At 71.0% G+C, this 56745-nt stretch carries 51 protein-coding genes (1 of these 51 only partly in view); 24 read left to right on the forward strand and 27 right to left on the reverse strand.

Annotated elements, in window-relative coordinates:
• Positions 1–459: 459 nt before the first annotated feature.
• Both BV453_RS03630 and BV453_RS03635 read right to left on the reverse strand, forming a co-directional pair.
• The gene (locus BV453_RS03630) at positions 460–1314 is read right to left on the reverse strand and encodes an alpha/beta fold hydrolase (protein WP_126894475.1); all 855 of its coding nucleotides are present in this window, start codon (positions 1312–1314) and stop codon (positions 460–462) included.
• A gap of 9 nt (positions 1315–1323) precedes the next feature.
• Entirely contained in the window at positions 1324–2082 is a 759-nt protein-coding gene (locus tag BV453_RS03635; protein WP_249520906.1) for a copper homeostasis protein CutC, read from the reverse strand.
• Positions 2083–2153: 71 nt separating this feature from the next.
• On the opposite strand from BV453_RS03635, the gene BV453_RS03640 reads away from it, so the two are divergent.
• Genes BV453_RS03640 through BV453_RS03650 form a run of 3 tightly spaced genes read left to right on the forward strand, consistent with a single transcriptional unit; the run spans position 2154 to position 4276 of the window.
• Complete coding sequence (locus BV453_RS03640; protein ID WP_025105433.1) at positions 2154–2594, forward strand: MarR family winged helix-turn-helix transcriptional regulator; 441 nt, start codon at positions 2154–2156, stop codon at positions 2592–2594.
• Positions 2595–2599: 5 nt separating this feature from the next.
• On the forward strand, positions 2600–3931 hold the full coding sequence (locus tag BV453_RS03645) for an MFS transporter (RefSeq protein ID WP_025105432.1): 1332 nt from the start codon (positions 2600–2602) through the stop codon (positions 3929–3931).
• A gap of 60 nt (positions 3932–3991) precedes the next feature.
• Positions 3992–4276 (forward strand): hypothetical protein, encoded by a 285-nt coding sequence (locus BV453_RS03650; protein ID WP_025105431.1) that lies wholly within the window; start codon positions 3992–3994, stop codon positions 4274–4276.
• 90 nt (positions 4277–4366) lie between these two features.
• Here BV453_RS03650 and rocD read toward each other — a convergent pair whose 3' ends face one another.
• The 7 genes from rocD to BV453_RS03685 all read right to left on the reverse strand — a co-directional run bounded on the left by rocD (position 4367) and on the right by BV453_RS03685 (position 13208).
• The gene (gene rocD / locus BV453_RS03655) at positions 4367–5671 is read right to left on the reverse strand and encodes an ornithine--oxo-acid transaminase (RefSeq protein WP_374209023.1); all 1305 of its coding nucleotides are present in this window, start codon (positions 5669–5671) and stop codon (positions 4367–4369) included.
• A 2-nt stretch (positions 5672–5673) separates the two neighbouring features.
• Positions 5674–6552, reverse strand: coding sequence for a dimethylargininase (gene ddaH / locus BV453_RS03660; RefSeq protein ID WP_025105429.1), 879 nt, complete (start codon positions 6550–6552; stop codon positions 5674–5676).
• A 163-nt stretch (positions 6553–6715) separates the two neighbouring features.
• Positions 6716–7714, reverse strand: a complete 999-nt coding sequence (locus tag BV453_RS03665; protein ID WP_249520908.1) for an NAD(P)-dependent alcohol dehydrogenase — start codon at positions 7712–7714, stop codon at positions 6716–6718.
• Positions 7711–7941 (reverse strand): helix-turn-helix transcriptional regulator, encoded by a 231-nt coding sequence (locus tag BV453_RS03670; RefSeq protein ID WP_060922632.1) that lies wholly within the window; start codon positions 7939–7941, stop codon positions 7711–7713. The genes BV453_RS03665 and BV453_RS03670 overlap by 4 nt, the downstream gene beginning before the upstream one ends.
• Positions 7941–8375: a hypothetical protein gene (locus BV453_RS03675; RefSeq protein WP_060922631.1), complete on the reverse strand. Its 435-nt coding sequence runs from the start codon at positions 8373–8375 to the stop codon at positions 7941–7943. Before BV453_RS03675 ends, BV453_RS03670 begins: the two co-directional genes overlap by 1 nt.
• Positions 8376–8908: 533 nt before the next feature.
• Complete coding sequence (locus BV453_RS03680) at positions 8909–12583, reverse strand: bifunctional proline dehydrogenase/L-glutamate gamma-semialdehyde dehydrogenase (protein ID WP_249520909.1); 3675 nt, start codon at positions 12581–12583, stop codon at positions 8909–8911.
• A 64-nt stretch (positions 12584–12647) separates the two neighbouring features.
• A complete protein-coding gene (locus BV453_RS03685) occupies positions 12648–13208 on the reverse strand; it encodes an acyl-CoA thioesterase (RefSeq protein WP_249520910.1) in 561 nt (186 codons plus the stop codon).
• A 130-nt stretch (positions 13209–13338) separates the two neighbouring features.
• Between BV453_RS03685 and BV453_RS03690 the strand changes: the two genes are divergently transcribed.
• On the forward strand, positions 13339–13848 hold the full coding sequence (locus BV453_RS03690) for a GNAT family N-acetyltransferase (protein WP_025105423.1): 510 nt from the start codon (positions 13339–13341) through the stop codon (positions 13846–13848).
• A gap of 52 nt (positions 13849–13900) precedes the next feature.
• Here BV453_RS03690 and BV453_RS03695 read toward each other — a convergent pair whose 3' ends face one another.
• From BV453_RS03695 to BV453_RS03715, 5 genes are read right to left on the reverse strand one after another with little or no spacing between them, the layout of a single operon-like run.
• Positions 13901–15052 (reverse strand): acetyl-CoA C-acetyltransferase, encoded by a 1152-nt coding sequence (locus tag BV453_RS03695; RefSeq protein ID WP_249520911.1) that lies wholly within the window; start codon positions 15050–15052, stop codon positions 13901–13903.
• 13 nt (positions 15053–15065) lie between these two features.
• The gene (locus BV453_RS03700; RefSeq protein WP_062636986.1) at positions 15066–15539 is read right to left on the reverse strand and encodes an ASCH domain-containing protein; all 474 of its coding nucleotides are present in this window, start codon (positions 15537–15539) and stop codon (positions 15066–15068) included.
• A 3-nt stretch (positions 15540–15542) separates the two neighbouring features.
• On the reverse strand, positions 15543–17189 hold the full coding sequence (locus tag BV453_RS03705; RefSeq protein ID WP_249520912.1) for a cytochrome b/b6 domain-containing protein: 1647 nt from the start codon (positions 17187–17189) through the stop codon (positions 15543–15545).
• A gap of 2 nt (positions 17190–17191) precedes the next feature.
• The gene (locus BV453_RS03710; RefSeq protein ID WP_249520913.1) at positions 17192–18163 is read right to left on the reverse strand and encodes an electron transfer flavoprotein subunit alpha/FixB family protein; all 972 of its coding nucleotides are present in this window, start codon (positions 18161–18163) and stop codon (positions 17192–17194) included.
• 1 nt (position 18164) lies between these two features.
• Positions 18165–18941, reverse strand: coding sequence for an electron transfer flavoprotein subunit beta/FixA family protein (locus BV453_RS03715; RefSeq protein WP_085605484.1), 777 nt, complete (start codon positions 18939–18941; stop codon positions 18165–18167).
• A gap of 175 nt (positions 18942–19116) precedes the next feature.
• On the opposite strand from BV453_RS03715, the gene BV453_RS03720 reads away from it, so the two are divergent.
• Genes BV453_RS03720 through BV453_RS03730 form a run of 3 tightly spaced genes read left to right on the forward strand, consistent with a single transcriptional unit; the run spans position 19117 to position 20563 of the window.
• Entirely contained in the window at positions 19117–19653 is a 537-nt protein-coding gene (locus BV453_RS03720; protein WP_085605486.1) for a MarR family winged helix-turn-helix transcriptional regulator, read from the forward strand.
• Entirely contained in the window at positions 19653–20123 is a 471-nt protein-coding gene (locus BV453_RS03725) for an SRPBCC family protein (protein ID WP_126894130.1), read from the forward strand. Before BV453_RS03720 ends, BV453_RS03725 begins: the two co-directional genes overlap by 1 nt.
• On the forward strand, positions 20120–20563 hold the full coding sequence (locus tag BV453_RS03730) for a YdeI/OmpD-associated family protein (protein ID WP_025105416.1): 444 nt from the start codon (positions 20120–20122) through the stop codon (positions 20561–20563). Before BV453_RS03725 ends, BV453_RS03730 begins: the two co-directional genes overlap by 4 nt.
• Positions 20564–20577: 14 nt before the next feature.
• On the opposite strand, the gene BV453_RS03735 is transcribed toward BV453_RS03730, so the two are convergent.
• From BV453_RS03735 to BV453_RS03750, 4 genes are all read right to left on the reverse strand, one after another.
• Positions 20578–21354, reverse strand: a complete 777-nt coding sequence (locus tag BV453_RS03735; RefSeq protein WP_085605491.1) for an enoyl-CoA hydratase — start codon at positions 21352–21354, stop codon at positions 20578–20580.
• 101 nt (positions 21355–21455) lie between these two features.
• Positions 21456–22334 (reverse strand): 3-hydroxyisobutyrate dehydrogenase, encoded by an 879-nt coding sequence (gene mmsB / locus BV453_RS03740; protein ID WP_025105414.1) that lies wholly within the window; start codon positions 22332–22334, stop codon positions 21456–21458.
• Positions 22331–23512 carry an acyl-CoA dehydrogenase family protein gene (locus tag BV453_RS03745; protein WP_025105413.1) on the reverse strand — a complete coding sequence of 394 codons (1182 nt, stop codon included), beginning with the start codon at positions 23510–23512 and terminating at the stop codon, positions 22331–22333. The genes mmsB and BV453_RS03745 overlap by 4 nt, the downstream gene beginning before the upstream one ends.
• Positions 23513–23521: 9 nt before the next feature.
• Positions 23522–25021, reverse strand: a complete 1500-nt coding sequence (locus BV453_RS03750) for a CoA-acylating methylmalonate-semialdehyde dehydrogenase (RefSeq protein WP_249520914.1) — start codon at positions 25019–25021, stop codon at positions 23522–23524.
• A 392-nt stretch (positions 25022–25413) separates the two neighbouring features.
• Here BV453_RS03750 and BV453_RS03755 point away from each other — a divergent pair, with 392 nt between their 5' ends.
• Together BV453_RS03755 and BV453_RS03760 are read left to right on the forward strand one after the other, a co-directional pair.
• Positions 25414–26388, forward strand: coding sequence for a hypothetical protein (locus BV453_RS03755; protein ID WP_249520915.1), 975 nt, complete (start codon positions 25414–25416; stop codon positions 26386–26388).
• A 154-nt stretch (positions 26389–26542) separates the two neighbouring features.
• On the forward strand, positions 26543–27145 hold the full coding sequence (locus BV453_RS03760) for an antibiotic biosynthesis monooxygenase (RefSeq protein WP_102209391.1): 603 nt from the start codon (positions 26543–26545) through the stop codon (positions 27143–27145).
• Positions 27146–27158: 13 nt separating this feature from the next.
• Here the strand turns inward: BV453_RS03760 and BV453_RS03765 are convergent, their stop codons facing one another.
• A complete protein-coding gene (locus BV453_RS03765) occupies positions 27159–28646 on the reverse strand; it encodes an MFS transporter (protein WP_249520916.1) in 1488 nt (495 codons plus the stop codon).
• A 176-nt stretch (positions 28647–28822) separates the two neighbouring features.
• Here BV453_RS03765 and BV453_RS03770 point away from each other — a divergent pair, with 176 nt between their 5' ends.
• Positions 28823–29263 (forward strand): ClbS/DfsB family four-helix bundle protein, encoded by a 441-nt coding sequence (locus BV453_RS03770; RefSeq protein WP_249520917.1) that lies wholly within the window; start codon positions 28823–28825, stop codon positions 29261–29263.
• 6 nt (positions 29264–29269) lie between these two features.
• Here BV453_RS03770 and BV453_RS03775 read toward each other — a convergent pair whose 3' ends face one another.
• The 5 genes from BV453_RS03775 to BV453_RS03795 form a co-directional block, all read right to left on the reverse strand.
• Positions 29270–30403, reverse strand: a complete 1134-nt coding sequence (locus BV453_RS03775; RefSeq protein WP_249520918.1) for a bifunctional 2-methylcitrate synthase/citrate synthase — start codon at positions 30401–30403, stop codon at positions 29270–29272.
• 77 nt (positions 30404–30480) lie between these two features.
• The gene (gene prpB, locus BV453_RS03780; protein WP_085605501.1) at positions 30481–31389 is read right to left on the reverse strand and encodes a methylisocitrate lyase; all 909 of its coding nucleotides are present in this window, start codon (positions 31387–31389) and stop codon (positions 30481–30483) included.
• Complete coding sequence (locus BV453_RS03785) at positions 31389–32915, reverse strand: MmgE/PrpD family protein (protein WP_249520919.1); 1527 nt, start codon at positions 32913–32915, stop codon at positions 31389–31391. The genes prpB and BV453_RS03785 overlap by 1 nt, the downstream gene beginning before the upstream one ends.
• Complete coding sequence (locus tag BV453_RS03790) at positions 32912–33577, reverse strand: GntR family transcriptional regulator (protein WP_025105405.1); 666 nt, start codon at positions 33575–33577, stop codon at positions 32912–32914. The genes BV453_RS03785 and BV453_RS03790 overlap by 4 nt, the downstream gene beginning before the upstream one ends.
• A gap of 192 nt (positions 33578–33769) precedes the next feature.
• Positions 33770–34714, reverse strand: coding sequence for a DMT family transporter (locus tag BV453_RS03795; protein WP_164498177.1), 945 nt, complete (start codon positions 34712–34714; stop codon positions 33770–33772).
• A gap of 38 nt (positions 34715–34752) precedes the next feature.
• On the opposite strand from BV453_RS03795, the gene BV453_RS03800 reads away from it, so the two are divergent.
• The 8 genes from BV453_RS03800 (at position 34753) to BV453_RS03835 (ending at position 43072) form a co-directional block, all read left to right on the forward strand.
• Positions 34753–35289 carry a CGNR zinc finger domain-containing protein gene (locus tag BV453_RS03800; protein WP_105950498.1) on the forward strand — a complete coding sequence of 179 codons (537 nt, stop codon included), beginning with the start codon at positions 34753–34755 and terminating at the stop codon, positions 35287–35289.
• A gap of 140 nt (positions 35290–35429) precedes the next feature.
• A complete protein-coding gene (locus BV453_RS03805) occupies positions 35430–36698 on the forward strand; it encodes an ABC transporter substrate-binding protein (protein ID WP_249520920.1) in 1269 nt (422 codons plus the stop codon).
• Positions 36699–36797: 99 nt separating this feature from the next.
• Positions 36798–37781: a carbohydrate ABC transporter permease gene (locus BV453_RS03810; RefSeq protein ID WP_231919661.1), complete on the forward strand. Its 984-nt coding sequence runs from the start codon at positions 36798–36800 to the stop codon at positions 37779–37781.
• Positions 37781–38635, forward strand: a complete 855-nt coding sequence (locus BV453_RS03815) for a carbohydrate ABC transporter permease (RefSeq protein WP_017204137.1) — start codon at positions 37781–37783, stop codon at positions 38633–38635. The genes BV453_RS03810 and BV453_RS03815 overlap by 1 nt, the downstream gene beginning before the upstream one ends.
• On the forward strand, positions 38632–40548 hold the full coding sequence (locus BV453_RS03820; RefSeq protein ID WP_249520921.1) for a hypothetical protein: 1917 nt from the start codon (positions 38632–38634) through the stop codon (positions 40546–40548). The genes BV453_RS03815 and BV453_RS03820 overlap by 4 nt, the downstream gene beginning before the upstream one ends.
• Entirely contained in the window at positions 40545–41327 is a 783-nt protein-coding gene (locus tag BV453_RS03825) for a dimethylmenaquinone methyltransferase (RefSeq protein ID WP_025105399.1), read from the forward strand. Before BV453_RS03820 ends, BV453_RS03825 begins: the two co-directional genes overlap by 4 nt.
• Entirely contained in the window at positions 41297–42241 is a 945-nt protein-coding gene (locus BV453_RS03830) for an aldo/keto reductase (protein WP_249520922.1), read from the forward strand. Before BV453_RS03825 ends, BV453_RS03830 begins: the two co-directional genes overlap by 31 nt.
• 21 nt (positions 42242–42262) lie before the next feature.
• Complete coding sequence (locus BV453_RS03835; RefSeq protein WP_126894140.1) at positions 42263–43072, forward strand: amidohydrolase; 810 nt, start codon at positions 42263–42265, stop codon at positions 43070–43072.
• Between the two features lie 298 nt (positions 43073–43370).
• On the opposite strand, the gene BV453_RS03840 is transcribed toward BV453_RS03835, so the two are convergent.
• The 3 genes from BV453_RS03840 to BV453_RS03850 are packed head-to-tail and all read right to left on the reverse strand — an operon-like array spanning position 43371 to position 48710.
• On the reverse strand, positions 43371–44021 hold the full coding sequence (locus tag BV453_RS03840) for a GntR family transcriptional regulator (protein ID WP_249520923.1): 651 nt from the start codon (positions 44019–44021) through the stop codon (positions 43371–43373).
• Positions 44022–44040: 19 nt separating this feature from the next.
• Complete coding sequence (locus BV453_RS03845; protein WP_102209399.1) at positions 44041–44646, reverse strand: SGNH/GDSL hydrolase family protein; 606 nt, start codon at positions 44644–44646, stop codon at positions 44041–44043.
• On the reverse strand, positions 44637–48710 hold the full coding sequence (locus BV453_RS03850; protein ID WP_126894142.1) for an Ig-like domain-containing protein: 4074 nt from the start codon (positions 48708–48710) through the stop codon (positions 44637–44639). Before BV453_RS03850 ends, BV453_RS03845 begins: the two co-directional genes overlap by 10 nt.
• A 438-nt stretch (positions 48711–49148) precedes the next feature.
• On the opposite strand from BV453_RS03850, the gene BV453_RS03855 reads away from it, so the two are divergent.
• From BV453_RS03855 to BV453_RS03880, 6 genes are all read left to right on the forward strand, one after another.
• The gene (locus BV453_RS03855; RefSeq protein ID WP_172400085.1) at positions 49149–50003 is read left to right on the forward strand and encodes a carbohydrate ABC transporter permease; all 855 of its coding nucleotides are present in this window, start codon (positions 49149–49151) and stop codon (positions 50001–50003) included.
• Positions 50000–50905 carry a carbohydrate ABC transporter permease gene (locus BV453_RS03860; RefSeq protein ID WP_025105392.1) on the forward strand — a complete coding sequence of 302 codons (906 nt, stop codon included), beginning with the start codon at positions 50000–50002 and terminating at the stop codon, positions 50903–50905. Before BV453_RS03855 ends, BV453_RS03860 begins: the two co-directional genes overlap by 4 nt.
• Positions 50906–50955: 50 nt before the next feature.
• The gene (locus BV453_RS03865; protein WP_249520924.1) at positions 50956–52281 is read left to right on the forward strand and encodes an extracellular solute-binding protein; all 1326 of its coding nucleotides are present in this window, start codon (positions 50956–50958) and stop codon (positions 52279–52281) included.
• Positions 52282–52292: 11 nt separating this feature from the next.
• Complete coding sequence (locus BV453_RS03870) at positions 52293–54098, forward strand: BNR-4 repeat-containing protein (protein ID WP_249520925.1); 1806 nt, start codon at positions 52293–52295, stop codon at positions 54096–54098.
• Between the two features lie 36 nt (positions 54099–54134).
• Positions 54135–56396 (forward strand): FAD-dependent oxidoreductase, encoded by a 2262-nt coding sequence (locus tag BV453_RS03875; protein ID WP_249520926.1) that lies wholly within the window; start codon positions 54135–54137, stop codon positions 56394–56396.
• Between the two features lie 68 nt (positions 56397–56464).
• Positions 56465–56745, forward strand: partial view of a LacI family DNA-binding transcriptional regulator gene (locus BV453_RS03880; protein WP_238695652.1) — the 5' end (the start) only. Its footprint extends 607 nt past the window's final position; 281 of the gene's 888 nt are visible here — the first part of the coding sequence; the start codon lies at positions 56465–56467; the stop codon falls past the right edge of the window.

Here is a 56745-nt window from a genome sequence, read left to right on the forward strand (position 1 = left end):
CCCCAGACACGCCCGCCACACACCTCTCTCGGGATCGAAACCGCCCCCGCCATCCCCTCCTCCAGCCCGCTTCTGATCCCGCCACCGCGGCCCTCAGCCCGTTTGCGATCCCGCCACCGCGCGGCCCTCGGCCACGCGTACGCTCCGAACTCACCACCACCGCCCCGATCAGCGGCGCGGCCACCAACCCACCCGCTCACCGCGCGTGTTCGAGAACGCTCTTTCGCAGCCCGCCCCAGGCCCGAAAGTGATCCCGCGGGATGGCCGGAGGCGCGAAAGTGATCCCGACACGTCGCCGCGGACGCTGCCTCGTCGACGCGCGCCGAGGCCCCACACTCGTCGCGAGCGCAAGAACGCGCCTCTGGCACATGTTCCGGGCACCAAAGTGATCCCGCGTGGCGGACGGAAGGGGCGAAAGTGATCCCGGACCGGAACGGGCCGGCCGGGGCGGCGGGGGGGTCAGCGGGCGGGGATGTGGGCGTCGAGCCACGCGAGGACGTCGGCGCGTACCTCGTCCTGCTGGAGCTCCTGGAAGATCTCGTGCCGGGCGTCGGGGTAGACGAGGGTCGTGACGTCGGTGAGCCCGGAGCGCCGGCGGTACGCGTCGGCGAGCTTGTGCACGCTGCGGGGACCGCCGACCGGATCGTCACGGCCGACGAGGAGCAGCACCGGAATGTCGCGCGCGAGGTGCTTCGCCGGACGTCCGTACAGCCGCGCCGCGTCGAGCAGGCCGAAGAGCTTGAGCAGCGGCACTCCCGTCGTGAGCGGATCCTCCTCGAAGGCCTTCCACACCGCGGGGTCCCGGCTCAGCCACTCGTATCCGGTCGCGTCGTCGGCGGCCCACGCGGCGTTCAGCGGCGCCGGGTTCAGGGAGCGGGGCGTGCGCAGCGCCGAGCCGGACAGGATGACCGCATCGAAGGCCTCCGCGTGCTCGTTCACCAGCATCTGCGCGAGGAACGACCCCCACGAGTGTCCGAGGAGCACGAGCGGGAGGTCGGGGTTCTCGTCGCGGATGATGCCGGTCAGCTGCCAGACCGCGTCCTTGGCCGCCCGGAGACCCCCGGGACCGAGCCGTCCGAGCTGGGCGGGGTCGCCGTGCTGACGCATACCGGTGCGCCCGTGCCCGCGGTGGTCGTCGGCGTAGACGGTGAACCCGGCTCCGGTGAGCGCGGCGATCAGCGCCGGGTACCGTCCCGCGTGCTCGCCCACCCCGTGCAGGAGCTGGACGACGCCGCGGGGCGTCCCCTCCGCCGGGTGGACGTCGTAGACGATGGCGATGCCGTGGCTGTCGGTGTACTCGCGGGTCTCGGTCATGATCCTGCCTTACCGGTCGGTCTCCGCGAGCGCCTCGCGGATGGCGTCGCGGATGGCGAAGGCGATGTCGCGATCCGTCACCTCGTAGCCGCCGACCCCGTCGGAGGCGGAGCCCATGCGCACGCCGCCGTCCTCGGTCACGGCCCGCTTCGCGGAGAAGTGGAGGGCGTCCACCCCGGCCCGGGCGAGCACCGGAGCGCTCGCGACCTCGACGCCGCTGCCGGCCATCACCTCGATCTGCCCCTCGGCGGCGGCGACGAGCGCGCGCAGGGTGTCGATGCCGTCGATCGCGGCGGACGCCCCTCCGGAGGTGAGCACGCGCCGGAGCCCGAGCTCCCTCGCGGCCCGCAGGGTCGCCACCGGGTCGGCGGTCACGTCGATCGCGCGGTGCAGGGTCGCCGGAGCTCCCCCGGCCGCATCCCGCAGCCGGGCCATGGCGTCGCGATCCAGTCGCCCCTCGCCGTCGAGCGCGCCGATGACCACTCCCGCGGCCCCCGCCGCGACCGCGTGCCGCACGTCGCGTTCGGCGACGGCCAGCTCGTCGGCGCTGTAGTGGAAGCCGCCGGCACGCGGACGGATGAGGACGTGCACCTCGGGGCCGTCCGCCCCCGCGGCTTCGAGCGCGAGCTCCAGAGTGGCCGGCGACGGGGTGAGCCCACCCAGCGCGAGGGCTGTGGCGAGCTCGACGCGAGCGGCGCCGACCTCGGCGGCGATGCGCACTCCGGCGGGATCCTGGACGGCGATTTCGAGAGCGATCGTTCGGGTCACCCCTCCATTGTGCCCGCTGACCTCGGCTCGCCCGGCCCCCGGGGCAGAAATATTAGATAGACTAACTAAGTATGTCTGCGTCCGATGATTCCCTGCACCTCACCGCCACAGACCTCCGCATGGCCACGTTCCGGCTCGCCCGCCGGCTCCGCTGCGCCCGTGCCGCCGACATGATGAGCGACACCCAGCTCGCCGTCCTCGCCGACCTCCGCATGAACGGTCGGCGCACGATCTCCACCCTCGCCGAGCGCGAGCGCGTGACCGCCCCCTCGATGACGAGCATCGTGAACGGCCTGGAGGAGCAGGGCTATGTCGCCCGCACCCCTGACGAGGACGACCGCCGCCGCGTGCAGGTGGACATCACCCCCGCCGGGGTCGAGATCGTCGTCGAGACCATCCGCCGCCGCGACGTGCTGCTGGCCGACATGCTCCGCGAGGTCGACTACACCGAGGAGGAGCTGGCGACGCTGCGAGAAGCGAGCGCCCTGATGCGGAGGGCGGTGGAGCGATGAACGCCATGTTCCGTTCCTTCGCGAACATCAACTACCGGATCTGGTTCGCCGGAGCCCTCGTGTCGAACGTCGGCGGGTGGATGCAGGCCACCGCGCAGGACTGGGTCGTGCTGACCGAGCTCACCGACAACGACGCGACCGCGATGGGCGTCACCATGGCGCTGCAGTTCGGCCCTCCCCTGGTGCTCGTGAGCCTGACCGGCTGGGTCGCGGATCGCTTCGACCGGCGGAAGATCCTCCTGACCACGCAGACCGCACTCCTCGCCCTCGCGATCGCCGTGGGCTCCCTGCTGCTCGCCGGGGTGATGACCCTGCCGATGATGCTCACCTTCGCCCTCGGATTCGGCATCGTCAACGCCTTCGACGCCCCCGCGCGGCAGGCCTTCGTGTCGGACATGGTGTCCGCCACGGAGACCTCCAACGCCGTGGCGCTCAACTCCGCCTCCTTCAACCTCGCCCGCATGATCGGCCCCGCGGTCGGCGGTCTGCTCATCGTCGCGATCGGCTCCGGTTGGGTGTTCATCGTCAACGCCGCGACGTTCCTCGCCATGATCGTCGCGCTGCTGCTCATGCGCACGCACCTGCTCGCACCGCGGCCCAAGAACCGCAACCGCGGCGGCCTCGCCGAGGGATTTCGGTACGTCTGGGCGCGCAGCGACCTCAAGGTCGTGTTCGTGACGGTGTTCCTCATCGGCGCGTTCGGCATGAACTTCCCGATCTTCGCCTCGACCATGGCGCTGGAGTTCGGAGCCGGCGCCGACGGGTACGGGGTGCTGAGCTCGGTGCTCGCGATCGGGTCCCTGATCGGCGCCCTCCTCGCCGCGCGTCGGGACCGGGCGAGGGTGCGCGTGGTGATCCTCGCGGCGGGCGGCTTCGGGATCGCGGCCTTCGTCTCGGCCGCGATGCCCACCTACCTCTCCTATGCGGTCACGCTCACGTTCACCGGCTTCATGATCGTGACGCTGCTGACCACGGCCAACGGCTACGTGCAGATCACGACGGATCCGGCACTGCGCGGCCGCGTGCTCGCCCTCTACATGGCGGTCATCATGGGGTCGACTCCGGTCGGGGCGCCGATCGCCGGTTGGGTCGCCGACGCGTTCGGCCCTCGTGCCGCCATCATGCTCGGCGGGACCGCCGGTTTCATCGCGTGCGCGATCGGGGTGACCTGGGTGCTCACGTCCGGGCGTCTGCGCCGTGAGGAGAGCAGCCGCTTCCGCCTGACGCTCGACGAGACCCGGCCGCTGCGGGTCGTGCAGGCGGTCGAGCCGGTCGACTACACGGAGAAGGCGGCGGCGACCACGCCCATCCGGCTGCCGCGCCGCGACGGCGAGTGAGCTGTGAAGGCGTTTGTCAACGCCTTCCTCATCGCGGCCCGACGGTCGTAGCGTCGGGTCATGGACGAGAACATGAGCACCCCGCACCCGCAGGATCCGGCCGAAGGCGCTCCCGGCGTCGACGTCCCTGACGAGAACTCCGGCCAGGGCGACGGCACCGGCGGCGCGATCCAGGGCGACAGCTCTCGCGGCGAGTCGACCGGCGGCGCCATCCAGGGCAGTTCCGGCCCGGGCCACGACGCGCCGCTGGGCGGCGACGAGAACACCGAGGACGAGCTCGCGGCCGACAACGCCGCCGAGGAGGACACCCTCCGCACGCTCGACCCGGACTCCCCGCCGGCCTGAGCCGTCGACCCACCCCTTTCGAGACGAGCCACCCCCTTGCGAACGTTCGCAAGGGGGTGGCTCGTGCAGAAGGGGGTGGGTCGGCCGCGGTCAGGCGTCGAGTACCACCTTGAGCTGCTCGACGGCCCAGTCGAGCTCGGTCGCCCGGATGACGAGCGGCGGGGCGATGCGGATGGTCTGCCCGTGCGTGTCCTTCACGAGCACACCCCGGTCGAGCAGCTTCTCCGCGATCTCGCGGCCGGTGCCGATGGCGGGGTCGATGTCGACGCCCGCCCACAGCCCGGCGATGCGCACTTCCGTGACGCCGTGGCCGATCAGCGGCTGCAGCGCCTGCTCGAGGTGCGCGCCGAGCGCCCGCGCACGCTCCTGGAACTCGCCCGTCTGCAGCATCTCCACCACGCGGAGACCGACGGCCGCCGCGAGCGGGTTGCCGCCGAACGTGGAGCCGTGCTCACCGGGGCGGATGACACCCAGCACATCCGTGTTCCCCACCACGGCCGAGACCGGCAGGATGCCGCCGCCGAGCGCCTTGCCCAGCAGGTACAGGTCCGGCACCACGCCCTCGCGGTCGCACGCGAACGTCTCGCCGACACGTCCGAGGCCGGCCTGGATCTCGTCGGCGATGAACAGCACGTTCTTCTCGTCGCAGATCTCGCGGATGCGGCGCAGATACCCCTCCGGCGGGATCACGACACCGGCCTCGCCCTGGATCGGCTCCACGAGCACGCCCGCCGTGTCCTCCGTGATGGCCGCGGCGATCGCCTCCGCGTCACCGAACGGCACACGGTCGAAGCCCGGCGTGTAGGGACCGAAGTCGTCGTGCGCGGTCTCGTCGTCGCTGAAGCTCACGATCGTCGTCGTGCGACCGTGGAAGTTGCCCTTCGCCACGACGATCCGCGCCTTCCCCTCCGGGATGCCCTTCACGCGGTAGCCCCAGGCCCGGGCGACCTTGATGCCGGTCTCCACCGCCTCGGCGCCCGTGTTCATCGGCAGCACGAGCTCCTTGCCGCAGAGCTCGGCGAGCGCCGCGGCGAAGGGCTCCAGCATGTCGCTCTGGAACGCCCGGCTGACGAGCGTGACCCGACCGAGCTGCTCGGTCAGGGCCGCGACGAGAGCGGGGTGCCGGTGCCCGAAGTTGACCGCGGAGTACGCCGCGAGCAGGTCGAGGTACCGCTTGCCCTCGACATCGGTGACCCACGCCCCCTCGCCGCGCGCGATCATCACCGGCAGCGGGTGGTAGTTGTGCGCGACGTGCGGCTCCGCGACCGCGCTGGATCCCTGAGCCTGTCGAAGGGTCGAAGCGTCCGTTCCCTGGTTCGCTGCGTCCGCCCCCTGGGTCGCTGAGCTCGTTCTCTGGGTCGCTGACCTCGTCGAAGCGTCCGCCGTCTGCTCGATCGTCACTTCGCACCCCGCAGCTCGAGCGTGCAGCACTTGATGCCGCCGCCGCCGAGGAGGAGCTCGGAGAGGTCGACGGTGATCGGGTTGTAGCCGCGCTCGCGGAGCTGCTGCTCGAAGCCCTTCGCCCGCGGCGAGATGATGACGTTGTAGCCGTCGCTCGAGGAGTTCAGGCCGAACACCGCGCCGTCCTCGTCCGACACGAGGATCGCGTCCGGGAAGCGCCTCTCCAGCTCGGCACGGCTGGCGTCGTCGAAGGCCCCGGGGAGGTAGGCGATGTTCGCCCGCTCGGGGCCGCCGTTCTCCACGCCCTGCACGGGGTCGAGCACCGCGATCGCGGTGTCCAGGTGGTAGAAGCGCGGGTCGGTGAGGTTGAGCGACACGACCTCGCGACCGAAGACCTCGCCGACCTCGCGGTGGCTGTCACCGGTGGAGCGGAAGCCCGTGCCGGCGAGGATCACATCGCCGACGAGCAGGAAGTCGCCCTCGCCCTCGTTGACCTCCTTCGGCATCACCGTGTCATAGCCGGCGGCACGGAACCAGTCGGCGAAGGCCGGGGCCTCCCCCTGCCGCTCGACGAACCGGAACTCCGGCACATAGGCGCGCCCGTCGATGAGGAAGCCGCCGTTGGCCGTGTAGACCATGTCCGGGTAGCCGGGGAGCGGCTCGATGAGCTCGACCTCGTGGCCGAGCTCGACGTACAGGTCATAGAGCTTCTGCCACTGGGCGACCGCGTTGGCGGTGTCGGTCGGCCGCGACGGCTCCATCCACGGATTGATGGAGTAGTTCACCGTGAAGTGCTCGGGACGGCACATCAGGTAGTGGCGGCGGTGCGCGGTGCGCGTGGGGGCGGTGGTGACGGCGGTCTCCGGCGTCGACATGGATGCTCCTCGTGTGAACGGGCGCGGCGGACGCTGTCCAGGGGCCCGGCGGTCCTTCGACCCCCTGCTCGGACGAGGCGGAGGGGAAGATGCGACTCGGGCACGCCGGTGACCATTGTGCCACCGGACCCTGGGCGCCACCAGCATCCGTCCCGTGTCGCCCTCAGCCCTCGCGCTGCGTCACCACGACCTTGCCGACCGTGTGCCCGGCCTCGACGTGCGCGAGCGCGGACACCGCCTCGTCGAACGGATACGTGCGCTCGATCACCGGAACCAGATGCCCCTCCTCCACGAGCTCGAGCAGCTTCGTGAGGACCTCGGGGCGCGAGGTCGCCGTGAGCGACACCACCCGGGGTCCGCGGAGCGAGAGCACGGCGGCGCGGATCATCCGCGGCACCGGGCCGAACACGCGTCCGCCGTCGCCGGTCACGAGCACCACGCGGCCACCCGGGCGGACGAGGCGCTGCAGCTCGCGGATCGGCACACCTCCCGCGATGTCGATGACGGCGTCGAACCGGGAGGAGGGCAGATGCGTGAGCGGAGACGTGCGGTGGTCGAGCGTGCGCACGGCTCCGAGGCGTTCCAGCAGGAGGGCGTTGCGCGCGCCGCACGTCGCCCAGACCTCGGCCCCGCGGAGCGCCGCGAGCTGCACGGCGAAGGTCCCCACGCCGCCGGACGCTCCGATCACGAGGACCCGCTGCGCACGGTGGCGCAACCCCACCCCGGCGGCGTCGAGCGCCTGCCACGCGGTGCCTCCGGCGATCGGCAGGCACGCAGCCGCCTCGGGTGTCACGTCGGGCGGGACGGGCACGACGCGGTCAGCCGCGATGCGGGCGTGGGAGGCGAGGCCGCCGCCGCCCTGCAGCTCCCCGACGACGAGTTCGCCGAGCTCGGCGTTCACCACGTCCGCGCCGACCGCCACGACGGTGCCGGCGACGTCGAGCCCGCGCACCGGGTTCTTGGGGCGGGTGAGCCCGAAGAACGGCCGGACCAGCAGCGGGTCGCCGAGGAGCAGCCGCACGTCGCCGGCGTTGAGGGCGGTGGCCTGCACGCGCAGCACGACCTCGCCCCGATGCGGCTGGGGGACGGGCTGCCGGGTCCGTGCTGTCCCGGCGGCCGGGCCGTACGCCTCGCGAGTCCAGGCGGGCATCGTCTCGGTCATGCGGCACCTCCGGGGTCGGTCGGATACGCGAACAGGTCGTCGATCCCGACGCCGAAGGCCCGCGCGATCTGGAACGCGAGCTCCAGCGTCGGCGAGTACTTCTGCTGTTCGATCGCGATGAGGGTCTGCCTGGTGACCCCGATCGTGCGGGCGAGCTCGGCCTGCGTGAGTCCGGCGCGCTCGCGATGGGCGCGGATGGTGTTGGAGACGAGGGTGGGCTTGACCATCAGCGGAGCCCTCGGCGGTAGGCGATGGCCCGGGCGACACCGCCGACGACGGCCGCCACGAGGAACCCGGCGAACATGGTGTTCGCGATCCAGAACACGTCGGCGCCGAGACCGCAGAGGACGATGACCCCGAGGCCGGCGATGGTGACGAAGGCCTGCTCCACGCGGGCTCCCATCCGGCCGATGTCCCGGTCGCGGATGTCGGAGCGGCCGACGCCGTCCGGATCGGACATCCCGGCGATGATCCCCCAGAGGACGCTGAGCACGATCGTCCCGACGATGCCCCCGCCGATCGTCCACAGCATCAGCGGGAACCAGTCCGTGGCGGTGAGCGGTCCGCCGCCGGCCTGCTGTAGCAGCAGCACGACGTAGACGACCGCGACGATCGGGCTGACGATGAGCCCGGCCCAGACGTTGCGCTCCTCGTAGACCATGCGAATCTCCTCGTGTCAAAAATTCTTGACACGAGACTACGTCCGCCCATCCCCCATGTCAAGAATCTTTTACACCGCAGGCGGGATCGAGAACGCACCCGCAATGTGGAGGGGCAGACCGCCAGGAGACGGGATCAAAATCACCCTTCCACAGACCTGCGTCAGCTCTCTTTTGCACCCGCACCGAAACCGGCGCGGCACCCCTCGGCACGGGCGGGATCAGGATCGCACCCCCGGAAGCCCGGAGCGGCACGTTTTTGCCCCGCACCCGAAAGGGGCGCGGAACCCTGGCGACGGGATCACAAACGGACCCCTGGGGGTTCCAAACCGGGTACCCATTCGCACCCGCACCCGAGACGGGCGCGGCATCCTCGGCTGGCCGGGATCAGAAACACACCCCGGGCGGCCCCACGGGGGGCCTTTTCGCCCCCACACCCGAGATGGGCGCGGCACCGCGGCGGGCCGGGATCAGAAACGGACCCCTGACGGACCGGAGCGGCACGTTATCGCCCCCGCACCGAAACGGCCGGGGGTCAGATGACGGAGGCACTCCAGGGGTCGGGGTTTCCGTAGCGGTGGGCGGTGATCGAGACGGACTGCTCGTGCACGAACGGGAGGAGCTCGATGCGGGCCGCCGCCGTCACCTCCGCGTCGTACACAGCGAGGTCCGGGTCACCGCCGGTGGCCACCGCCAGCGCGGAGCGCAGCGCCGCCACCGACTCCCGTCCGCCCACGAGCCGCACGCGCCCATGCCGCGGAAGCACCGGAACACCCGCATCTCCCGCGGCCCCGGACTCCTCGGCCACCTGCATCCGCTGGAGCCACTCGACCTCCGTCTCCAGGAACACCACGGCGTCGAGGTCACCCAGAGCATGCCGCACGCCCGCCGGAAGCCCGACCGGAGTGGACACGACGAAGCCCGCCCCCGCGCGCACTCCCGCGATCACGACCCGCAGCAGGTCGTGCAGGGCGGCGTCCTCGGTGGCGCGGATCTCCACGGGTACGGGCCGATACCGGAAGAGGTTGCGCTCGATCTCCAGCCGCGAGACGTCCCGCACCCGGCCGAACTCCCGGTCCCAGGCCAACGCGTCCGACAGAGCGGATCGCCGAAGCCACTCGAACGACTCGAACGGGAGGGAGGGCTGCGCCGCCTCGATGAGCCCCGTGATCCGGGAGTCGAGCCCCCGCAGATGGAGGGTGCTCGACGCCGGGGCCCCGTGCTGGGCGCGCCACGACCCGAGTCCGATGAGGTGGTTCGGCCCGCCCGGCTTGGCACCGGCGCCGACGGAGGAGCGCTTCCACCCGCCGAACGGCTGCCGCTGCACGATCGCCCCGGTGGTGCCGCGGTTGACGTAGAGGTTCCCGGCCTGCACACGGTCGAGCCAGAAGGAGAGGTCGTCCGGGTCCTGTGTGTGCAGACCCGCGGTGAGACCGTAGGCGACGGCGTTCTGCAGGTCGACGGCCTTGGCGAGGGTCGGCGCGTGCATGACCCCGAGGACCGGTCCGAAGAACTCCTCGGTGTGGAAGCGGGAGCCGGACTGCACGCCGACCCGCACGCCCGGGCGCCACAGCCGGCCGCTGCCGTCGTCGGCGGAGTCGAGGGCGGGTTCGATGAGCCACCGCTCGTCGCCCTCCAGCTCGGAGAGGGCCCAGGCGAGCTTCCCCTCGGGCTTCTCGATGACCGGGCCCACCTCGGCGAGCGGATCCGAGGGCCACCCGACACGCAGCGAGCGGACAGCGTCGGAGAGCTGACGGGCGAAACGCTGCGAGCGCCCCACCGGCCCGACGAGGATCGCGAGGGACGCCGCGGAGCACTTCTGCCCCGCATGACCGAACGCGCTCTTCACGAGGTCGGCCACGGCGAGGTCGAGATCGGCCGAGGGCGTGATGATCATGGCGTTCTTGCCGCTGGTCTCCGCGAGCAGGGGCAGGTCGGGACGCCAGGAGCGAAACAGCGCCGCGGTCTCCCACGACCCGGTGAGGATCACCCGGTCCACCGCCTCGTCCGTGATGAGGGCACGCCCGAGGTCGCCTTCCTCGATGTCGACGAGAGCGAGAGCCTCACGGGGCACGCCACCGTCCCACAGGGCCTCCACGAGCACCGCCGCACACCGCCGCGCCTGCGGGGCGAGCTTCAGGACCACGCCGGAGCCTGCGGCGAGCGCCGCCAGCACGCCACCCGCGGGGATCGCGAGGGGGAAGTTCCACGGCGGCGCGACGACGGTCACGCGGGCGGGGACGAACACGGCGCCGGAGATCGCGTCGAGCTCACGGCAGGTCGCGGCGTAGTACCGGGCGAAGTCGACGGCCTCGCTCACCTCGACATCGGCTTCGGCGAAGACCTTGCCCGTCTCCACCGCCGCGACCTCGATCAGCTCCGCACGCCGGGACTCGAGCGCCGCCGCTGCGCGCAGCAGCACCTCGGCCCGTTCGGCTGCAGGACGCGCACCCCAGGCCGCCGCCGCACCCTGCACACCGCGCACGATGCGGCCGAGGTCGTCGGCGTCGTCGACGCGGGCCGCGTCCAGGACCTCCGTCCCGACCGTCGAGTCCGCGAGCCGTGCGCGGATCCCCGCCGCCCACTCGCGGTTGGCGGGGAGCGCGAGATCCGTATCGGCCGTGTTCGCGAAGCCCGGGGCGCCCCCGGTGTCCTCCCCACGCTCGCGCGCCGCGTACACGGCGGTCTCGAGGTAGGCGCCGGTGTCGGCGTCGTCCGAGCCGCGCACGATGCCGAGCACGGCCTTGGTGAGATCGGCCTCCGCGACCGGGCTGACCGGCGCCGGCCGCACGGACTCGTGCACCGGCGCGAGGCGGTCCTGCGTGCGCCGCGGCCCGAGGGCGAGGGCGGGGTCGGCCGCCCGGTCGAGCGCGTCGAGGAAGCGGTCGGCCTCTCGGGCGAAGAGCGTCTCATCGTCGTGCAGATGGAACGCCGCGGAGAGGAAGTTCTCGGACGACGCGTTCTCCTCCAGCCGCCGCACGAGGTAGCTGATGGCCACGTCGAACTCGGCGGGCGCCACGACCGGCACGTACAGCAGCACCGGACCGACTTCGCGGGACACCGCCTGCACCTGCCCCTGAGCCATGCCGAGCAGCATCTCGAACTCGACCGCGTCGCGGACGCCCCGCTCCCCGGCCCGCAGCCACGCGTGGGCGATGCCGAAGAGGTTGTGGCCGGCCACGCCGATCCGCACGGCCGACGTGTGCTCGGGCCGCAGCGCCCAGTCGAGGCAGCGCAGGTAGTTGGCGTCGGTGTCGAGCTTGGTGTCGTAGGGCGCGGGCGTCCACCCGTGCAGCGTCGCCTCGACGTGCTCCATCGCGAGGTTCGCGCCCTTCACGAGGCGCACCTTGATGCGGGCTCCCCCGTGGATCACGCGGTCCTGCGCCCAGGCGGTGAGCTCCTGGAGGGCCGGGAGCGCGTCAGGGAGGTAGGCCTGCAGCACGATCCCGGCCTCGAGACCGGTGAGCCGCGGATCCTCCAGGATCCGTGTGAAGACGGCGATCGTGAGGTCGAGGTCGCGATACTCCTCCATGTCGAGGTTGATGAAGGTGCCGTCCGCTGCCGCCGTCACGTACAGCGGGAGCAGCCGCTCCACGACCCGGTCGACGACCTCGTCGAAGCCCCACATCGAGATGCGGCTGACGATGGCGGAGACCTTGACCGACACGTAGTCGACGTCCGGACGCCGGATGAGCTCATGGATGCCGTCGAGCCGCCGCTGCGCCTCCGCCTCGCCCAGCACCGCCTCCCCGAGGAGGTTGAGGTTCAGGCGCGAGCCCGACTCCCGCAGCTTCTCGATCGCGGGTCCGAGCTTCGCGGGCCGCGCGTCCACCACGAGGTGCCCCACCATCTCGCGCAGCGCCCGCCGCGCGAGGGGGACGACCGGGGTCGGCAGCACCGGGGCGACGCCGGCGCCGAGCCGCACGGCGGAGCGCAGGTACCACGGCAGGAACTCCGGCACGATGGGCGCGATCCGGCGCAGCTGGGCGGCCGCGGCGGTCAGGCTCTCCGGCCGCATCACGCCGTCCACGAAACCGAGGGTGAACGGCAGACCGTTGGCGTCGCGCAGGACTCCGGCGAGGCGTTCCGCGGCGGGGTCGACGTCGGCTGCGGCCGCCTCGATCACCCAGCGGCGCGCGAGTTCGACGGCCTGATCGGCGAGGGATGCGGATGCCCCCGCCTCCGCGGAGGATGACGACGACTCTGCCATGTGACCACCCTAGGTCTCCGGTCGCGGAATCCCGGGGTACCCTACCGTGCGGGCCGGAGTCGGGTCAGTTCCAGATGCTGGGGGCGGGGGTGCATACGGGCGGCAGGGCGGACGCGGCCGCCCAGTCGTGCACCCACGCGTCGATCTCGGGAACCCCGTCGGGCTTGCCCACCGCGGCGAAGAGTTCCTCATTGCTGACCGTGCCGCCGGAGCGTCGCAGCACGCGGGCCCGCACGATGGCTCGGGCGTAGACCTCGCCGCCGACCACGGCGCGATGCTCCAGGAACAGGGCCTTCTCGTCGTGCCCGATGAACCGGGACTGCACCTCGAACCGCTGCCAGAGCTGGAGCGACTTGCGGAAGGTGATCGTCTCGCTCGACACGACCGCGTACCAGCCCTGCTCCTTCATCACGTCGAACAGTCCCGTGCGGATGAGGTGGTCCCAGCGCCCGAGGTCGAACAGCGACAGGTACCGGCCGTTGTTCATGTGGCGGAGGATGTCGAGGTCGGTCGGCAGGGTGGTCACCGTCACGGTGCCGACGGCGGTGGGGTCGAGGGTCTTCCCCTGACGCACGCGGCGACGCGCACCGAGGATCACGAGGAGGGTCCGCCAGATCACGTTCACGAGGACTGATCGTAGCCATCCGCGCACGACGGTCGAACTTCGTTGTCCGATTCCTCCATGCCGTCGGAGTGCCTCTCGGGGGCCGTCGTCCCGATTTCCGATTTCCACGGACCCGCCGTAGAGTCACCGCATGAGCGCCGAAGCCCAGCCCGAAGTCATCGTCCGTCCGGTCCGTGATGTGGATGCGGAAGCCCTCGGTCGCGTGCATGCGCAGTGCTGGCACGAGACCTACGATCACCTCATCAGCAAGGCGGCTCTGGAGAAGGTCTCCCCCCGCCGGATGGCCGAGCTCTGGACGCACTGGGCGGCGCAGGGCCCCGACTTCAAGATGAACGCGGCGCTCGTCGACGGCGAGATCGTCGGCTTCGTCGGCTCGGGTCCGGCCCGCGACAAGGACGCCCCGGCGTTCCGCGAGCTGTACTTCATCTACCTGCTCGACGCGTACCACTCGACCGGCATCGGGCAGAAGCTGTTCGATGCGGCCGTCGAGAAGGACGAGCCGCTCTACCTCTGGGTCGCCGAGGACAACCCCCGCGCGCACCGCTTCTACACGCGCAACGGATTCCACCTCGACGGCGCCGCGCACACCGAGCCGTTCCTCGGCGAGACGCTCACCGAGGTCCGCTTCGTGCGCCCCTGACCCTCGTCTTCACCGAAAGGGCCGCCCCGCGGGGCGGCCCTTTCGTCTGCGCTCAGAGGCGTTCGATGATCGTGACGTTCGCGACGCCGCCGCCCTCGCACATCGTCTGCAGGCCGTACCGGCCGCCGGTGCGCTCCAGCTCGTTGAGCAGGGTCGCGAGGATGCGGGTGCCGGTCGCGCCGATCGGGTGGCCCAGCGCGATGCCGCCGCCGTTGACGTTGACCTTCTCGTGCGGCGCACCGGTCTCGCGCATCCAGGCGAGCACGACCGAGGCGAACGCCTCGTTGACCTCGAACAGGTCGATGTCCTCGATCCGGAGCCGGGTGCGCTCCAGCGCGTGCCGGGTCGCCGGGATCGGCGCGGTGAGCATGAGCACGGGGTCGTCGCCGCGGACGGAGACGTGGTGGATGCGGACCCGCGGGGTGAGGCCGTGCTCCTGCACCGCCCGCGCACTGGCGATGAGCACGGCACTCGATGCATCGCTGATCTGCGACGCGACCGCGGCGGTGATCCGTCCCCCGGGCGCGAGCGGCGGCAGTCCGGCCATGCGTTCCAGAGTGGTGTCCCGGCGCACGCCCTCGTCGTGATCGAGCCCGGCGAGCGGCGCGATCTCCGCCGCGAACCGCCCCTCGTCCTGGGCCACGGCCGCCCGGCGGTGACTCTCCAGCGCGTACCGCTCCATCTCCTCCCGCGAGATGTCCCACCGCTCGGCGATGAGCTCCGCGCCCCGGAACTGCGAGATCTCCTGGTCGCCGTAGCGCTCCTGCCATCCGGGCGACTCGGCGTACGGCGTCGTGAAGCCGTACTCCCGGCCGACGGTCGCGGCGGCCGTGAGCGGGATCCGCGACATGTTCTGCAGCCCGCCGGCGATCACGAGGTCACTGGTGCCGCTGAGCACCGCCTGCGCGGCGAAGTGCACGGCCTGTTGACTGGATCCGCACTGGCGGTCGATCGTCACGCCGGGCACGTGCTCCGGGAAGCCGGCGACGAGCAGCGCGGTGCGCGCGACGTTCCCGGCCTGCCCGCCGATCGCATCGATGGCTCCGAGGATCACGTCGTCCACGGCGCCGGGGTCGATGCCGGTCCGGTCGACGAGGGACCGCAGACTGTGCGCGCCGAGGTCGGCGGGGTGGATCTCCGCGAGAGCGCCGCCACGGCGTCCGACCGGCGAACGGACCGCGTCGACGATGTAGGCCTCTGCCATGATCTCCCTCTCCTCAGTCCTCCGTGCCGGCCGGCAGGAGCAGCCGGAAGCGTTCGCACAGCACCGGCATGTCGGGTTCATAGCCGCGCGGGTTCTCGGAGTGGGTGCGCCAGTAGCGCTCGTGCACCTCGCGCCAGTGCGCGAGCGTGCGATCCCCCTCCCCCTCGGCGAAGGCGTGCGCCTCGTCGACCTCGTCGAAAGGCACGATGTCGATCGCCGTGGTCTCGATCACGGCGCGCGGGGCGCCGGTTCCGTCGAGGATGATGCTGAGTTCGCCGACGGTCGGCAGCGGATCCCCCGTCTCCTCGTAGTCCCAGACGGAGGACGCGGTGCCCACCTTGATGCCGCGGAGCACGAGCTCCAGGAGCTCGTCGGCGTGCTCCGGCGTCGCACCGAAACCCCACGCCTCGGGAAGGGCCTCGGGCAGGTGCGGCAGCGCGATGCGGGCCTCGCGCCAGTACTCCTCGATGGCGGTGCGGTCGGTCATGGATCAGCGCCCCGAGACCTTGCCGAACACCTTTGCGATCGGCGCGAGCACGAGCGGCCGCGCCGCGACCCACGCGATCGCGATCACGACGAGCGAGGCGATGAACACCCAGAACCCCGTCCACGTCGCGGCATCCTGCGCGGCGAACATGTGGTTGAGGTTGCGCAGGAAGCCGGTCAGCATCACGAGCGCGACGTGCGCGATGATGAACGCCACGAAGTAGAGCATCACCGGGAAGTGCAGGGCGCGCGCCCATTCCACCGGATACGCCTTCGACAGGCGCTCCGCCTTCTTGGGCCAGAGCCCCGACATGCGGAACCCGGTGACGGCGGCGAGCGGTGCCGCGAGGAAGACGGTGACGAAGTAGGCGAGCTGCTGCAGGCTGTTGTAGTTGTTCCAGCCGTTCTCGTGCGGCCAGTCGAACGAGATGTACTGCAGCGCCGCCGACAGCGCATTCGGGAAGACCTCCCAGCTCGTCGGCACGATCCGCACCCAGTGCCCCGTGGCGAACAGCAGCACCACGAAGATCACACCGTTCAGCAGCCACAGGATGTCGAGCGCCTGATGGAACCAGAGGTTCAGGCTGATCTTGCCCTTCGGGTTGTTCCGCGGCGTCCAGAACACGCTCGGACGCTTCTCCGTGCGCACCTGCAGCCCCGAGCGGATGATCAGCACGATCAGGAACATGTTGAAGAAGTGCGCCCAGTTGACCCACGGCGCGAAGCCGGGCTCGACCGGGATCGGCGGCTCGTACTCGCCCGGGAAGGCGGCCAGGAAGTCCTGCATGAAGGGGAGGCTCAGCAGCGTGCGGACGAGGGCCACGGCCGCGGCCGCGAGCACACCGAGGGCGGCGGCGCCGAACAGCGCTGCGATCGCCTGGGTCCAGGTCGGACGCCGGCGTGCGGTCGGGGTGGTCGAGGCGGCGGCCGGAAGGTGTCGGGGGGCACGACCGTTCCAGACCGTGCGGGTCCAGGGCAGCGGCGTGCTGATGTCGGCGGTCGGGGCGAGCGCGGTGCCGGGGATGGCGGGCTCCGCCGTCGCGGGTGCCGCGGCCGGAGCCGGAGTCTCCGCGATCGCGGGGGCGTCCGCCGCTACGGCTGAGGAGGTGTCGGCGGTCGCCCGCGCAGGCACGGTCCCTGCGGGCGGCCAGGGCTCGCCGCCCGGGACACGGGGCAGTCCCCGACGGACGCTCTCGCCTCCGGCGGGCGTCGCGGCGGCGGACGTCGCGGCGGCAACGGGCGCGGCGGCAGCCAGCTCGGCAACGGGCGCGGCGGCAGCCGGCTCGGCAGCGGGAGCGTCGGGCGCCGTGACCGCGGCACGTGACGTCTCGGCCGGCACCGCGGCGACGGCCGACACCGCCGGCGCGGCCTCGGCCGGCGGCCACGGCTCGCCGCCCGGGACGCGCGGGAGGCCGCGACGGAGAATCGGGCGCGGGGCGGCGTCCTCCGGCAGAGAGGGGGTCGCGACAGCGGCCTCGACCTCGGCGGCCCCGCGCTCGACGCGCTCCGCCGGCGCCGACACCGGAGCCTCGACGGCCGCCACCTCGGCCACCTCGACCGCATCGACGGTCTCGACCGTCACCTCGGCGGGCGGCCACGGCTCGCCGCCCGGTACCCGCGGAAGCCCGCGGCGCAGCACCCGCGTCGCCATGGCTACTTCTTCCGCGCCTCGAGCGCGGCGATCACCTGCGGCACGATCGTGAACACATCGCCGACGATGCCGAAGTCGGCGACGTCGAAAATCGGCGCCTCCGGGTCCTTGTTGATCGCCACGATGTTCTTCGACGTCTGCATGCCGGCGCGGTGCTGGATCGCGCCGGAGATCCCGAGCGCGACGTAGAGCTGCGGCGACACCGAGACCCCGGTCTGCCCGACCTGGTGGGACTGCGGGATGTAGCCCGCGTCGACGGCGGCGCGCGAGGCGCCGACCGCGGCCCCGAGGGCATCGGCGAGCTCCTCGACGAGCACGAACTTCTCCTTCGAGGCGAGACCCCGGCCGCCCGACACCACGCGGGTCGCTCCGCGTAGCTCGGGCCGGGACGAGGTGGCCTCGACCGTCTCGACGGGGCCCGCCGTCGCGGCGACCGCTCCGGACGGAGTGACCGCGAGCTGCTCGACCTGCGGGGAGGCGACCGCCTCGGCCCTGGCTTCCACCGCACCCTGGCGCAGCGTGACGACGAGCGTGCCGTACGTCGCGGCGGCGTCGACGAGGTACGCCCCGCCATAGACCGAGTGGTGGGCGACGATGCCCTCGTCGTCGCGGGAGACCCCGACCGCGTCCACGGCGAGCGCGCTCTTCGTCCGCACCGCGAACCGGCCGGCGACATCGCGTCCGGAGATCGAGTTCGAGATGAGGACGGCCGCGGGATGCACCTGCGCGGCGGCGGCCTGCAGCGCGTCGACGATCGGGACCGTCAGCGCGGACGGGTCGCCGTCGGCCGTGAGCACGACCGCGGCTCCGGCCTCCGCGGCCGTGGCGACCGCCGCCTCGGAACCGCCGACGATCACCGCGACCGGTGTGCCGATGCCTGCCGCCGCGCCGAGGAGTCCGGCGGTGCTGCTGGTGAGTGCACCGGACGGGTCGACGTCGAGGAGCACGAGGATCGGGTTCTCGGGGTACGCCATGTCACACCAGCCTGTTCTGCACGAGGAACTCGACGAGCTTCTCGGCGGCATCGCCCTCGTCGGTGATCTTGACGCCGGCGGCCCGCGGGGGCTTCTCCGAGACCGCGGTCATGATGGTGCGCGGCGCCGCCGCCGGGTCGGCCGACACGTCGAGGTCGGCGAGGGACAGCACCTCCAGCGGCTTCTTCTTCGCCGCCATGATGCCCTTGAAGTTCGGGAACCGGGCGTCCGCGAGCGCCTCGGTGATGGAGATCACGGCGGGCAGCGGCGCGGTCACCTGCTGGTTGCCCGCATCGGCACCCCGGGTACCGGAGACGCCCTCGGCGGTGATCTCGACTGCGGTGAGGGCGGTGGCCTGCGCCCAGCCGAGGTGTTCGGCGAGCATGGCGGGGAGGACGCCGCCGGCGCCGTCGGTGGACAGGTTGCCGGTGATGACGAGGTCGGGGGCGCCGCGGCGGATCGCGGCGGCGAGCACCTCGGCAGTGAGACCCAGGTCGGCGCCGACGAGCTGCTCGTCGACGATGTGGATCGCGGAGGCGGCACCGATCGCGAGGGCCCGGCGCACGGATGCCGTCGCACTCTCGGGCGCCATCGTGAGGGCCACGACCTCGGTGCCCTCGTTCTTGTCGGCGTGGGCCAGGGCGACCTCGAGGGCCCGCTCCGTGATCTCGTCGAGGACCACATCCCCGGCCCCGCGTTCGGCGAGTCCGGTCTCGAGATTCAACGTGCGATCGCCATAGGTGTCCGGTACCTCTTTGACCAGGACGAAGATCTTCATCGAATGCTCCTCACGACACGCTGAGTCTATCCGCACGCTCTTCTATGTAGCCAAAGGCGGAGGGATCCGCAGGTGGCACCCCCGATTTCGGCCGCCAATGTATACATAGTCGACAGTCGGGCCCCGCGGCTCGCCGCTGACAGCCGGGGGCGGACTCCCCCGGTACCGTAGAGACGTGGTCCGACCCCGCCCGCTTCCCGTCGACCCGCTCGCCGAGGCGAAGCGGCAGTGGATCGCGCACGGCTGGACCGAGGCCGCGGACGGCATGACGGTGGTCACCTCGGTGATGCGCGCCCAGCAGCTCCTCCTGGCCCGCGTCGACGCGGCCCTCAAGCCCTTCGCGCTGAGCTTCGCCCGCTACGAGGTGCTGCGGCTGCTCGCCTTCAGCCGCGCCGGACGCCTGCCGTTGTCGAGTGTCGTCGCGCGCCTGCAGGTCCACGCCACCACCATCACGAGCACCGCCGAGCGGCTCATGCGCGACGGCCTCGTCGTCCGCGAACCGCACCCGCACGACGGACGCGCGGCGATGCTCGCCCTCACCGACGACGGCCGCGATCTCGTCGAGCGCGCCACGACCGCCCTCAACGCCGACGTCTTCGCCGACCCCGGCATGAGCGAGGCCGACGCCGCCGAGCTCGTCGCCATCGTCGCCCGTCTGCGTCGTGACGCCGGCGACTTCATCGACCCGCGCCCCCTCCCCGAACCGCTCTGATGCCCCGGTTCGTGCTCGAGACCGTGATCGCGGCACCGCGCCCTGTCGTGTTCGCCGCAGCACTGGACCCGGAGCTGCATCTGCAGTCGATGGCGCGCTACGACGAGACGATGATCGAGGAGCCCGCAGGCGGCGCGTTCAGCGAGGGGTCCACGGTCACCTGGCGCGCGCGGCACTTCGGCATCCCGTTCCGCCTGCGCTCCGTGGTGTTCGACATCGACGCGCCGCATCGGTTCACCGACCGTCAGATCGACGGACCGTTCCGCGACCTCCGGCACGAGCACGTGTTCGAGGAGCATCCGCGCGGCACCCTCATGCGCGACACGATCGTGTTCCGGTCGCCCTTCGGGCTCCTCGGCCGCGTCGTCGACGCCCTCGTGCTCGGCCGCTACATGGAGCGCCTGATCGCCGAACGCAACACCGCTCTGGTCGCCGCGATCGAGGATGGCGGGCGTACTCTTCCTGCATGAGCGAACTGCGCGTGCACACCGTCCTCACCGGTCGCGGCCCCGCCGCGGCGATCCTCCTCACCGATGAGCAGGTGGCGTCCTTCGGGGCCGGCAAGGCCTTCCCGGTCGCGGTCACGATCGGCGGGCGCACCGCGCGCCTGCGCCTGGCCCGCATGGGCGGCGAGAACATGATCGGGCTCAGCAAGGCCGCCCGCGCGGACCTCGGTGTCGAGATCGATCAGGAGGTCGACGCCGTCATCCGGCTCGACACCGCGGAGCGGGTGGTCGAGGTGCCGCCAGCACTGGCCGCCGCCCTCGACGCCGATCCGGCCGTGCGCGCGGCGTTCGACGCCCTCTCCCCGTCGGCGCGCAAGGAGCACGCCAGGGCGGTCGCCGAGGCCAAGCAGGAGGCGACGCGCGAGCGCCGGATCGCGAAGATCGTGGAGTCCCTGCGCGGCTGACCCGTGCCCCGCGGTCAGCGGTTCTGGAAGTCCGGCGTGCGCTTCTCGCGGAAGGCCGCCATCCCCTCCTTCTGGTCGTGCGTGTCGAACAGCGCCGCGAACGCCTGCTTCTCGTGGGCGAGGCCCTCGGACAGCGTCGTCTCCATGGCGGCATCGAGCGCGGCCTTGGCGGCGTAGACCGACGGCAGCGACTTCGACGCGATCGTCTCGGCCAGCGTCGTCGCCTCGGTGAGGAGATCCGCCGCGGGGACGACACGGGACACGAGTCCGGAGCGCTCGGCCTCCTCTGCCCCCATGAAGCGGCCGGACAGCACGAGCTCCGCCGCCTTGTAGTACCCCACCGCGCGGATGAGCCGCTGGGTGCCGCCCATGCCGGGGATCACTCCGAGGTTGATCTCGGGCTGTCCGAACTTCGCGGTGTCCGCGGCGAGGATGATGTCGCACATCATCGCCAACTCGCAGCCGCCGCCGAGCGCGAACCCGGAGACCGCCGCGATGACCGGGGTGCGCACGGCCGCGAAGTCGTGCCAGACGCCGAAGTGGTCGGTCTCGAGCATCTCCGCCGCGGACATGCCCTCCATCTCCTTGATGTCGGCGCCGGCCGCGAAGGCCTTCTCGGAGCCGGTCACGACGATGGCCCCGACGCCGTCATCCGCATCGAAGGCCTGCGCGGCCGCGGTGACCTCCTCGGCGAGCCGGCTGTTCAGCGCGTTGAGCGCCTCCGGTCGGTGGAGGGTGATCCAGCCCACCCGTCCGCGCTGCTCCACCAGGATCGTCTCGTACTCGGTCATCGCTCCCGCCTTCCTGTCGTCATCCACCCTCCCCTTCGAATCGCCCGATTTGCTGCATTTCGGCCGGATTTGCGACCATTCAGGCGATTCGAAAGCGGGAGTCAGCCGCGGATCTCCGTGATGATGCCGGAGAAGTCACGGGCGGCGCCGTCGCCGGCGGCGTAGGCGGCGTACAGCTCCTGCGCCAGACGACCCATCCGCGCGTCCGTCGAGGTCTGCTCGATGGCCTGCAGCGCGAGACCGAGGTCCTTCGCCATGAGGGCGCCCGCGAACCCCGGCTGGTAGTCCCGGTTCGCGGGGCTGGTGGGCACCGGACCGGGCACGGGGCAGTTCGTGGTGAGCGCCCAGCACTGCCCCGACGCCTGGGACACCACGTCGAACAGGGCCTGATGCTCGAGCCCCAACCGCTCGCCCAGCACGAACGCCTCGGCGACGGCGATCTGCGACACCGCGAGCACCATGTTGTTGCAGACCTTCGCCGCCTGTCCGAGTCCCGGTCCGCCGCAGTGCACGATGCGCTTCCCCATGATCTCCAGCAGCGGCAGCGCCGCCGCGAAGTCGTCGTCGGAGCCCCCGACCATGAACGCCAGGGTCCCGGCCTCCGCCCCGACCACACCTCCGGATACCGGAGCATCGATGTGCCGGTGGCCCGCGGCGAGCGCGAGCGCATGGGCGGCCCGCGCCTCGTCCACCGCGATGGTCGACGACTCGATGAACAGCGTCCCGGGGCGCGCGGCCGCCAGCAGCTCCGTGCGGTAGGCCTCGATGACGTGCTTCCCCGCCGGGAACATCGTCACCACGACCTCCGCGTCCGCCACCGCCTCCGCGCCGCTCGCCGCCACGGGGATCCCGGCCGCTCGAGCCGCCTCGATGGCCGCGGGCACGAGGTCGAAGCCGTGCACCTCGTGTCCGGCGGCGACGAGGTTCTTCGCCATCGGCAGCCCCATGTGCCCGAGCCCGAGGAAGGCGACGCGGGTCATGATGCGCTCCGCATCGACGTCGACCCCGCGGGTCGCAGCATCTCCCGGCCGACGATCAGGCGCATGATCTCGTTTGTCCCCTCGAGGATCTGGTGCACGCGGAGGTCGCGGACGATCTTCTCGATGCCGTAGTCCTGCAGGTAGCCGTAGCCGCCGTGCAGCTGGAGGGCGCGGTTGGCCACCTCGAAGCCGGCGTCGGTCGCGAAGCGCTTGGCCATCGCGCAGCGCATCGTCGCGTCCGGCGCCTTCTCGTCCACCGCCTGCGCGCCGTCGCGCACCATTAGCCGCGCGGCCTGCAGGTCGGTGCGCATGTCGGCGATCGCGAAGAGGATCGACTGCTTCTCCGCCAGCGGCTCCCCGAACGCGACGCGCTCGTGCACGTACTGCACGGCCTTGTCGAGCGCGGCCTGCGCGCCACCGAGAGAGCACGCCGCGATGTTGAGGCGGCCACCGTTGAGCGCCGACATCGCGATCGCGAAACCGCGTCCTTCGTCGCCGAGCATCGCGGACGCCGGCACCCGCACGCCGTCCATGATCACGGGCCGGGTGGGCTGCGCGTGCCACCCCATCTTCTTCTCCGGAGCACCGAAGCTCAGGTTCTCCGCGTCGCCGGGGACCAGGAAGGCGCTGATCCCGCGGGCTCCCGGCTCGCCGGTCCGCGCCATGACGACGTACACCGCGGCCTCACCGGCTCCGGAGATGAACTGCTTCACCCCGGTCAGCACGTACTCGTCGCCCTCGCGGACGGCGCTGGTCGCGATGTTCGCCGCGTCGGATCCGGCCCCCGGCTCGGTGAGGCAGTAGCCGCCGAACTCCTGCATGGCGGTCAGCGACGGCAGCCAGCGCGACCGCTGCTCGTCGTCGCCGTAGGTGTCGATCATCCACACCACCATGTTGTGGATGGAGATGTAGGCGGCCACCGCGGGGTCGGCCTTGGCGAGCTCCTCGAAGATCGCGACGGTGTCGACGCGGGTGAGGCCCGTGCCGCCGAACTCCTCGCTCACGTAGATCCCGCCGAGGCCGAGCTCGCCGCCGCGCTGCAGCGACTCCCGCGGGAACAGGTGCTTCTCGTCGCGTTCCGCGGCGAACGGGGCGAGCTCCGCATCGGCGAACTCTCGCACGGCGTCGAGGATCGCCTCGCGCTCGTCATCGGTGGTGGTGACGGTGGTCATGGTCATCGCGTGTCCTTAGTGCATCGTGGGGATGACGAAGCTGGCGCCCTCGCGTATCCCCGACGGCCAGCGGCTCGTCACCGTCTTGGTCTTCGTGTAGAAGCGGAAGGCGTCGGCGCCGTGCTGGTTGAGGTCGCCGAAACCGCTGCGCTTCCAGCCGCCGAACGTGTAGTAGGCGATCGGCACCGGGATGGGCACGTTCACGCCCACCATCCCGACCTCCACGCGTGCGGCGAAGTCGCGGGCGGCGTCACCGTCGCGCGTGAAGATGGCGACGCCGTTGCCGTACTCGTGCTCGGAGGCCATGCGCAGCGCCTCTTCGTAGTCGGCGGCGCGGGCGATCACGAGCACCGGGCCGAAGATCTCCTCGCGGTAGATCGCCATGTCGGTCGTCACGTGATCGAACAGGGTCGGTCCGAGGTAGAAGCCCTTCTCGTGCCCGTCGACCGTGAAGCCGCGGCCGTCGGCGAGTAGCGTCGCGCCCTCGTCGATCCCCTGCTGGATGTAGCCCTCCACCCGCTCGACGGCTGCCCGCGTGACCAGGGGTCCGTAGTCGACGTCCGCCGCGAGGGAAGGGCCGACCCGCAGCTGAGCGACGCGTTCGGCGAGCTTGGCGGCGAGGGCGTCCGCGGTCTCCTCGCCGACCGGCACGGCGACCGAGATGGCCATGCACCGCTCCCCTGCGGAGCCGTAGCCGGCGCCGATGAGCGCGTCGACGGCCTGGTCGAGGTCGGCGTCCGGCATCACGATCATGTGGTTCTTCGCGCCGCCGAAGCACTGCGCGCGCTTGCCGTGGGCGGCCGCGGTGGCGTAGATGTACTCGGCGATGGGCGTGGAGCCGACGAAACCGACCGCGCGGATCCGGTCGTCGGTGAGCAGCGTGTCCACCGCCTCCTTGTCGCCGTGCACCACGTTGAGGACGCCGGCCGGCAACCCCGCTTCGAGGAAGAGCTCGGCGAGGCGCACCGGCACCGAGGGGTCGCGCTCGCTGGGCTTGAGCACCACGGCGTTGCCGGCGGCGAGCGCGGGCCCGGCCTTCCACAGGGGGATCATGGCGGGGAAGTTGAAGGGCGTGATCGCCGCGACGACCCCGAGCGGCTGCCGCATCGAGTACACGTCGATGCCCGCCCCGGCACCGGTGGTGTACTCGCCCTTGAGCAGGTGCGGGGCTCCGGCGGAGAACTCGATGACCTCGAGCCCGCGCTGGATGTCGCCCTTGGCGTCGTCGACGGTCTTGCCGTGCTCGCTCGCCAGGAGTTCGGCGAGCGAGGTCATCTCCTGCTGCACGAGGTCGAGGAACCGCAGGAGGACGCGGGCGCGCTTCTGCGGGTTGGTCGCCGCCCACGCGGCCTGTGCCTGCTCCGCGTTCCCGATGACGCGGCGCACCTCCTCCGCGGACGCGAGCGGCACCCGGGCCTGCACGGCTCCGGTGCTCGGGTCGAAGACGTCGGCGAAGCGGCCGTCTTCCGGGGTGACATGCGTTCCGCCCACGAAGTGCGGGATAGTACGGGTCATTGTGCGACATCCCTCCGTGCCGTCTTTGGCACATCGGCGAGTTTACTCCGACGACCGAGAAAATACGAGGACGTCCTTGCATCTCTCGTCGCCGTGCGTTCGGATGCCGCCGCCGGCCGTTCTCCGGCCGTTCACCCGCCGGACATCCGGGCCGATTACAACTGCAGATGCACGGCACAGACTCAGACCGGATCGGGTAGTCGCGTCTCCCGTGCACACGGTGAGCACTCTCGCTCCCGAGACCCCCGCCGAATCGGGTCGGCGGGGGTCTTCTCTTCCTTCGAATCGCTTGCTTTGCTCCATTTCGGCCGGGGATGGAGCACAGTGCGCGATTCGAACCGGGGCTGTGGAAACCGACCCCGCCCCGACCGCCGGGGTGGGAGCGTGGGGGCATGGGACGACGACAGCAGCTTCCGGCCCGCTTCGAGGCGGACTTCGCGGTCCGGACGGCGCGACTGCACGGCCTGAGTCGCGGACGGCTGCGCGGATCCGACCTCCAGGCTCCGTTCCACGGGGTCCGCGTGTACCCCCGCCCGGCTCCCGGGCTCGACATCGCAGACCCGTACGAGCGGCAGCGGCACGCGCGGGTCGCACGAGCGCAGTCCTATGCCCCGATCCTGCACACCGGACACTTCTTCAGTCACGAGACGGCCGTGTCGATCTGGGGAGGCCCCCTGCCGCTCGCCTTCGACGATCACGGGGGCATCGCGACGGCGGACGACCTCGCCCTCCACGTCAGTGCGTCCGGCGGGATCCCGTTCCCCCGCACCCGCGGCGTGACCGGGCACCGCACGCTGTCCAGCCTCACCTCGATCCGCTATCGGGACGGCCTCCGGGTGAGCTCCCCCGCCGCGACTTGGGTCTCCCTCGGCACGCTGCCGCTGGTGGACCTCGTGGCCCTCGGCGACTACTTCTGCCGGCGCTGGAGACCGGGTGTCGGGCGGCCGGATGTCACGCGGCAGCCCTGGGCGACGATCGATGAGCTGCGGGAGATGCTGGCGGCTGGGCGGAGGCGCGGGGCGGCACGGTTGCGGGAGGCGGTCGAGCTCGTGCGGGAGGACTCGTGGTCGCCGCGGGAGAGCCGGCTGCGGTGCCTCCTGGTCGCGGCCGGGATCCCGGAGCCTCAACTCAACGTGGACGTGTTCGACGACCGAGGTCGCTTCCTGGCCTGCGTCGACATGGTCTGGGAGGCCGAACGCGTCGCGGCGGAGTACCACGGCATGGTGCACGGCGCGCAGTGGGCACGGGATATCGAGCGGGTCGCGGCGCTGCGGGCTGCCGGGTGGACGGTGATCGAGGTCACCGCACCCCTCCTCCACAGACCGGGGGAACTGATCCGCCGTGTGGCGTCTGCCCTGGGGCGGTGACCCCGCGTTCGAATCGCGCGAATGGCGGCATCCGGGCCGGATTTACAGCCAATCGCGCGACTCGAACGGGAACTAGAATCGACCAGGCGCCGCGACCCTGGCGCCGCCACCCCGCGTCCGCACCCCGACGCCGCTCACCCCCGAGGACCGCACCATGTCCGCATCCGCGCCCGTCTCCGAACCCGTCACCGTCTCCATCCGCCGCGAGGTCGACCCGGAGCGCATCGCCGAGGCCACCGCGTGGGTGCAGACCGGGGTGAACCTCGCGACGAAGTACCCGGGATTCCTCGGCTCCGGCTGGGTCCGCGCCGGCGAGGACTCCCAGGTCTGGCACATGCTCTACCGCTTCGCGAGCGAGGACGCGCTCACCGCGTGGGAGCAATCCGCGGAACGCGCGTGGTGGCTGTCGATGGGCCAGGGCTTCGTCCGCAGCGAGCGGTCCAAGCGCCGCTCCGGCATCGAGGGGTGGTTCGACGAGCCGTCCACGGGATCCATCCCCGTCGTCGACCCGGATGGCACGACCAGCACCGTGACCGTCGCCCCCGCGCCGCCGCGGTGGAAGCAGGCCGTCTCGATCTGGCTCGGCTTCTTCCCCGTGAACCTCGCGTTCACCTACGCCATGAGCCCGGTGCCGGGATGGGACGCCGTGCCGCTGTGGCTCCGCGTGCTCATCACCACCCTCGTGCTCACGCCGATCATGACGTACTGGGTGCTGCCGTTCGTCACGCGCTCCCTGCGGAACTGGCTCGCCCGCTAGCGGAACCGCCTTCTCAGGAGCCGGACTCCGCGCCCGGGGTGACACCCTTCTTCGCCGGTTCGACGAGCGAGAGCGGATCGGCGATGTCCTCCAGCGACTTCCCGGCGGCGCTGACGCCGAAGACACCGCACACGACGCCGCCGAACATCATGATGGCCGCACCGAGCACGTAGCCCCAGAACAGCGGACCGCGGTCGCCGGACTCCGCGCTCGCACCGATCAGGGCGCCGTAGAGCACCGGAGCGACGGCGCCGACGAGCTGCCCGATCGAGAAGACGTACGAGATCACCTGGCTGCGCAGTTCGAGCGGGAAGATCTCGCTCACCGTCAGATACGCGGCGGACGCGCCGGCCGAGGCGAAGAAGAACGATGCACACCAGAACGCCGTGTGCGTGCCCGCGTTCAGCACCCCCGCGTTGAAGAGGAAGGCGCTGACGAGCAGGATCAGTCCCGCGAGCACGTAGGTGCCGAACAGCATCCGCCGACGACCCCACGTGTCGAAGAAGTGGCCGAGGATGAGGGCGCCGGCGAGGTTGCCCACCGCGAACACGATGAAGTACTGCGACGCGGATGCCGGCGGGGTGTCGTAGAAGTTCTCCAGCACGAGCGCGTACGTGAAGAAGATCGCGTTGTAGAGGAAGGACTGCGTGACCATCATCGTGATGCCGACGAGCGTGCGCCGCGGGTACTTCTTGAACAGCACCTTCGCGATCACGAGGAACGGGACGCTGCCGTATTCCTTGACCGTGATGGCCTTGCTCTCGTCGACGGGCTCGATCGTCTTGCCCTCCTTGCGGATGCGCTCCTCGATCTCGTCGACGTTGCGTTCCGCCTCCTCCTCGCGGCCGTGCGTCATCTGCCAGCGCGGGCTCTCCGGGATGTGCCGCCGCAGCCAGATGATGAGGAGGCCGAGGATCGGGCCGAGGAAGAAGCTCAGCCGCCAGCCGATGTCGGCGGGCAGGATGTCGGTGTTGAGGAAGAACATGTTGGCGACCGCGCCGAGGGCCGCACCGCCCCAGTAGGTGCCGTTGATGGCGATGTCGACCCGGCCGCGGTACTTCGCGGGGATGATCTCGTCGATGGCCGAGTTGATGGCCGCGTACTCACCGCCGATGCCCGCCCCGGCGACGAAGCGCCAGATGTAGAAGAACCAGGGGGCGAACGCGAGCCCGGCGACGGCCGACCCGACGAGGTACACCCCGAGCGAGAGCAGGAAGAGGTTCTTGCGGCCGAGGCGGTCGGCGAGACGGCCGAACACGAGGGCGCCGAAAACCTGTCCGAGCAGGTAGCAGGTGCCGGCGAGACCGACCTCGGCCGGGCCCATCCCCAGCGTCTGCGCGTAGCCGTTGGCCGCGACGATCTGCACCTCGAGGCCGTCGAGGATCCAGGAGAACCCGAGTCCGACGACGATCATCCAGTGGAAGCGCGACCAGGGGAGCCGGTCCATGCGCGCGGGGACGAGCGACCGGACCTCCTTGACGGTGACGTCGGACGCGGACATGGGGGCCTCCTTCTCGCGGGACACGCTTTCGTCCCGGATCCGGTTTACTCCTCCCGGAAATCCGCCGCATCCGCTTGACCCCGGGGCGGCCGGCACGCTACCGCTTCGAATCGCGCGAATGGCTCCATCCCGGGCGAGAATGGAGCCAATCAGGCGATTCGAACGGGGGTGGGGCGATGTCCGGCGTCCCTGCGACGAAGGATCAGCTCCTTGCCGCCATCGAGACGTCCTATGCCCGGCTGTCCGACGACCTCGACCGGGTACCTGCGACCCACGTCCGGGAGAAGGTGCTCCCGGGGCACGCGGCCGGCACCTCGATCAGTCCCGCCGATCTCGTGGCCTACCTCATCGGCTGGAACGAGCAGGTCCTCATCTGGAACGAGCGCCGCGCCGCCGGCCTCCCCGACGAGTTCCCGGCGCCCGGTGCGGCGTGGAACGACCTCGGGTCGCTCGCGCTCCGCTTCTACCGCGAGCACGAGCACGAGTCCTGGGACGACCTCCGCGCCCGCCTCGATGACGCCGAACGCCGGATCGTGGAGCTCGTCCGCGACCGCTCGGAGGAGGAGCTCTACGGCGCCCCCTGGAGCCGGCTGCGCCGCTGGCTCCGCACGCTCTGAACGCCGTCAGCCGGCGACATGCCGCTCGTCCGGGCCGTCGTAGTGCGACAGCGGGCGGATCAGGGCGTTCGCGCCGGCCTGCTCGATGACGTGGGCCGTCCACCCCGTCACCCGCGCCGCGACGAACAGCGGCGTGAAGGTGAGGGTGTCGAAGCCGATGAGGCTGTATGCGGGACCGGACGGGTAGTCGAGGTTCGGGTGGATCCCCTTGCGCTCGACGAACTGCGACTCCAGGGCGTCGTACAGCGCGGCGACGTCCTCCCGGCCGTAGTGCGCGACGAGGGTGTCCAGCGCGGCCTTCATCGTCGGCACGCGGGAGTCGCCGTTCTTGTAGACGCGGTGCCCGAAGCCCATGATCTTGCGCTTCTCCGCGAGGGCCTTGTCGAGCCAGGCCTCGACGGCGTCCGCCGAGCCGATCTCCTTGAAGATGTGCAGCACCGCCTCGTTCGCCCCGCCGTGCAGCGGGCCCTTGAGCGCGCCGATGGCGCCGACGACCGCCGAGTAGATGTCGCTGAGGGTCGAGGTGATGACCCGGGCGGTGAAGGTCGAGGCGTTGAAGGAGTGCTCGGCGTAGAGGATCATCGACCGGTTGAACGCGTCGACCACGACATCGTCGGCCTCCTCCCCGAAGGTCATCCAGAGGAAGTTCGCCGAGTAGTCGAGGTCGTCGCGCGGAGCGATAAGCTCCTGGCCGCGACGGCGACGCTGGCCGTAGGCGACGATGGCCGGCAGCGCGGCGAACAGGCGGATGCTGCGCGCCAGGTTCTGCTCCGGGCTGCCACCGGCGTCGAGCACGGAACCGCCGGCCTCGGGGTCGGATGCTCCGATCAGGCTCACGGCGGTGCGCACCTCGTCCATCGGGTGCGCCTCGAGCGGCACGAGGTCGATGGCGGCCTTCACGTTGTCGGCCAGGGCGCGGTGCTTCCGCTCCTCCAGCCGGAACGCGGCGAGCTCGTCGTCCGTCGGCAGCTCGCCGTTCCACAGCAGGTACGCCACGGCCTCGAAGGACTGCGTGTCCGCGAGCTCCTGCACGGGATAGCCGCGGTAGAGCAGGCTGTTCGTCTCGGGGTTGACCTTCGAGATCGCCGTCGTGTCGACGACGACCCCCGCGAGGCCCTTCTTGATGTCCGGCTCGGTCATGGTCACTCCTTCGTGTACTTCGACTCGTCGCTGCGCTCCTCGCTCAGCAACCGCGTCGTGTGTCCGCTTCGCTGCGCTCAGCGACCGGTGTTGTCGAGTGTGAAGTTGAAGACGCCCGAGTCGAAGTGGTTGTACGACTCGTAGTCGATCAGCTCGTAGAGGTCGGCGCGGTGCTGCATCTCCCCGAGCTTCGAGGTCAGGTGCCCCTCGTCGTTCAGCGTATCGAGCGCACGGCCCGCCGCCCCCATCGCGATCCGCAGCAGCGACACCGGCCAGATGACCATGCGCACCCCCGCATCACGGAGAGCGTCGACGGAGAACAGCTCGCTCTTGCCGAACTCGGTCATGTTCGCGAGGATCGGCACGTCCAGCGCCGCGGCCATGGCCTCGAACTCGCCGATCGTGCGCATCGCCTCGGGGAAGATCGCGTCCGCCCCCGCGTCGACGAGCGCCTTGGCCCGGTCGATCGCCGCGTCCAGCCCCTCGATCGCACGGATGTCGGTACGCGCCATGATCAGGAAGTTCTCGTCGCGGCGGGCGTCGGCGGCCGCGCGGATCCGCTTGATCGCGGTGTCCTCGTCCACCACGGCCTTGCCGTCGAGGTGTCCGCAGCGCTTCGGGTTGATCTGGTCCTCGATGTGGGTGCCGGCGAGGCCCGCGTCTTCGAGCTCCTGGATCGTGCGGGCGACGTTCATCGGCTCACCGAAGCCGGTGTCGGCGTCGACGATCGCGGGCAGCTCGGTCATGCGGGCGATCTGCTTCGCGCGCCCGGCGACCTCGGTGAGCGTTGTGAGGCCGATGTCCGGCAGCCCGAGGTCCGCGGAGAGCACGGCGCCCGAGATGTAGACGCCCTCGAACCCCTTCTCCTCGATGAGCCGGGCGCTCAGCGGGTTGAACGCGCCGGGGAACCGCAGCAGCTCCCCCGAGGCGAGCCGCTCCCGGAACAGGCGCCGCTTCTCGGCGGGCGTCGTGGTGGAGTACAGCATCAGAACAGACCCGCCGGGGCATCGGCGTCGTCGAGCAGACCCGGCTTCGCGACGATCGAGAGCTCGGCGACCTCGGCGGCAGTGAGCTCGGGCAGGCGCTGCACGAGCTCGAGGAACCGCTCGATCTCGGCGGGCTCGAGCACGGGCTCCGCGAGCAGGCGGAACTTGGCGATGTAGTTCTCCCGCGCGAACGGGCGCGCGCCGAGGGGGTGGGCGTCGGCGACGGCGATCTCGTCGACCACGGTCGAGCCGTCGGTGAGGCGGATCTCGACGCGACCGCCGAAGGCCTTCTCGTCCGGGTCCTCCGAGTGGTAGCGGCGGGTCCACTCCGCGTCCTCGGCCGTGGTGATCTTGTGCCACAGCGCGACGGTGTCGGCGCGGCCTGCGCGCTCCGGCGTGTAGGAGTCGACGTGGTGCCAGCCGCCGTCCTGCAGCGCCACCGCGAAGATGTACGGGATGGAGTGGTCGAGCGTCTCGCGGGAGGCCGTCGGGTCGTACTTCTGCGGGTCGTTCGCGCCCGAGCCGATCACGTAGTGCGTGTGGTGGCTGGTGTGCAGCACGATCGACGCGATGTTCGCGGGGTCGCGGAGGGCCGGGTTCGCGGTGCCGAGCTTGCGGGCGAGGTCGATCCACGCCTGCGCCTGGTACTCCGCGGAGTGCTCCTTCGTGTACGAGTCGAGGATCGCGCGCTTGGCCTCGCCGGCGGCGGGCAGCGGCACTTCGTAGGCCGCGTCCTTCCCGTCGAGCATCCAGGCGATCACGCCGTCCTCGCCTTCGTAGATCGGCGCGGGGCTCGTCTGTCCGCGCATCGCCCGGTCGACCGCCTCGACGGCCATCTTCCCGGCGAAGGCCGGGGCGTGCGCCTTCCAGGTGGAGATCTCGCCCTTGCGGCTCTGACGCGTGGCGGTCGTGGTGTGCAGCGCCTGGCCGACCGCCTGGTAGATCGTCTCGACGTCGAGGCCGAGCAGCGTTCCGATGCCGGCGGCGGCGGACGGGCCGAGGTGCGCCACGTGATCGATCTTGTGCTTGTGCAGGCAGATCGCGCGCACGAGGTCCATCTGGATCTCGTAGCCGGTGGCGATGCCGCGCACGAGCGCGCGCCCGTCCTTGCCGGTGTGCTGCGCGACCGCGAGGATCGGCGGGATGTTGTCGCCCGGGTGCGAGTACTCGGCGGCGAGGAACGTGTCGTGGTAGTCGAGCTCGCGCACGGCCACGCCGTTCGCCCAGGCCGCCCACTCCGGGCTGGTGCGGCGATCGAGCGGCGTTCCGAACAGGTTGGCGCCGGCCCCGCCCGTCGAGACGGGGTGGCTGAACGCCTGCGCGCGGGCGGCGACGATCGGCGCGCGGGTGAGAGAGGCGGCGGCGACGGCGGCGTTGTCGATGATGCGGTTGATGATCATGTCGACGACGGGCTGCTCGACCTCGACCTGGTCGACCGCGACCTCGGCGATCTTCCAGGCGAGCTGATCCTCGCGGACGAGGTTCTCGGAGCTGGCGTGCACGCGGACGTGGTGGGTGACGGTCATGAGTGTCCTTCGCTGTCGGGGAGGGAGTCGAGGATGCCGGTGAGCGCGTTGTGCAGGTGCACGTGCGTGGCATGGGCGGCGAGGTCGCCGTCGCGGGCGGCGAGCGCCTCGGCGATCGTGCGGTGCTCGGCGGCGGAGGCGGCGAGCCGGGCGGGCTTGTCCCGCGCCATGCGCCGCACGCGGACGAGGTGGGTGCGGACCGTGCGCAGCGCCGCAGCGATGTAGTCGTTGGCGACGGCATCGTCGAGGGCCGCATCGAATCGCGCGATCAGGGCGTAGTAGGCATCGCGGCCCTCCGCCCTGGTGAGGTCCACGTGCGCGAACTCCGCGGCGAGCGCGGCGAACCGGTCGGCGTCACCCCGGACGGCGGCGAGCCGGGCGGAGGTCTCCTCCAGCGCGCGGCGGATCTCGAACAGGGACCGGATGTCGTCGGCGTCGAGGTCGGCGACGACGGTGACGCGGGGCGACTGCTGCACGACCAGACCGTCGGCGGCCAGGCGACGCAGAGCCTCGCGCAGCGGCGTCCGGCTCACACCGAGGCGCTCGGCCTGCTCCACCTCGCCGAGCACGTATCCGGCCGGCAGCTCCCCGGACTGGATGCCGTCGAGGAGCGCCGCATAGGCACGATCGCCCATGGACGTGCGCTCAACAGGGAGGACCATTCCGCCAGTGTATACATAAAGAGCCCCACTCGGTCGACTTCTCGGGCGCGAGCGGTCCATTCGTATACATAGCCTCCCCCACTCCCTCCCCCATCCGGGCACAGCTTCGGAGCTCGCCCGGGACACGCCGCACCGCGAGGCCGGAGGCCGGCGTGTCGGCTCCGATCTCCGAAATTGTGCGCGCGAGTGGGCTCAGGCGGCAGGACGGGGCTCGCCCAGTTTGACCACGACCACGCCGGCGAGCACGAGCACGCCCCCGAGGGCCTGCAGCGGGCCGGGGAGCTGTCCGAGCAGGAGCCAGCCGAAGAGCAGGGCCGCCACGACCTCGGCGAGCGCGACGAACGAGGCCAACCGGGAGCCGAGCATCCGTGTCGAGACGATGCCGAGCACGTACGCGAGGGCCGTGGCGATCACGCCGATCGCGAGGACCGGCACGAACCACGGCACCGCGCCGAACCGGTACTCGACGTCGGCCGTCGTCCACGCGAACGGCAGCACGCCGATGAGCGCGGCGAGGCTCAGACCCACGGCACCGAGCAGCAGCCCACTGCCCGCGAGGGCGATCGGCGGGATCCCGGTGTCCGCCCGCGCGGACAGCACGAAGTAGCTCGCGGCACCCACCATCGCCCCGAGCGCCCAGAGGACACCGACCACGTCCACCTGCGCCCCGGTGACGATGTCGAGCATGAGGACGAGCCCGACGAAGGCGATGCCCGCACCGAGGATGCTGCGCCGCGTGGGACGCTCACCCCGGCGCATCCACAGCCAGAGGAGCACCGCGACCGGGGCGGTGTACTCGATGAGCAGCGCGATCCCGACGTCCATCACCGCGACGGCCTGGAAGTAGCAGAGCTGGGTGGCCGCGACCGCGAGGAGGCCGTAGGCGGCGACCATCCCCGCGTTCTGCCGGAGAGCACGCCACCGCCCGCGGAGCGCGAGGACCGTGGGGACGAGCAGCACGAGCGCCGCGACCCAGACCCGCACAGTGACGGCGGCCCCCGGCGTCCACCCCGCATCGATGAGTCCGCGCGCCCACGCCCCGGAGGAGCCGAACGCGAAGGCGGCGGCGACAGCGAGCGGCAGGCCGAGGCGCACCCCGGTCCGGGTGCGCGGAGTGTCATCAGCCACCGTGCTCATGAGGGATGACGCTACGCCGGCGGGAGTAAGCTGTCAACATGGTCTTCACCGATGACACAGAGGATGCGCTGCGCGCGGCGGTCTGGCTCGCGAACTCGGCGGAGGACCCGGACACCCTGGTCGACATCGACGACGAGAAGGCCTTCCTTCGGGTGTTCCCGTACACGGGACGGGTCGACGGCGACACGGTGGAGCTCGACGACCTCCGCGCTCTGCGGTCGCGCCTCCGCGCCATGCTGCTCGCTCCGCGCGACGAGATGGCCGCACACGTCAACGCCGCTCTCGCCGAGGTGCGCCTGACCCCGCGGCTCGTGCGCCACGACGAGCTGGACTGGCACCTGCACGGGCTCGCCGACGAACGCCCGCTTGCCGAACGGGTGCTCGTGGAGACCGCGATGGCCCTGATCGACGTCATCCGCACGGACGAGGGCTCTCGCCTCACCGTCTGCGCGGACGGGACATGCCAGGCGATCGCCCTCGACCTCTCCCGCAACCGCTCCAAGCGCTACTGCTCGACGAGCTGCGCCAATCGCAACGCCGTGGCGGCGTACCGCGCCCGCCGCGCCGCCGGCTGACCGCGCCGCGCGCCCCGCTCGGAGACCGCAGACCGGAATGCGGTCCGAGCGGGTTCGATGCTGCCCACTCTTCACAAACGATTATCGATTAGTGTAATGTCGCGAGCGGCCCTCCCTCATGCATCAGGAAAGGATCAACGATGATCAAGGCCCGAGTCCTCCCCCTCGCCGGCATCGCGGCGGTGTCCGCCCTCGCCATCGCCGGCTGCTCGACCACCGCCGGCGACGACGGCGGTGACGCCGGCGGCGACGTCACCGTGCGCATGCTCGTGAACGTCACCCCGAACCTGACCGAGGAGTTCTGGAATGACCTCGTCGCGCCGTTCGAGGACGCCAACCCGAACATCGACGTCGTCATCCAGAACCCGGGTGCGGAGGGCGTCGAAGCCGCCGTGCCGCGCCTGCTGGCCGCCGGTGACGCTCCCGACGTCGTGCAGTCCATCGCGCCGACGACCAAGCTCGCCCCCGAGCTCGTCGACCTCTCGCAGTACGAGTGGGCGTCGTCCGGTCCGCTCGCCGACCAGTACTCGATCGACGGCAAGAACTACATGGCCGGCATCGGCGTGCAGCTGCAGAGCCTCTTCTTCTACAACAAGACCGCCTTCGAGGAGGCCGGGATCACGGAGGTGCCGACCACGGTCGACGAGCTCACCGAGGCCCTCGGCAAGCTCAAGGACGCCGGGTGGACGCCCGTCCAGACCGGCGGCGACTGGATGACGAGCCACACCCTGCAGGCGCTCGGACTGCCGACCATCATCGCCGACGACCCGGCGTGGTTCCAGGACATCTCGGCAGGCGACGTCACCTTCAGCGAGACCTACGGCGATGCGGTCGAGACCTACGCGGACTGGGTGTCCGAGGGCTACATCCCCGGCGACGCCCTGGGCATCAAGTACCCGGACGCCGAGCAGGCCTTCCTCTCGGGCAAGACGGCGGTGTACTCGATGGGCAGCTGGTTCGCCGGCACGCAGGCGAAGGCTGCCGACTCCGCGGACATCGGCGTCTTCCGCGCCCCCGCCATGAGCGCCGACGAGCAGCCCGCGATGGGCGCCAACATCGCCAGCCCGTACTCGATCCTCAAGGCGAGCAAGAACCAGGACGCGGCGGCGAAGCTCATCGAGTTCCTCACCACCGACCAGACCGCGGTGAGCGACCAGCTCGCGGTCGACGGCAACTTCCGCGACGGCTACGAGTACGACATGACGCCGCTCGGCGAGGAGCTGCTGCAGATCGTGGCCGACACCCCGGCCGAGGCCTACACGCCCACCGGCGGCGGCTACGGCGAGCGCACGCTCCCGGACGGCTACTCCGGCGAGATCAACACCCAGACCCAGGCCCTGCTCGGCGGCGCACCCGCCGACCAGGTGCTGCAGGCCATGGACGACTGGTTCGCCGCCAACGCCGGTTGACCCTCGCGGCGCCCGGGACGCGACATCCGTCCCGGGCGCCGTCCCGGCGCTGCCCCAGCGCCTCCCCCTGAACGCGCCACCGAGAACGAGAGTGCCGCCATGACTCCGCCCACCACGACCGCGCCGCCTCCGGCCGCCGCCGCCACCCCGACAGGACCATCGACGCCGATGAGCTCGCCCCCCGCCCCGCGCCGCCGCACGGCGCTGCAGCAGTGGCGGAACCGGATCCCCGGCATCCTCATGGGCGGCCCGGCCGTCGCGGTCTTCCTCGCGATGTTCGTCATCCCGATGATCCTCGCGGCGGTGCTCAGCTTCACCGACTGGAACGGGTACAGCCTCAACTTCAACTTCATCGGCTGGGACAACTACATCAAGGCGTTCCGCAGCCCGCGCTCGACGCAGGCCGCGATCTTCACGGGCATCATCGCGGTGGTGGGCACGATCCTCTGCAACGCCATCGGCCTCGCGATCGCCGCCCTCATCTCCGGGCCCGGCCGCTCGAACACGATCCTGCGCACGATCTTCTTCTACCCGTACGTGATCAGCGCCCTCATCATCGGCTTCCTCTGGTCGGCGATGCTCTCCCCCACCGGCGCCGTCAACGGTCTGCTCAGCACGCTCGGCCTCCCGGCGATGCCGTTCCTCACGGACCCGACCTTCGCCAAGGCGAGCGTGATCTTCACGATCGTGTGGTCGCACTTCGGCTTCAACATGATCCTGTTCCTCGCCGGCATCAAGTCCGTCCCCGCGGAGTACTACGAGGCGGCGACCGTGGACGGCGCCTCGCGGTGGCAGCAGTTCCGGTCCATCACGCTGCCTCTCATCGCGCCCGTCTTCACCGTGAACCTCGTGCTCACCCTCGTCGGGCTCCTCAAGGCGTACGACGTGGTGCTGTCGCTCACCGACGGCGGACCTGCCGGCTCGACGCAGACCATCGTGTACCAGATCCTCAAGGACTCCTTCGCGAACTCGGCCCTCGGCTTCGGCGCCGCGCAGTCCATGATCCTCCTCATCGTCACCGCGGTCGTCGGCCTCGCCGTCACGCTGGTGCGACGCCGCGCCGAGCAGAAGGCGACCGACTGATGAAGCAGACCCGCAACCGCCCGGCCCTCGCCGTCAGCACGATCCGGTGGATCGTCCTCGGCGTCGTCGCGATCACGATGCTGATCCCGATGTACACGATGCTGATCAACGCGTTCAAACCGCAGGCCGACATCATCGAGAACCCGCTGCTGATCACGCCGCAGATGTTCACGTTCGACTACCTGTGGGCCGCGATCACGAGCAGCAAGTTCAACGTGATCGCCGCGTACGGCATCACACTGCTGTTCGTCGTGCTCGTGAACCTGTGCTGCATCGCCCTCGCCGCGCCCGTCGCCTACGTCATCGCCCGCGGGCGGTCGAAGTGGCACCTGGGACTGCTGCTCCTCTTCGTCTCCGGGCTCTTCATCCCCGGTCAGGTGACGCTGATCCCCGTGGTCTTCGTGCTGCGGGTGCTCGGGCTCATCAACACGATCCCCGGGTTCATCCTCTTCGAGACGGCGGCGACCCTGCCGGTGACGATCTTCCTGTTCACGGCCTACCTCCGCAGCGTGCCGCGTGACATCGACGAGGCGGCGTCACTGGACGGCGCCGGGCCCATCCGCGCGTTCTGGGCGTGCATCTTCCCGATCATGAAGCCCGTCGTCGCGACGGTCGTGGTGCTCAACTCGATCGGCGTGTGGAACGACTTCGTGAGTCCGCAGATCATCCTCGGGCCGAGCTCCGGGATCTACACGGTGACCACCGGCGTCTACGCGGCGGTCGGACAGTTCTCGACCGACTACACGCAGGTGTTCCCGACCCTCCTGCTGGCCGTGCTGCCCGCGATGGTGTTCTTCATCGTGATGCAGCGCCACATCATCGGCGGCCTGGTCGCCGGAGCGACGAAGGGATGACCGTGCCGGAGACCCCGCTCACCCGTCCGCTGCGTGCGATCCCGGCCTGGGCCGTGCTGCAGCGCCGGCTCTTCGCCGAGGTCGAGGAGGCCCGCCGCCTCTTCCGCGACCGCTACACGCTGCCGGACGGCCGCCTCCGCGGCGTCGCCGAGTTCATCGACCGCGACGGCGTGGACGACCTGTACGAGCCCTTCTTCAACTGGCCCGCGTTCTACCTGCTCGGCGGCTCCGACGAGGTGCTCGCCGACGCCAAGCGGCACTGGGAGGGCGTGACCGTGCAGCTCGCCGAGGCGGGCATGCTCACCGAGGAGTACGACAACGGCTACGACTGGTTCCATCAGGGCGAGTCGCTGCTGTTCCTCGCCGGCATCTGCGCCGCCGACCCGGCCGACTCCGCGTTCGCCGCGCGCGCCGCCCGGTTCGCGGCCCTCTTCACCGACCCCGCACAGGGCAACTACGACGCCGAGCGCAACATGATCCGCTCGCCGCACAACGGCGCTCTGGGTGCCCGCGCGGGTCTCGACGAGAAGATCGTGCCGTACACCGCCGACCGGGACGAGATGCGCCCCTACGGTCTGCCGCTGCACGGCCTGGACGGCATCGCCTCCTGGGACGACCTCGCCGACCCCGCGCACGCCCAGCGGATGGCGGAGGAGATGCAGCGCCGCGCGGCGGGTGACATCGCCGTGAACCTGGCTGCGACCTCCCTCGCCGCGAACCGCTGGCTCTACGACGGCGACGAGGAGGCGGCCGTCTGGATCCGCCGGTACGTCGACGGCTGGCGTGCGCGGGCGGACGGGGGGCTGCTCCCCGACAACGTCGGCCCCGACGGCACCGTCGGCTCCCTCCACGACGGCCGCTGGTGGGGCGGGCACTACGGCTGGGCCTGGCCGCACGGGCTGCACTCCGTCGGCATGAGCGCCCTGATCGGTGCCCTGAACCACGCGCTCGTCACGGGCGACGACGGCGCCCTCGACCTCGTGCGCACCATGCTCGACACCGTGCTCGCCGAGGCGCGCACGGGCAGCGTCGCGGAGTCCACGTACAGCCTGCGCGGCGGGTGGATGGCCCGGCTCGGCGCGGCCGCCACCGAGCCCGCTCTGCTGGTCCCCTACCGCCACGGCGCGGACGGCTGGTTCGACTACGGTCCGCTGCAGCTCGACCTCCCCCTGTGGCTGTGGTGGTGGTCGCGGCGGCCGTCCGACCGGGAGCGGCTGGAGACGGCGATCGCCGGCCTCCCCTCCTCCGCCGACCTCGTCGCGCCGTTCCGCGACAAGGAGGAGGCGGGTCACGAGGCAGGCTGGTTCGCGTATCTCTCGGGCGACCTGCCCGACTATCCGGTGCGGGCGCTGGAGATGGCGCTCGGCCAGGTGGCACGTCGTGCCGCGATGATGCTCGCCGACGACCGCGACCCCGACGCCGCGCACCTGCACTTCTGGCAGCGCGTGAACCCGGTCGTGACGGAGGTGCTGACCCAGCTCGTCGGCGGGGCGCCGCAGGTGCTCTACAACGGCGGGCTCGGTTTCACGGCGCTCCGCTACGAGGACGTCGACCGCGCGCGGCCCGGACTCCCGGAGGACGTCGCCGCGCTCGTGCACCGTCTCGACGACGACGGCATCGGCGTGCAGCTCGTGAACACCTCCGCCGTGCACACCCGCACCGTGCGGCTGCGCGGGGGGCGCTTCGGCCTGGACCGGATCGTGCGGGTCACGGCGACCGGCGAGGAGCCCGGCTTCTGGCCCGGCGCCTCGGGCACCTACACGGCCCCGGACGCCCCGACCGTCACCACGACGTTAGACGTGGACGACGACCTCGTGGTGACCCTGCCCCCGGCGCACACCGCCGACCTCGACTTGACCATCGCGCGTGCGACCGGATCGCCGCGCCACCTGTTCCCTGAAGGAGACGCATGAGCGCCGATCTGATCCGACCCGACTTCGCCCTGCCCGTGCGGGGTGGGGCCTACCAGCGGCCCTCGCGCGAGGTGGTCGAGTCCTTCGACGCGATCTCCTCCGCCACCGCGTGCGCCAAGCTGCACGGACTCGGGATCCGCCGCAGCTACATCGACGGACCGGAGCCGCTGAGCCTCGGCCAGCGCGTCGTCGGTTCGGCGCTGACCCTGCAGTTCATGCCGCAGCGCGAGGACATGGCCTCGGGCGACGGTCAGGAGTACGCCGAGCGGCACACCGCCCTGTGGCACGTGCTCGAGGCCGTGCAGCCCGGCGACGTGCTGGTGATCCAGGCCTACGGCAGCCGGTTCTCCGGGTGCATCGGCGACATCCTCGCGCGCTACTTCGCGCGCAAGGGCGGGGCCGGGATCGTCGTGGACGGCCGCATCCGCGACGCCGGGCGCATCCGTGAGCTCGGGATCCCGGTGTGGTCGACGGGAACGACCCCGCACTACGCCTCGCAGTCAGAACTCGTGCCGTGGGCGTACGACGTGCCGGTCGCGGTGGGCGGTGCACTGTGCATGCCCGGCGACCTCGTGGTGGCAGACGACGACGGCCCGGTCGTGGTGCCGCAGGCCATGGCGCCGCGGGTCGTGGACGACGCGCGCGATCATGAGGAGTGGGAGGTGTTCAGCCGCCGCCGTCTCGACGAGGGCGCCCGCCTGAGCGACTACTACCCGTTGACCCCCGACAGCCGCGAGGAGTACGAGGCATGGCGTTCCGTCCAGAGCTCCGTCCGCTGAATCCCGAGGTCGCCGCCCGCGACGACGTCGGACTCGGGTGCGCGCCGATCGGCAACCTCTTCGCCCCCGTACCCGACGGCGACGCGGTGGCGACCGTGCAGGCGGCGCTCGCCCGCGACGTCCGTTTCTTCGACACCGCACCGCTGTACGGCTCGGGCGAGAGCGAGCGGAAGCTCGGCCTCGCCCTGCGCGGCGTGCCGCGGGACGACTACGTGATCGCGACGAAGGTCGGCCGGGTGCTGGTCGATGCGGACGGCCGCCCCGTCGCGGGCGCCGCGAGCGGACACGACTCCGTCGTCGACCTCAGCAGGGACGGCGTGCGGAGGAGCCTCGACGGCAGCCTCACCCGGATGGGTGTCGATCGCGTGGACGTGCTGCACCTGCACGACCCCCTGGACGTGGAGGCGGCGTTCGCGACGGCGCTTCCGGCCCTCGTCGAACTGCGTGACGAAGGGGTCGTGCGCGCGATCAGCGTGGGCCTGGGACGGCTCGACCCCCTGGAGCGCTACGTCGCCGAGGCGCCGCTCGACGTGGTGATGGAGGCCGGTCGGCTCACGCTGCTCGACCGCACCGCCCTGGACCGGTTGCTGCCGACCGCGGCAGCCCGCGGCATCGGGGTGCTCGCGGCCGCGGTGTTCAACTCCGGCATCCTCGTCGACCCGGTCGGCTCCCCCTTCTTCGAGTACAAGCCGGCACCCCCGGAGCTCCGGGAGCGGGCACAGCGCCTGCAGGCCGTGTGCGCCGCGTACGGCGTGCGCCTCGCGGATGCCGCGGTGCAGTTCCCGCTACGGCAGGGTGCGGATGCGGTGGTCGTCGGGGCGCGCACCCCCGCCGAGGTGGACGCGTTCGTGGACGGCCTCGACGCCGTGCTGCCCGCCGCGCTGTGGGACGCCCTCGACGCGGAGGCTGCATGACCGCGCGGCACGGGAGCTGACGTGCGGATCGTCGACGCCCATGTGCACGTCTGGGATGCGGACGCCGTGCCGATCCCGTGGTTCCGCGACGACCTCGGGCTCCCCCGGCAGGCCGCGGCCGCTCGGCTCGGACGGGAGCTGACCGACGCCGGCGTCTCCTCCGCCATCGCCGTGCAGGCGGCGGACTCGGTGGCGGAGGCGGAGTGGCTGACCGCGACCGCCGCCCGCGACCCGTTCCTGCGGCGCGTGGTGCTGCAGTACACCCCCGCGCCGGGACGAGCCGCCGGCGCCACCGCAGTCGCGTTCTCTCCCGCCGTGGTCGGCGTGCGCGCCGCGGTGCCGCAGTTCGCCGCGGATCTCTCGGATGTGGACGGCCTCGACGCCCTCGCCGACCACCTCGGGGCGACCGCCCGCACCCTCGAACTGCTCATCCGCCCGGATCAGCTGCCCGCCGCGGCCGCCCTCTCCCGACGGCACCCCGACACCGCGATCGTCGTCTGCCACCTCGGCCTCGGCGCCCGGACGGCCGATGAGGCATGGCTCTCCGCCCTCGCCGAGGCCGCGTCGGCTCCGGGGGTGTCGGCGAAGGTCTCCGGACTCGACCTCGCAGCTCGCGGGGCGGACGAGTCGCGGGAGCTGCTGCGCTCCGCGTTCGCCCTCTTCGGCGCGGAACGGCTGATGTACGGCAGCGACTGGCCGATGTCCACGCGGACCACGACCTACGCGGAGGTGCTCGCCGCGACCCGGCGGGCTCTCCCTCCCCTCTCCCCTGCCGAGGCTCGAGCATTCTGGTCCGGCACCGCCGACCGCCTCTCCCCCTTCACCGCTTAGCCCATCGCAGTTTCGCACCGAGGTCGCAGGGATTCCGGGGATGGATGCGACCGCGTGCCGAATCTGCGACTTCGCGCCGGGACTCCTACCCCCCGGGGAAGTTCCGCACCCCCGTCGCAGATCCTCACCGCGTCGCAGGGACTCCGGGGATGGATGCGACACCGGTGCGAAACTCCGACCTCGCGCAGGGACTCCCACCCCGGGGACACTTCCTCAACCCCGTCGCAGATCCTCACCGTGCCGCAGGGACTCCGGTCAGCCGTGCGACCTCGGTGCGAAACTCCGACCTCGCGCGGGGTCAGTCGAGGAGGGTGCCGGCGGCGTGGGCGCGGAAGAGGGCGGACGCGGCCTCTTCGTCACCGGCGTCCAGGGTGTCGAGCAGGCCCTTGTGCCAGTCCGCGACCTCGTGCCAGTCCCCCGTGAAGGTGGGGTCGCCGAGCACGTGCATGACGCGCAGGCTCGGCTCCAGGAGGTCCCACATGCGGGGGAGGTACACGTTGCCGCTGGCCTCGATCACCGCACGGTGGAAGGTGAAGTCGAGTTCGCGGAACCGGGCGAGGTCTTCCGCCTCAGCCGCCTCATGCATCTGCGCGATGAGGCCGACGAGCTCGGCGCGGCGAGCAGGGTCGAGCGCCCCGCAGGCCAGCCGTCCCGCCAGCCCCTCCAGCTCGACGCGGGCGACCTTGGCCTGCGCCGCCTCCTCCGCGGAGTAGCTCGCGACGAAGTTACCCTGATGCCGCACATGCGACACGAGACCCTCGTGGGCGAGCCGCTTGAGGGCGTCGCGCACGGGCGCCTGGCTCACCTGCATCTGCCGGGCGAGCTGCGACTCGACGAGCTGCTCGCCGGGGGCCAGCGTCGAGTCCTTGATCATCGCCTTGATGAGCGCGTAGATCTGATCCGACAGCAGTCCGCGCTGCAGTCCGGCCGTGCCGAGAGCATCCGTCATGACCATCAGTCTACGTCCATTATCGACTATCGCTAATGGACGCGGCCGTGCGCCAGGCATCCGCTATGAGGGCGGATCCGCGGGGTGTCGGGTGCACCCCGTCCGGCGCGAGCTCGACGACCGGATACTGCTCCGCCGCCGCCGTGAACACCTCGTGCAGGGGGACGAACGCCGCCCCGTGCTCCGCGGCGAGAGCCCGCACCGCCGCCCGCTTCCCGTCGAGGTCGTCGAGCCACGTGCGCTGCTCCTCCGTCACCGGGAGGAAGTACGGCTCCATGAGGATCAGCCGCGGGGCGTGCGCGGCCACCGCGCGGCCGAGGAGGTCGCCGAGCGTGGCGGCGAACTCCTCGGCCGAGGTCGGGTCGTCGCTGTCGAACCGTCGCCACATGTCGTTCACGCCGACGTACACGGTCAGCAGCTCCGGCGCCGTGGGCAGCAGCTCCGCGTCCCACCGCGCGGCCAGGTCGCGGGCGCGGTCCCCCGCGATCCCGAGGTTGCGGACCGTGGCCCCCGCGGCCTGCAGCTCGGGGGCGAGGAGCGACACATAGCCGTCCCCGAAGGACTCCGGGTCGGAGCGATCGCGCCCCGCGTCGGTGATCGAGTCTCCGATGAAGGTCACCCGCATCGTGGCACGTCCTGTTCGTCGTTCTTGAGCTTCGGTCGCACCGAGATCGGGAGCTCGACGCTCGCGCCAGCGTACGTCACGGTGAGCGTGTGGTGCGGGCGCACCTTGCTGCTGTCGAAACCGCTGACCATGTCCGCCGTCACCTGCTGGGTGGTGCGGGATCCGTCGCTCCAGTCCACGCCCAGCAGCATGCCGGTCACGTCGAGCTCCTCGCCGCGCACGTAGCGGGTCTTCGGGTCGGCTTCGGGCGCCCAGCAGATGCCGGTCACCGTCGCGGGCGGCGGTGTCGGCCGCACGGCCAGGGTGTTCGTCTTGCCGTAGTGGTAGACGTTGAAGAAGCCGTCCGCACCGATGCGGAGGTTCTCCCTGGCGTCGACCATGTTCCACACGGTCACGTCGTCGACCCGGAGCACGATGCGGGTTCCGCCGTCCTCGGCGACGGCCCCGAACTCGATGCGGTGCGTGGAGCCCGGCTCGATGACCGTGTTGGGGATGCTGTCGAGCATGGTCTGGCCCGGGGTCCAGCTCTGGAACTCGATCACGTCCTCCTTGATCACCGCGAGGTATCCGGTGTTGGAGTTCTGCCAGGCCGGGAGGCCGGTCTGGTCGGAGCGCGCCTGGAAGCCATACCAGCCGCCGTCGAAGGCGCCGAACTCCGCCTCGAACTGCAGCAGGGTGTCGCCGAAGCGCTCGGCCTCGTAGCCGTGCACGCCCTGACCACTGATCACGACACCCGTGTCGTCCACCGCGATGAGGTCGGACTCACTCCAGTTCGCCCCGTCCTTCAGCTGACCGTCCAGGCGGGTGGTCGGGTACTCGGCGTCGTCCACGGTCACGGTGACCGTGTCGCTGAGGCTCGGATCGGCGACCGAGGTCGCGGTGATCGTCGCCGTGCCCGCCGTCACTCCCGCGATCCGTCCCCCGGAGACAGTGGCGACCTCCGGAGCGTCGGTCGTCCAGGTGACCCGGGCGTCGCTGGCGTCCTCCGGGGCGACCGTGGCCGCGACGGACCGCCGCTCCCCCACGGTCAGCCCCACGGCGTCGGCGTCCAGGCTCACGCCCGTGACCGGCACGCCGGAGAGCGAGAACCCGATGTCGTCGAAGTCGAGCGAGGCGTAGTTCTCCACGTAGAACCCGACCCGACCGGCCTTGCCGGGGCCAGGGTCGGCGCCTTCCAGCGCGATCGCCCCGTTGACGGAGATCCGGATCTGCCCGTCCTGCACCGCGATACGGACGTGCGAGGTCTCGCCGGGGGTCAGGCCCTGTGCCGCCGGCACGACCTTCTCGGCGACGACCTTCCAGGCGTCGTCGAAGATCGTCCAGGTCGGCCCGGCCGCGGCCTGGCGGAAGCGGATGTAGCCGCCGCCCTTGCCGTTGCGGTCGTAGACGATGAGTCCCGCGTTGGCGGGGGTCGTGGCCGGCGCCGTGACGTCGAAGTCGAGCACGAACTCCGTGAAGTCCCGCGGCAGGATGCTGTTGGCGCCCTTGAGGATGCGGTACACCTTGTCGCCCGACGCATCCACCTGGATGCTGCGGTTGGGGTCGGTCGGCCAGCCGTTCGCCCCCGACTCGAAGTCGGTGAAGTGCAGCACGCCGTCGCCCTCCTCGACGATCACCTCGATGGTCGCGGTCTTGCTGGCATCGGCTTTCGCCGTCGCCGTCACCGTGGTCGTACCGGGGCCCATGCCGAGCACTACGCCCTTGTCGTTGACGGAGGCGACGGCGGGGTCGGCCGAGGCATAGGTCACCGCGGCGTCGTCGGCGTTCCAGGGCAGCGGCACGGCGCGCACGCGCACCTCGTCGCCCGCGTCGATCGTGAGCGTGTCGCTGTCGAACGCGATGTCCTCGAGCGGGATGGTCTGCGGCTGCTGCGTCTGCCCGATCGCGCCGTCGACGCCGATCTCGCCGAAGGCGATGGCCTCGAAGCCCGGGATCTGGTCGAACACCGCGGCGTCCGCCTTCAGCGTGTAGTCGCCGTTCGCGGCGTCCACGAAGCCGGGGTCGGCGTCGGCCACCCAGTTGTCCTCGTAGTTCAGGAGGTTCTTCCCGTCCTTCGCGCCGTGCTCGTTGACGCCGGCCATCCGGGCCCGGTTCGGGTTCCACACGACGTTCTCCGCGAACGTGCTGTGGTTCGGGAAGTAGTGGTCGTCCTCGAAGAAGTGCGCGAGCTCGGGGTACTTCGTCAGATACGGCGTGCCGACGAAGTCGTTGTTGTCGGCGAACACCTTCTCCCAGGCCGGCATGTAGTCGCGGTCGACGACGTTGCCCTCCTGGTTGCCCATCCACTGCTCGTAGTTGTCGTACGGGGCGTAGGCGTCGACGAAGACGTTGTTGCGCGCCTCGATGTAGTCGGCCGAGCCGCTCTTGATCGCACCGTTGCCCATGTTCACGAACACGTTCTTCTCGATCGTGAGGTCCCACGTGAAGTTGTCGGCGTAGATGCCCTCGACGCCCGCCATGCCGACGCCGATGTCGTGGAAGTAGTTCTCACGGAACACGTGGCCGCGCTGCTGCGGGGTCTTGCCGGAGTTCATGTAGATCGCACCGAGGTCGTGGAACTGCTTGCAGACGTCGTACACCTCGTTGCGTTCGAACAGGTGGTCGTTGCCGTGCACGATGATCCCGGGGTGCGGAGCGTCGTGGATCTCATTGTCCCTGGCGATGTTGCCGACGCCGTCGAACATCACGCCGGGGTTGTAGGCCTTGTGGTAGTACGCGAAGTCGGCGATCTCGGAGTTCTCGACCCGGTTGCGGCCGGGTTCGAGCGTCGTCTTGTCACCGCCCTGGAGCACCACGCCGACGCCGCCGACGTGCGTGAGCCGGCTGTCGGTGACGGCGTGGTCGCGGCCGCCGCGGTTCACCGGGATGCCGTCGTACGTGTAGCGCCCTGGCGAGTTGATGAGCACGCCGCCGTCGGTGAAGTTGCGGATGTCGCTGTGCGAGATCGTCACGTGCGAGCCGCCGAGGATGACCGCGGCCGTCGCGCGTCCGTACTCCATCACGAGGTCGTCGAAGTTCACGTAAGAGGCCCCGTCGGCGCGCAGCATCGGCTCGTCGAGCGTCGTGACCGTCACGGCGCCGCGGCCGGACGTGAAGGCCGCGTTCGGGATGAGGTACAGCTTCCCGGCGTCGCGGTCGATGTAGTACTCGCCGGGGGCGTCGAGCTCCTCCAGCAGGTTCTGCGCGAAGTGGAAGTCGGGGAACCAGCTCTTCATGATCCCGGACATCTCGCCGTAGCGGAGGGTGATGGTCTTCGCCTCGGTGTCGATGCTCTCGATCTTGTTGTACGACCACTCCCAGCTGTAGCCGAAGATGCCGTCCAGCCACACGTCCTCGGCCTGGGTCCAGTGCTTCGGACGGTCGTAGCCGTAGCTGAACGTGCCGCCGCGCTCCTGCAGGTCGGCGTCGTTGCGGTCCGGCCCGGCGTCGATGATGTCGCCCATCTGCACGGTCGGGGTGGCCGCGTCGGCGTTGGGCCAGCGCGCGAGGGTCATGCCCTGGCCGTCGATGAACAGCTCCATGGGCGGGGTGGTGCTGACGTCGTTGGCCTTCCAGTAGCCGTGGCGGCTGAGCTGGCCGTAGTCGGTGATGCCGAGGTCGGCGAGGTCGATCCCGACGACACGGTCGCGGGCAGCTGGGTCGATGATGCGGTCGGTCACCGCCGCGTCGTCGACCGCGGCGAACTGGTCGCGCGGCAGCTCGCGACCGCCGGTGAGGGTGGCGGTCTCCCCCGGGTACGAGCGGTAGGTGATGGGGGCGTCGGCAGTGCCCGAGTCCTGCGCGCCGATCTCGAACGACGCCGAGCGGGGGTACGTGCCCTCCCGGAGGTACACCGTGAGGCCGTCGTCCGGGAGCGCGGAATCCGCCTTCAGCGCGCGGATCCGGTCGCGGGCGCCTTCCAGCGTCGCGAGGGGGTCGTCGATCGTGCCGGCTGCCGCGTCGTCACCTCCCGGCGCGAGGTAGAGGGCGTCGTCGTCCGCGGCCGCAGCCGCCGACGGGACCGCCGCAGCGAGGGCGGATCCGAACACCGCCGCCAGGGTCAGGCTTGCCAGTACACGCTTCATCGCGTCTCCGAACTGTCGCTTCCCGCACGGCCGATGCGCGCGGCGCCGCGGGAGCGGCTGATCCGACCGTAGCCAATCGATAATCGACTAGCAAGGATCGATACTGATCGTTTTGGTTCTTCGAGGCGCCAGGACGTCGCGGCTGATCGGGCTCGGCGCTGGTCGACACCGCCTTCGGCATCCCGATCCCGATGGCCCTCGCGTACCGAGGCTCGCATCCGAGAAACCAGTTAACAAAACAACCACTTTCTACCACTTTCTGACTATTGCGCTCTCCAGTTGACGTCGCCGTAATCTGCCGGAAATACTGAGGAAGCCCGAGACCGCACCGCGAGAGTGCGGACACATCACCCCAGGCCAAGGATGACCTAGATGACAGAACAGACCATTTCCTCACAGATAGGAACAGGTCGCCGGCCCCGTCGCCTCTCGGACGGGATGTTCGCGCTCCTCCTCACGGCTCCCGGCCTCGCGCTCCTCGCCGCCGTCGTCGTGTACCCGCTGATCACGGCCCTCATCACCGCGTTCTACAAGCAGAGCCTCGTCGAGCCCGGCCGCGAATTCGTCGGCTTCCAGAACATCGTCGACGTGCTGACGGGCGAGTTCTTCCCGCTCCTCACGCAGACGCTCGTCTTCACCCTCGGCACGACCATCGCGCCGTTCGTGATCGGCTTCGGCCTCGCCCTCGCCCTGAACACGCGCATCCGCGGCGCCAAGGTGCTCCGCGGCCTCATGCTCATCCCGTGGCTGATCCCCGGCGTGGTCGTGTCGTTCCTCTGGATGTGGATCTTCAACGCCAACTACGGCGTGCTCAACGCGGCCCTGGAGACCGTGGGCCTCATCGACTCCCCGCAGGCGTGGCTCGCGAACCCCACCACCGCCATGATCGCCGTGATCGTCGCGAAGACGTGGCAGTCGTTCCCCTGGATGATGGTCATGCTCCTCGCGGGCCTGCAGACCGTGCCGATCGAGCTGCACGAGGCCGCCGAGATCGACGGCGCCGGCACCATCCGCCGCTTCTTCTCCATCACGGTCCCGCAGATGAGCGGCATCATCGGCCTCGTGATCCTGCTGGAGTTCATCTGGAACTTCCAGCACTTCGACATCATCTACGTCCTCACCGGCGGCGGTCCCGCCGGCTCCACCCAGACGTTCGCGACCGCGGTGTACGAGACCGCGTTCGACGGCTTCGACCTCGGCCACGCCGGGGCGCTCGGCCTGCTCTGGATGATCCTGCTGATGGCGCTCGTCGTCGTCTACGTCCGCCTGTCCGAGAAGGGAGAGAAGCGATGACCGCCGTGCTGACCGAAGAGACGGTGGCCGCCGTCTCCGCCCCACCCGCCGCGCCCCGCCGTCGGCGCCACCGCGCCGACCGCCGCGCCTCCACCGTGAGCGCCTGGATCGCCGTCGTCGTCTTCGGCGGGTTCGCCCTGTTGCCCGTGTACTGGCTGCTCGCGACGTCGCTGACCCCGCGCACCGAGGTGTTCAGCTACCCGCCGAAGCTGTTCCCCACCGAGATCACGTTCGAGGCCTATGCCGCGCTCGCGAACAACCCGGCCCTGTTCGGCTACCTCCGCAACAGCATCGTGGTCTCCGTCATCACCGCGATCCTCTCGGTGCTGGTGTCGGCGTACATGGGCTACGCGTTCTCGAAGTTCCGCTACCGCGGCCGCCGCAGCCTCATGTACTTCGTGCTGGCGTCGCAGATGTTCCCGCAGGCGCTGCTGCTCATCACCCTCTACGCGGTGTTCTCGGCCTACGGCCTGCTCAACACCTACACGGCGCTCGTGCTGTCGTTCACGACGTTCACGCTGCCGCTGTGCGTGTGGATGCTGAAGGGCTTCTTCGACACGATCCCGGACGAGCTCATCGAGGCCGCCCGCGTCGACGGTGCCTCCCGCCTCCGCATCATCCACTCGATTGTGCTGCCGCTGGCCGCTCCCGGCCTCATCGCCGCGGGACTGTTCGCGTTCGTCCGGGGCTGGAACGACTTCATCTTCGCCCTCACCCTCGCCGGTCCCGACAAGCAGACCCTGCCGCCCGGCCTCGTCAACACGTTCATCGGCGAGGCGTCCACCGCCTGGCCGGAGCTCATGGCGGCTTCGCTCGTGGTCTCGCTCCCCGTGGCCATCGCGTTCATCGCCCTGCAGCGCTTCCTCGTCGGCGGACTCACCGCCGGCGCGGTCAAGGGCTGACCCGCACCACCCCCTCATCCGCAGTCCCTCGAAGAAGAGAGAGCACCCTCATGTCCGAGAACACCACCGTCTCCCGTCGCCAGCTGCTGCAGTTCGCCGGGCTCGGCGCCGCCGGCCTCCTCCTCGCCGGTTGCATGCCGAGCGGCGGCGGCAGCGGCAGTCCGTCGTCCTCCCCCGGCGCCGGGCTCGGCGCGGGCGACTTCACCGCCGCCGACTTCTCCTTCTCCAGCTGGTCGCTCACCGAGGAGGCCGCCGCCCCGGCCACCCGCGCGCTGCTCGACGGCTACAAGAAGACCAACGACGTCGGCATCACCGAGGTCTCCTTCCCCTACAACGAGTACTTCAAGCAGCTCATGCTGCAGGTGCGCGGCGGGCAGTTCACCGGCGCCGCGCACGTCGACGTCGCCTGGCTCGCCTCGCTGGCCGCGCTCGGCAAGCTGGAGGACGTCTCGGCGCTCACGAAGGGACGCGGCTACACGGCCTCGAGCCTGGAGGCCACGCATCTCGACGGGAAGCAGTACGCGTTCCCGTGGACCATCGGCGCGATCGGCCTCATCACCAACTCCGAGCTCCTGAAGAAGGCGGGGATCTCCACGTTCCCGACCACCGTCGACGACTTCGAGGCGGCGCTGAAGAAGCTCAAGGCCCTCGGCGGAGGCCTCATCCCCTACGCTGCCTCGACCAAAGCCGCCCAGCTCAAGGACGTCCTCATCTGGATGCAGACGTTCGGCAGCGACCTCGTCAAGGACGGGAAGGTCACGATCGGCGACGACGCGAGCATCGAGGCGGTGACCTGGTACAAGTCGCTGTACGACCAGGGGCTCATCGCCGCCGACGTCGACCGCTTCGACGCCCGCTCCCTGTTCTCCCAGGGCCGCGCCGCCATCTACGACGACGCCCCCGTGGGCCGCGCGTCCGTCACGCAGGACTCGCCGGATCCCGACCTCGCCTCCAAGCTCGTGCCCGAGTCCCGCCCGGTGCTGAAGAAGGGCGACACCCCGCGCGCTCTCGTCTGGGGCGGCGCCATCGCCATCGTCGGCGGCGGCTCCGGCGACAGCACCCGCACGGCCGCCGACTTCGGCCAGTGGGCCACGAGCGACCTGAAGGCTGTGCTCGGCGACTACGAGCTGCGCGGCCTGCCGCCCGTGACCGAGGAGGCGCAGGCCTCGAAGGAGGTGGCGTCCGACGCGTTCGGCTCGCGCTTCGCCGAGAAGATCACGGCGACCGCCACCACCAACCCGTTCTGGCAGTACCCGCAGTACGCCCAGATCGAGACGGTGATCGCCGACCGCGTGCAGGCCGTCCTCGTCGGTCAGCAGAGCGCCAAGGACGCGATGGCGCAGGCCGGCGACCAGGCGCAGAAGCTGCTGGGCTGAGGAGCATCGCCATGACCCTCCGCTCGAAGGTCGGCGCCACCGCTGCCGCCGCCCTCGCCGCACTCGTCCTCGCCGTGCCCGCTCCGGCCGCTGCCGCGACCCCCGACGTCGAGACCGTGCCCGTCACGGTCGACAGCTCCAACCAGTCCGGCTGGTGGAACCCGCTCGTCGTCGACGGCGACGAGACGTACTTCGCGTACAACGTGCCCGGCTCGGTGGCCGCGAAGCACCAGGTGAACCTCGCCGTCCGCGCCGCCGACGGCACGTGGACCTCGGGCTGCCTGCGGCTGGCGACCGGGGCCTGCGCGGAGTACCTCGACGACAACGGCCACAACCAGCCGTCGATCGCGATCGACGGCGACGGATACATCCACGCGTTCGTCTCGATGCACCACGAGCCGTGGAAGTACTTCCGCTCCACCGCGCCCTACGACGCGACCTCGCTCGTCGACGTGAGCGCCGAGATGCCCGACGCCGGGGCCGCGGTCTCCTACCCGGTCACGGCGCAGGGAGCCGACGGCGACATCTGGCTCATGGTGCGCATCGGCGCCGACCCGCAGGCTCGCCGCGACGGGGTGCTGTACCACTACGACCCCGTGGCCGGGACGTGGAGCCGCGAGACGACGATCGCCGCCGCCGTGAACCACTCCTTCTACCCGGACGACCTCGAGGTCGATGCCAGCGGCAAGGTGCACGTGCTGTGGGAGTGGGGCCCGTGGCCCGCTGATCCCTATCGCCACCTCGGCTCCTACGCGGTGTACGACCCTGCCGCAGGCGGCTTCCGCGACGTCGCCGGGCAGGCGCTGCCGACCCCGATCCGCCCGGACACCCCCGGCGCCGTCGTGTGGCGCGGCTACGAGCCCGGCGAGACCATCGGCGACGCCGTGCCCGCGGTGCAGACCGCGAAGATGGCCCTCGCCGACGGTGAGCTCGTGGGCGTGACCTACCGGTACGCGGACGAGACCGAGAACGCCTTCGACGTGCGGTGGACGACCTGGACCGGCTCCGCCTGGACGAGCGAGACCCTCGTGGACACGGACGCCCTCGGTGGCGGCGTGCAGACCATCGCGGCGCTCGACACCACCACCGCCGGCGGCGAGACCCGCGTCTACGCCGTGGTGTCGGTGCAGGACTGCGGCATCACCCGCAGTCAGACGGTGCTGCTGACCGCCGGGGCCTCCGGATGGACCGCCGACGCCGTGGGCGATCCGGTCGTGGGCCAGCAGCGCCTCCGCGCGGCGACCCGCACGGACGGCACCGACATCGTCTACCTCAGCGCCCCCGCCGTTCCCAGCGGCGGCACGCTGCGGCACGCCGAGATCCCGCGCGACGGGCAGCCGGGGGCGACCACCCTCCCCGCCATCGTCGCCTCCCTCCGGGGCGACGCCGGCGGCGAGAACCTGGCGCTCGGCGGCACTGCGACCGCCTCGTCCCAGCTCCGCGCCGACACCGGCCCGGAGAAGGCGATCGACGGCGGCTGCACGGATGCGAGCCGGTGGATCTCGGCGGCCTCCGACACCCAGCCGACCATCACGGTCGAGTGGGACGAGGCCGCACCGCTCGACGTCGTCCGGGTCCGCAGCGGATACACGGTCGGCCCGCCGCAGACCTCCGTGCTGCGCGACTTCACCGTCCAGCTGCGCACCGCGAGCGGCTGGGTCACGGTCGGCACCGTCACCGGCAACACCCAGACGACGGTCGTGGTCGATGCCCAGGGGCGGACGGCCGATGCCGTGCGCCTCGTCATCACCGACCCGTCGGACTCCGCCACCGACGTCGCCCGCGTCTACGAGATCGAAGCGATCGCCGCGCGCTGAGCGGCATCATCCCCCTCCCGAAAGGAACCCATCCCCATGCGCACCCAGACCGTCGAAGCCGACATCATCGTCGTCGGCGGCGGCCTCGCCGGAGTGAGCGCCGCCGTCGCGGCCGCCCGCCTCGGCCGACGTACCGTGCTGATCAACAACCGGCCGGTGCTCGGCGGCAACTCCTCCTCGGAGGTGAGGGTCTGGGTGTGCGGAGCGACCGCCCACGGCAACCAGCGGTGGGCGCGGGAGACCGGGATCATCGGCGAGATGTACCGGGAGAACCAGTTCCGCAACCCCGAGGGCAACCCCGTGTACTGGGATGACGTGGTGCTCGACATCGTGCGCCGCGAGCCCAACCTCACGCTGTTCCTCAACACGGAGGTGCTCGAGGCCGAGGCCACCGGACCCGACGACGCCCGTCGGGTCCGGTCGGTCACCGGCTGGACGATGGGCTCGGAGATCCGCACCGTCTTCCGCGGGCCGCTCTTCCTCGACTGCACCGGAGACGGCCTGGTCGGACGGCTCGTCGGCGCCCGCCACCGACTGGGCAAGGAGAGCCGCAGCGAGTTCGGCGAGGACTGGGCACCCGAGCAGCCCGTGCGCGAGTTCCTCGGCTCGACGCTCCTCTTCTACACGAAGGATCTCGGGCACCCGGTGAAGTACGTCGCGCCGGAGAGCGCGAAGGACATCTCGACCACCCCGATCCCCTCGTCGCGCATCATCCGCAGCGGCGACAGCGGCGCGCACTACTGGTGGATCGAGTGGGGCGGCACGCTCGACATCGTCGACGACAACGAGGCGATCCGCGACGAGCTGCGGTCGGTGATCCTCGGCATCTGGGACCACATCAAGAACTCCGGCGAGTTCGACGCCGACAACCTGACCCTGGAGTGGATCGGCAACATCCCCGGCAAGCGTGAGTACCGTCGCTTCATCGGCGACTACACGCTGCGCCAGCAGGACATCCTGGAGCAGACGTCGTTTGACGACGGCGTCGCGTTCGGTGGCTGGTCCATCGACCTCCATCCCGCCGAGGGGATGTACGCGACGGGGGCGGGCGCGGTGCAGCGCTTCTCGGACGGCGTCTTCGAGATCCCGTTCCGCACGCTCTACTCCGTCAACGTCGACAACCTGCTCATGGCGGGCCGCGACATCTCGGCCACGCACATCGCCTTCGGTGCCGCCAGAGTGATGGCCACGTGCGCCGCGATGGGCGAGGCCGCGGGCACCGCCGCCGCCCTCTGCTACGCGCACGACGCCACGCCCCGCGAGCTGTACGAGCACCATCGTGCGGAACTCCGGCAGACGCTGCTCCGCGCCGACGCCTCCCTCATCGGAGTCGCGAACGAGGATCCCTCCGACCTCGCCCGCACCGCCGCCGTCACCGCGTCCAGCACCCTGCGCACGATCGGCACCCCGGAGACCGCCGCGGCCGCGGCGGCCCCGCACACCCTGACGGACGACCTCGGCATCGTCGTCCCCGTGCACCCGCGCCTCGACACGACCGAGCTGCTGCTCGGCGCCGAGGCCGACACGCAGGTCACGGTGGAGGTCTGGTCCACGGGCCGCCCGCAGAACATCGTGCCCGCGGTTCTCGAGCACCGCACCGTGATCGACGTCCCCGCCGGTGGGCCGTCCTGGGTGCGGGCGGAGACGCCTTTCGCCCCGGAGGACCCGCAGAACGCGATCATCGTGCTCCGCGCGAACCCGCAGGTGCAGGTGCAGCTCGCCGACGAGCTCCCGCCCGGGGTGCTCACCCTCGTGCACCGGGTCGACAACGACGACCGGAACGTGCAGGTCGACCGCGACGGTCTCCTCGTGCAGTGGCCGACCAAGCCGCTGCGCGGGCGGGTGCCGGCGTTCCGCACGAGCCCGCACTCCGAGGGGGTCGCGCCGGAGCGCGCCGTCTCCGGGTACAACCGCCCGTTCGGCGGTCCGCACCTGTGGGCGTCCGCCCCGGAGGCCGAGGGCCCGCAGTGGCTGCGCCTGGACTGGGAGCAGCCCGTCACGGCCTCCGAGATCCGCCTCGTGTTCGACGACGACGTGGACCTCGAGCTCAACACCTTGCACCACCACCGCAGCCCCGACGAGGTGCTGCCCCAGCTCGTGCGCGACTACCGGGTCGAGGTGCAGCAGGCGGGTTCCGAGGAGTGGCGCACCGTGGCGGAGGAGCGCGACAACCGCCATCGTCTGCGGGTGCATCCCCTGCCGGACGACCTCGGCGCCCTCGCGGCCGCCCGCCTCGTGGTGGAGCGGACGAACGGCGTCGCGGAGGCACGCGTGATCGCGTTCCGAGTGCAATCGTGACGGAGAGCGCTAACGTGAAGGGCATCCGTCGTCCCGGCGGAGACCGTCGTCCCTCCAGGAGGCCGCAGGTGACCACCTCGCCCGGGGGCCGCGTGCTCCCTGTCGCGCGGGCCACCCGCACGGGACTCATCGCGCTCGCGGTGCCGCATCTGGAGGAGCCGTACTTCGCGGAGCTCGGCTCGCGCATCGTCCGCGGCGCCGACGACCGAGGGCTGGCCGTGCTCATCGTGCAGACCGAGGGGGATCACGGCCGCGAGATCGACGTCGCCAACGGCGTCGGCCTGCCGCCCATCGACGGGCTCATCCACATCCCGCGCTCGCTCACGGTCGCCGACCTCACGCGCCGCAC

It is taken from the genome of Microbacterium sp. ER1 (assembly GCF_023383675.1).
In the GTDB taxonomy this organism is placed as follows: Bacteria; Actinomycetota; Actinomycetes; order Actinomycetales; family Microbacteriaceae; genus Microbacterium.

Excerpts from the sequence above, each read along its gene's own strand:
- BV453_RS03865 (WP_249520924.1), top strand. The coding sequence starts at position 50,956 with ATGTCCGAGAACACCACCGTCTCCCGTCGCCAGCTGCTGCAGTTCGCC.
- BV453_RS03840 (WP_249520923.1), bottom strand. The coding sequence starts at position 44,021 with ATGACGGATGCTCTCGGCACGGCCGGACTGCAGCGCGGACTGCTGTCG.
- BV453_RS03800 (WP_105950498.1), top strand. The coding sequence starts at position 34,753 with ATGGTCTTCACCGATGACACAGAGGATGCGCTGCGCGCGGCGGTCTGG.
- BV453_RS03790 (WP_025105405.1), bottom strand. The coding sequence starts at position 33,577 with ATGGTCCTCCCTGTTGAGCGCACGTCCATGGGCGATCGTGCCTATGCG.
- BV453_RS03690 (WP_025105423.1), top strand. The coding sequence starts at position 13,339 with ATGAGCGCCGAAGCCCAGCCCGAAGTCATCGTCCGTCCGGTCCGTGAT.
- BV453_RS03830 (WP_249520922.1), top strand. The coding sequence starts at position 41,297 with ATGGCGTTCCGTCCAGAGCTCCGTCCGCTGAATCCCGAGGTCGCCGCC.
- BV453_RS03725 (WP_126894130.1), top strand. The coding sequence starts at position 19,653 with ATGCCCCGGTTCGTGCTCGAGACCGTGATCGCGGCACCGCGCCCTGTC.
- BV453_RS03875 (WP_249520926.1), top strand. The coding sequence starts at position 54,135 with ATGCGCACCCAGACCGTCGAAGCCGACATCATCGTCGTCGGCGGCGGC.
- BV453_RS03705 (WP_249520912.1), bottom strand. The coding sequence starts at position 17,189 with ATGGCGACGCGGGTGCTGCGCCGCGGGCTTCCGCGGGTACCGGGCGGC.
- BV453_RS03640 (WP_025105433.1), top strand. The coding sequence starts at position 2,154 with ATGTCTGCGTCCGATGATTCCCTGCACCTCACCGCCACAGACCTCCGC.
- BV453_RS03735 (WP_085605491.1), bottom strand. The coding sequence starts at position 21,354 with ATGACCGAGTACGAGACGATCCTGGTGGAGCAGCGCGGACGGGTGGGC.
- BV453_RS03630 (WP_126894475.1), bottom strand. The coding sequence starts at position 1,314 with ATGACCGAGACCCGCGAGTACACCGACAGCCACGGCATCGCCATCGTC.
- BV453_RS03845 (WP_102209399.1), bottom strand. The coding sequence starts at position 44,646 with ATGCGGGTGACCTTCATCGGAGACTCGATCACCGACGCGGGGCGCGAT.
- BV453_RS03820 (WP_249520921.1), top strand. The coding sequence starts at position 38,632 with ATGACCGTGCCGGAGACCCCGCTCACCCGTCCGCTGCGTGCGATCCCG.
- BV453_RS03805 (WP_249520920.1), top strand. The coding sequence starts at position 35,430 with ATGATCAAGGCCCGAGTCCTCCCCCTCGCCGGCATCGCGGCGGTGTCC.
- BV453_RS03650 (WP_025105431.1), top strand. The coding sequence starts at position 3,992 with ATGGACGAGAACATGAGCACCCCGCACCCGCAGGATCCGGCCGAAGGC.
- BV453_RS03645 (WP_025105432.1), top strand. The coding sequence starts at position 2,600 with ATGTTCCGTTCCTTCGCGAACATCAACTACCGGATCTGGTTCGCCGGA.
- BV453_RS03665 (WP_249520908.1), bottom strand. The coding sequence starts at position 7,714 with ATGACCGAGACGATGCCCGCCTGGACTCGCGAGGCGTACGGCCCGGCC.
- BV453_RS03710 (WP_249520913.1), bottom strand. The coding sequence starts at position 18,163 with ATGGCGTACCCCGAGAACCCGATCCTCGTGCTCCTCGACGTCGACCCG.
- mmsB (WP_025105414.1), bottom strand. The coding sequence starts at position 22,334 with ATGACCCGCGTCGCCTTCCTCGGGCTCGGGCACATGGGGCTGCCGATG.
- BV453_RS03815 (WP_017204137.1), top strand. The coding sequence starts at position 37,781 with ATGAAGCAGACCCGCAACCGCCCGGCCCTCGCCGTCAGCACGATCCGG.
- BV453_RS03680 (WP_249520909.1), bottom strand. The coding sequence starts at position 12,583 with ATGGCAGAGTCGTCGTCATCCTCCGCGGAGGCGGGGGCATCCGCATCC.
- BV453_RS03825 (WP_025105399.1), top strand. The coding sequence starts at position 40,545 with ATGAGCGCCGATCTGATCCGACCCGACTTCGCCCTGCCCGTGCGGGGT.
- BV453_RS03760 (WP_102209391.1), top strand. The coding sequence starts at position 26,543 with ATGTCCGCATCCGCGCCCGTCTCCGAACCCGTCACCGTCTCCATCCGC.
- BV453_RS03850 (WP_126894142.1), bottom strand. The coding sequence starts at position 48,710 with ATGAAGCGTGTACTGGCAAGCCTGACCCTGGCGGCGGTGTTCGGATCC.
- BV453_RS03765 (WP_249520916.1), bottom strand. The coding sequence starts at position 28,646 with ATGTCCGCGTCCGACGTCACCGTCAAGGAGGTCCGGTCGCTCGTCCCC.
- BV453_RS03870 (WP_249520925.1), top strand. The coding sequence starts at position 52,293 with ATGACCCTCCGCTCGAAGGTCGGCGCCACCGCTGCCGCCGCCCTCGCC.
- BV453_RS03700 (WP_062636986.1), bottom strand. The coding sequence starts at position 15,539 with ATGACCGACCGCACCGCCATCGAGGAGTACTGGCGCGAGGCCCGCATC.
- BV453_RS03670 (WP_060922632.1), bottom strand. The coding sequence starts at position 7,941 with ATGGTCAAGCCCACCCTCGTCTCCAACACCATCCGCGCCCATCGCGAG.
- BV453_RS03860 (WP_025105392.1), top strand. The coding sequence starts at position 50,000 with ATGACCGCCGTGCTGACCGAAGAGACGGTGGCCGCCGTCTCCGCCCCA.
- BV453_RS03675 (WP_060922631.1), bottom strand. The coding sequence starts at position 8,375 with ATGGTCTACGAGGAGCGCAACGTCTGGGCCGGGCTCATCGTCAGCCCG.
- prpB (WP_085605501.1), bottom strand. The coding sequence starts at position 31,389 with ATGCTGTACTCCACCACGACGCCCGCCGAGAAGCGGCGCCTGTTCCGG.
- BV453_RS03785 (WP_249520919.1), bottom strand. The coding sequence starts at position 32,915 with ATGACCGTCACCCACCACGTCCGCGTGCACGCCAGCTCCGAGAACCTC.
- BV453_RS03730 (WP_025105416.1), top strand. The coding sequence starts at position 20,120 with ATGAGCGAACTGCGCGTGCACACCGTCCTCACCGGTCGCGGCCCCGCC.
- BV453_RS03795 (WP_164498177.1), bottom strand. The coding sequence starts at position 34,714 with ATGAGCACGGTGGCTGATGACACTCCGCGCACCCGGACCGGGGTGCGC.
- BV453_RS03775 (WP_249520918.1), bottom strand. The coding sequence starts at position 30,403 with ATGACCGAGCCGGACATCAAGAAGGGCCTCGCGGGGGTCGTCGTCGAC.
- BV453_RS03810 (WP_231919661.1), top strand. The coding sequence starts at position 36,798 with ATGACTCCGCCCACCACGACCGCGCCGCCTCCGGCCGCCGCCGCCACC.
- BV453_RS03745 (WP_025105413.1), bottom strand. The coding sequence starts at position 23,512 with ATGACCATGACCACCGTCACCACCACCGATGACGAGCGCGAGGCGATC.
- BV453_RS03770 (WP_249520917.1), top strand. The coding sequence starts at position 28,823 with ATGTCCGGCGTCCCTGCGACGAAGGATCAGCTCCTTGCCGCCATCGAG.
- BV453_RS03715 (WP_085605484.1), bottom strand. The coding sequence starts at position 18,941 with ATGAAGATCTTCGTCCTGGTCAAAGAGGTACCGGACACCTATGGCGAT.
- BV453_RS03695 (WP_249520911.1), bottom strand. The coding sequence starts at position 15,052 with ATGGCAGAGGCCTACATCGTCGACGCGGTCCGTTCGCCGGTCGGACGC.
- ddaH (WP_025105429.1), bottom strand. The coding sequence starts at position 6,552 with ATGTCGACGCCGGAGACCGCCGTCACCACCGCCCCCACGCGCACCGCG.
- BV453_RS03855 (WP_172400085.1), top strand. The coding sequence starts at position 49,149 with ATGTTCGCGCTCCTCCTCACGGCTCCCGGCCTCGCGCTCCTCGCCGCC.
- BV453_RS03755 (WP_249520915.1), top strand. The coding sequence starts at position 25,414 with ATGGGACGACGACAGCAGCTTCCGGCCCGCTTCGAGGCGGACTTCGCG.
- BV453_RS03750 (WP_249520914.1), bottom strand. The coding sequence starts at position 25,021 with ATGACCCGTACTATCCCGCACTTCGTGGGCGGAACGCATGTCACCCCG.